Here is a 47,762-nt window from a genome sequence, read left to right on the forward strand (position 1 = left end):
CCCCCGCCGCGTACGCCGTTACTCGACCGGCTGCGCGACGCCGGGGCCGCCGGGCCGCCGCTGGGCAGCACCGACGGGCTGCTCGCCGCGCTGCGCCAGCGCGACCCCCGGGTGCTCGCCGCCACCCTCGGCAACGACCTCCAGGCCGCCGCACTCGTCATGCGCCCGTCGCTGGCCACCACCCTCAAGGCCGGCGAGGCCGCCGGGGCGCTCGCCGGCATCGTCTCCGGCTCCGGGCCCACCTGCGTCTTCCTCGCCGCCGACGCCGCCGACGCCGAGCGGATCGCCGGCGAACTGGAGCTGGCCGGGGTGTGCCGCGAGGCGCGCACCGCGCACGGCCCGGTGGCCGGCGCCCGGATCGGCTGAGCCACCCGCACCCGCCCCGCCCCCGGGGCGGGTCGGGTGCGCCCGCGTACCCTTGGGGTCAGGCGTCCCCAGGTGCCCGCCGGCACCGGGACGCCTTGATCATGGGAGGTGGGGTAGTGGCCAACATCGTCAACCTGGACCGGGTGTCCAAGGGCTACGGCGCCGCCGGGCCGCTGCTCACCGACGTCTCGCTCGGCCTCGACGACGCCGACCGGGTCGGCGTGGTCGGCCTCAACGGGGCGGGCAAGTCGACCCTGCTGCGGCTGCTGACCAAGCAGGAGGACCCCGACGACGGCCGGGTCACCCACCGCCGCGACCTGCGCGTCCTCTGGCTGCCGCAGACGCTCACCCTCGCCCCCGAGGCCACCGTCCGGAACGTGGTGCTCGGCACCGCCTGGCTCGGCGAGAGCATGGGCGCCGAGCACGAGTGGGCCGGCGACGCCGGCGTCCGGGCCATCCTCGACGGCCTCGGCATGCCCCACCTGGGCCTCGACCAGCCCGTCGGCCCGATGTCCGGCGGCGAGCGCCGCCGCGTGGCGCTGGCCGCGCTGCTGGTCCGCGAGTCCGACCTGCTCATTCTCGACGAGCCCACCAACCACCTCGACGTCGGCGGCGTCGACTGGCTCGCGAAGCACCTCGTCGGCCGCCGGGGCGCCCTCGTCGTGGTCACCCACGACCGGTGGTTCCTCGACGCCGTCTGCACCACCACCTGGGAGGTCGCCGACCAGGCCGTCCGCGCTTACGAGGGCGGCTTCGCCGCGTGGACCCTCGCCCGCGCCGAGCGGGAACGGGTCGCCGCCGCCACCGAGGCCCGCCGGCAGAACCTGCTCCGCAAGGAAATCGCCTGGCTGCGCCGCGGCCCGCCCGCCCGTACCTCCAAGCCGAAGTTCCGCATCGACGCGGCCAACGCGCTCATCGACGACGTACCGCCGCCGCGCGACACCATGTCGCTGCAACGGCTCGCGACCGCCCGGCTCGGCAAGCAGGTGTACGACCTGGAGCACGTCCGGCTGCACGCCGGCCCCAAGGAGATCCTGCACGACACCACCTGGCAGGTCGGCCCCGGCGACCGGATCGCCGTCCTCGGCCGCAACGGCGCCGGCAAGACCACCCTGCTGCGGATGCTCGCCGGCATCATCCGCCCCGACGGCGGCCGGTTCGCCACCGGCTCCACCGTCCGGCCCGCGTTCCTCTCCCAGGAGCTGGCCGAGCTCCCCGGCCATCTGCGCGTCCTCGAAGCCGTCGAGGAGGTCGCCCGCCGGGTCCAGCTCGGCGACCGGGAGGTCTCCGCCGCCCAGCTCGCCGAGGTCTTCGGCTTCGACGACCGCCGGCTCTGGACGCCCGTGGGCGACCTCTCCGGCGGGGAGCGCCGCCGCCTGCAGATGCTCCGGCTGCTTGCCGCCGAGCCCAACGTGCTGTTGTTCGACGAGCCCACCAACGACCTGGACACCGACACCCTCGCCGCCCTGGAGGACCTGCTCGACTCGTGGCCCGGCACGATCATCGTGGCCAGCCACGACCGGTACCTCATCGAACGGGTCACCGACACCGCGTACGGGATGTTCGGCGACGGCAGGCTCGTACACCTGCCCGGCGGCGTCGACGAGTACCTGGCCCGCGCCGCCGACCGGCAGCCCGCCGCCCCGGTCGCCCCCGCCGGGCCCCCCGCCGACGGTATGCCGGCCGCCGCGGCCGGAAGCGGCATGTCCGCAGCCGAGGCACGGCAGGCGAAGAAGGAACTCTCCCGGCTCGAACGCCAGATCGCCAAGCTGGAGCAGCGGGAGGCCACCCTCCTCGACCAACTCGCCGCGAACGCCACCGACTACGCCCGGGTCGCCGAGCTGGACGCCCAGCTCAAGGACGTCCGGGCCGAACGGGAACAGGTCGAGGAGAACTGGCTGGCCCTCGCCGAGCAGGTGCCCGGCGGCTGACCAGGGCAACCGGGTGGGGGGTGTGCGACGTCACAGCCCGCCGTGCGGGACAATCGCAGGCGACCCCTCACCCGCACGGTCTTGGAGACTCTGACATGGCCCACACCCCCGTCAACCACCCCGCGCGGCCGATCTACCGGGCGATCGGCGGGCTCGTTGGTCTGTATTTCCTGGCCTTCGGAGTGCTCGGCCTCGTCGCCAGCGCTGGCGACGACCTCTTCGCCCAGGATGACACCGCGGTGCTCGGCCAGGGGACGAACCTCGGATTCTCGCTGCTCAGCCTCGTGCTCGGCATCACGATCCTGGCCGGCACCGTGATCGGCCGCAACCTCGACGTCGCGATCAACCAGTGGCTGGCGTACGCCCTCATGGTCCTTGGCCTGGCCGAGCTGGCCTTCCTCCGGACCGACGCCAACATCTTCAACTTCACCATCACCACCGACGTCGTGGTGCTGACCCTCTCCCTGGTCCTGCTGATGGCCGGCATGTACGGCAAGGTCGGCACGGACGAGGAGAAGGAGGCCTGGCAGAAGGCCCGGCTCGTCCTCTGACCCGACCCGCAGCGGGGAGCGGCACCCGCCGACCCCCGCTGCGGCGGTTCGGCCCGCGTTCGGCGGCCGGCGGGGTGACAATCCTTCCGAATGGCAACAATCGGATGGAGGGGTCATGGCGCACTTTCCGGTCAACCACCCGGCCCGGCCGCTCTACCGGCTCCTCGCCGGCCTGATCGGGCTTTACATCCTGATCTTCGGCGTGTGGGGCGTGGCCGAGACCTGGGGCGAGGGCCTGTTCGACCGGGGCAGCCACTGGGTCCTCGGGCTCCGCACCAACCTCGCGTTCTCGCTCGCCTCGGTGGGCTTCGGGATCGTGCTGCTGATCGGGGCGTCCCGGCGCAGCAACCTCGGCCACTACATGAACCTCACCGCCGGCGCGGTCTTCCTCGTCACCGGCATCCTGATGATGGCCGTCCTGCAGACCTCGGCGAACTTCCTCAACTTCTCGATGTCAACCGTCATCGTGTCGCTGCTGTTCGGGCTGGTGCTGCTCGCCACCGGCCTCTACGACAAGGTCGGCCCGACCGAGCACGCGGAGGCCGAGAGCCGGCACCGCCGCGACCCCGTCCCCGGCAGCCGCTGACCCCCGGCCTGTGCAGGGGGAGGCGACGCCGGTCAGCGGCCCCGAACCGTGATCAGCGTCGGCTTCGCCTCCAGGTGCGACAACCCGTTCCAGGCCAGGTTGACCAGGTGCGCGGCCACCGTCTCCTTGCGCGGCTTGCGCACCTCCAGCCACCAGCGCCCCGTCAGCGCCACCATGCCCACGAGGGCCTGCGAGTACAGCTCGGCCAGCTTCGGGTCGTACCCCCGGGTCTTGAACTCGGCGCCCAGGATGTGCTCGACCTGGTGCGCGACGTCGTTCATCACGCTGCTGAAGTTGCCCGTCGCCGACATCACCGGCGACTCCCGGACCAGCACGCGGAACCCGCTGGTCTCCTCTTCGATGTAACCCAGCAGGGCCATCGCCGCCTGCTCCAGCAACTCCCGGGGGTGGCCGGCGGTAAGTGCCGTGGTGATCCGGTCCAGCAGGGCCCGGACCTCCCGGTCCACCACCACCGCGTAGAGCCCCTCCTTGCCGCCGAAGTGTTCGTAGATGACCGGCTTGGAGACCTTGGCCCGCGCCGCCACCTCCTCGATCGAGGTGGCGTCGAAGCCGCGCTCGGCGAACAGTTGCCGGCCGATCGAGATCAACTGCTCGCGCCGCTGGGCCGCCGACATCCGCACCCGCGACGGCGGCTTGGCCGCCGCCGACGCGGTGCGTCGCTGCCCACGAGCACCGCCCGCACTGACCGGACCATCTGCCATGTCGTCACCTTGCCGGCGCTCGGTGACGCCCTGTCGCGGGATACTGCCGCCGTCGTTGGTCGCGCCGCCGTCGTCGGTCATCCGGCCATCCTGCCAGGCGGCGGCCGACCCGACCGGCCCGTTACCGCCGCCGGCCCCGCTGCGCCGGCTCCGGGCGGGCCAGCTTGGCCGCGATTCGCTCCGGCTTCGGCCAGCGCACCGCCCACGCCGCCCCGGCCCGTTCGAACAGCCAGATCACCCGGGCCGAGATGTCGACCTGCCCGCGCAGCACCCCGTGCCGGGCGCTCGTTGGCTCGGCGTGATGCAGGTTGTGCCAGCTTTCGCCGAACGACAGGATGGCCAGCGGCCAGAAGTTGGCCGCCCGGTCACCCTGGCGCATCGCGAACGGGCGCTCGCCGTAGACGTGGCAGACCGAGTTGATCGACCAGGTCACGTGGTGCAGCAGCGAGATCCGCACCAGCCCGCCCCAGAACAGCGCGGTCAGCGCGCCCCGCCACGACCAGGTGAGCAGCCCGCCCATCAGCGCCGGGCCGAGCATCGTCACCACTACCAGTACCGGGAAGAGTTGGTCCACCCGGCGGGTCGTCCGGTCGGCGAGCAGATCCGGAGCGAATCGCTTTCGGTTGGACAGTTCCCGGCCGAACAGCCAGCCGACGTGCGCGTGGAACAGCCCCTTCGCCAGCCCCCGGACGCTCTCGCCGAACCGCCACGGCGAGTGCGGGTCGCCGTCGAGGTCGGAGAAGGCGTGGTGGCGCCGGTGGTCGGCGACCCACTGGATGATCTCGCCCTGCACCGCGAAGGAACCCGCGACCGCCAGCACCACCCGCAGCCACGGCCGTGCCTTGAAGGAGCCGTGGGTGAAGTAGCGGTGATACCCGACGGTGATGCCCAGCCCGGAGACGACGTACCAGAACCCGGCCACCGCCACATCGGTCCAGCCCAGCCAGCCGCCCCAGGCGACCGGGATCGCGGCGACCAGGGCCAGGAACGGGATGACCACGAACGCCCACAGGGCGACCAGGATGCCGCGCGACTGGGGACCCTGGGTGAGCGGTATCGGGCCGACGGGGTGGGGCCCGGTCAGTGCGGACGGCATGGCACCTCGCAGTGGACGCGGTGATCACGAAGTTACGCCTACGTCACCGTAACTTAGAGGGCCGTGGAAAGCACGAAACAGTTTCCGGCACGAATGCGTGCGGTGTCGTACGCCCGGCCCACCTCCCTCAAGCGACACCGGCCCGCGACGGTCCGCCACAACGCCGGCGGTGGCTACCGGGGCTGCCTGACCTTCGAGGTGTCCAGATCGCGACGGCTCTCCTGGAAGATCACAGGGATCATGGCCAGAATGGGCGCTGGCGCGGAAGCTGTGGGGCGCTAAGGTGTAGTGGTCCGGCCAACCGATTGGTTTGTCCGTTTTAGACCGTCCCGGGTCGTCTAATGGCAGGACGTCAGGTTTTGGTCCTGATTATAGGGGTTCGAATCCTCTCCCGGGAGCTTCCGCTGTTTCGCCGTGCTTGCGTGGTTAGCATGGCCGCGAGACTGTCGCCGTCCCGACTGGAGCCACGTCGTGTCCCAGCCCCACCTCCGCACCGTCATCGTGCTCGCCGCTGGTGAGGGCAAGCGGATGAAGTCGGCGCTGCCCAAGGTGCTGCATCCCCTGCTCGGCCGGACCCTGCTCGGCCACGTGCTCGCCGCCACCGGGCCGCTGCGCGCGGACCGGACGGTCGTCGTGGTCGGCCACGGCGCGGACCAGGTCCGGGCGCACCTGGCCGAGGTCGCCCCGGAGGCCACCCCGGTGCTCCAGGCCGAGCAGCGCGGCACCGGCCACGCGGTCCGGATCGCGCTCGACGCCGTCGCCGACGCCGTGGGGACCGTGGTGGTGATCAACGGGGACGTGCCGCTGCTGCGCCCCGAGACCGTCGCCGCGCTGGTCGACGCGCACGAGGGTGCCGGGGCGGCGGCGACCGTGCTCGCCGCCGAGGTGCCCGACCCGACCGGGCTCGGCCGGATCGTTCGGGACGAGGCGGGCCGGCTTCGGCAGATCGTCGAGGAGCGCGACGCCACCGCCGAACAGCGGGCGCTGCGGGAGATCAACGCCGGTAGCTACGCGTTCGACGCGGTGCGGCTGCGGGACGCGCTGGGCAAGCTCTCCACCGACAACGACCAGGGCGAGGAGTACCTGACCGACGTCTTCGCCCTGCTGGTCTCCGCCGGTGAGCCGGTCGGGGTGCACGTGGCCACCGACCATGTCGAGACGCTCGGCTGCAACGACCGGGTCGAGCTGGCGGCGCTGCGCCGGCTGCTGCGCGACCGGGTCAACGAGGGCTGGATGCGTGCCGGGGTCAGCATCCTGGACCCGGCGACGACCTGGATCGACGTGACGGTGACGGTGGACCGGGATGCGGTGATCGACCAGAACACGCAGCTGCGTGGCGGGACCGTGGTCGGCGCGGAGGCGGTGGTGGGCCCGGACGTGACGCTGATCGACACGGTGGTCGGCCCGGGGGCGACCGTGCTGCGCAGCCACGCCGTCGACGCCGAGGTGGGCGCGGGGGCCAGCGTCGGGCCGTACGCGTACCTGCGGCCGGCGGCGAGGCTGGCCGAGAAGGCCAAGGTCGGCACGTTCGTCGAGGTGAAGAACTCCGAGATCGGCGCGGGCGCGAAGGTGCCGCACCTGTCGTACGTGGGTGACGCGACGATCGGGGCGAAGGCCAACATCGGCGCGGCGACGATCTTCGTGAACTACGACGGGGTGCACAAGCACCGCACGACGGTCGGGGAAGCGGCCTTCATCGGCTGCGACACCAGCCTGATCGCCCCGGTGGAGGTGGGGCCGGGCGCGTACGTCGCGGCGGGCAGCGCGATCAGCCAGAACGTGCCGGCGGGGGCGCTCGGGGTGACCCGCGCGCCGCAGCGCAGCATCGAGGGGTGGGTCGCCCGGAGGCGGGCCGGCACGGTGTCCGCGGAGGCGGCGGAGCGGGCCCGGCGCGCGGCGGAGGATGCGCCAGGGGTGTAGTGGGCCGCAAGGGAAGGTGAGGCAATCCACGGGGGCACCGAGGCGGTTCGTGGACCGTCCGACGGGGGAGATACTGCAACCAAACAGTCCCCGGCCCACACCGCACAGCCGGGCACCACCGAGCAACGGGAGCAGACGGGCCCATGGGCAGCATCGTCGCCGAAAACCGCAAAAGCCTGATGCTCTTCTCCGGACGTGGCTTTCCGGAGTTGGCCAGGGAGATCGGTGAGGTCCTCGGCATCGCGCCGACGCCCGCCGACGCGTACGAGTTCGCCAACGGTGAGATCTTCGTGCGCTTCAAGGATTCGGTACGCGGTTCGGACGCCTTCGTGGTGCAGTCCGTGACGCACGGGGTCAACACGTGGATCATGGAAACCCTGATCATGATCGACGCCCTGAAGCGTGGGTCGGCCAAGCGGATCACCGTGGTTCTGCCGTTCTACCCGTACTCGCGGCAGGACAAGAAGCACCGCGGCCGGGAGCCGATCTCGGCGCGGCTGGTGGCGGACCTGCTGAAGACGGCGGGGGCGAACCGGATCCTCACGGTGGACCTGCACACCGCGCAGATCCAGGGCTTCTTCGACGGCCCGGTCGACCACCTGTTCGCGATGGACGTGCTGGCCGAGTACGTGGAGCGTAAGTTCGCCGGGCGGCCGATGACGGTGGTGGCGCCGGACTCGGGTCGGGTGCGGGTGGCGGAGCGGTGGACGGATCGGCTGGGTGGCTGCCCGCTGGCGTTCATCCACAAGACGCGGGACCCGTTGAAGCCGAACCAGGTGGTGGCGAACCGGGTGGTCGGCGAGGTGGAGGGCCGGGTCTGCCTGATCGTGGACGACATGATCGACACCGGCGGGACCATCACCAAGGCCGCGGACATCCTGCGGGAGTCGGGTGCGGCGGAGATCGTGGTGGCGTCGACCCACGCGCTGCTGTCGGACCCGGCGACCGAGCGGCTGAAGAACAGCCCGATCACCGAGGTGGTGGTGACGAACACGCTACCGCTGCCGCCGGAGAAGCAGCTCGACAAGATCAAGGTGCTGTCGATCGCGCCGCTGCTGGCCCGGGCGATCCGGGAGGTCTTCGACGACGGTTCGGTGACGACCCTCTTCGGCGGCCTGAGCTGACCTGAGCCCGCTGCGCCGGCCGTCGTCCCACGGCCGGCGCGCGGCTGTCAAACACGCGTCCCCCATGGGTCCGCGGCTGTCAAACACGCGTCCCCCATGGGTCCGCGGCTGTCAAACACGCGTCCCGCCAAGGGTTCGCGGCTGTTGGCGCTCGCCGCGGCGGGGGCGGGCGGGGGTCGCCCCCGCGTACGGCTGGGTGTTTTCGCTCCTGGTAGCGGGTGAGGCGGGGACTGCCGTCAGGCGCGTAATCAACTCGGGTAGACTGTTGCGGTTGCCATGGCGAGGGTGCCCGGCGGGCTGAGAAGCGCCGCACGGAGGCACCGTGATCGACGCGGTGCTCCGGGCAGTCGTTCATGACGCACGAGCCCCAGCGAGCCCCTCGCCCAGCACCGCAAGACGACAAGCCGCCGCAGCGAAAAGCATTCAGGAGTTTCCCCGTGTCCGAGGTAAAGATCAGCGCCGAGCCCCGTACCGAGTTCGGCAAGGGTGGTGCCCGTCGTACCCGCCGGGCCGGCATGGTGCCCGCCGTGCTGTACGGCCACGGCGAGAAGCCGAAGCACATCGCGCTGCCCGCGCGTGAGTTCGCCGCCGCGATCCGTAAGGGTGGCGCCAACCAGCTGTTCGCGATCGAGGTCAGTGACGGCACCCAGGTGCTGGCGCTGCCGAAGGCGATCCAGCGTGACCCGATCAAGGACAGCTTCGAGCACGTCGACCTGCTGCTGGTCCGTCGTGGCGAGAAGGTCACCGTCGAGGTTCCGGTCCAGCTGACCGGTGAGGCCGCGAAGGACACCCTGATCGTGCACGACCACGACACCCTCTCGGTGACCGCCGACGCCACCAAGGTGCCGGACCACCTGGAGGCGTCGATCGAGGGCCTGGAGGCCGGCACGCAGGTCACCGCCGCCGACGTGGAGCTGCCGTCGGGCGTCGAGCTGGCCGCCGACCCGGAGCTGCCGGTCGCCGCCGTGACCGCCGCCCCGACCGCCGAGCAGCTGGAGGCCACGCTGCCCGAGGTCGAGGTGGCCGCCGAGGAGGTTGAGGCCGAGGTCGGCGAGGAGACCGCCGAGGGTGCCGGGGCCCCGGCCGCCGAGGGCGAGGAGGCCCCGGCCGAGGCGAAGACCGAGGCCTGATCGGTCCGTGTTCTGTGCGACAGGCGCTCCCGGATCGGGGGCGCCTGTCGTCGTGTCGGGACGACGTCGCAGCCGGCCGCCGGGTGCGGCAGGGGGAGCGGGAGGGGCGTGGCGTGACGGACGAGGCGGGGCCGTGGCTGGTGGTCGGCCTGGGCAATCCCGGCCGGGAGTACGCGGGTAACCGGCACAACGTCGGCTTCATGGTGGCCGACCTGCTGGCCGCCCGGGTGGGCGGGAAGTTCGGCCGGCACCGGCGGGCGGTGGCCGAGGTCGCCGAGGGGCGGCTCGGGTTCGGCGGGCCGAAGCTGGTGCTGATGAAGCCGCTGACGTATATGAACCTCTCCGGGGGGCCGGTGGCCGGGCTGGCGCAGTTCCACAAGGTGCCGCCGGGGCGGGTGATCGCGATCCACGACGAGCTGGACATCGGCTACGGCCAGTTGCGGGTCAAGTGCGGCGGCGGCGAGGGCGGGCACAACGGACTGCGCTCGATGTCGAAGTCGTTGGGGACGAAGGAGTACGTGCGGGTGCGATTCGGCATCGGCCGGCCGCCGGGTCGGCAGGACCCGGCCGACTACGTGCTGTCGGACTTCTCCGCCGCCGAGCGCAAGGAGTTGGAGTTCCTGGTGGATCGGGCGGCGGACGTCGTCGAGTCGGTGGTTGCCCGAGGCGTGGAGCCGACCCAGAACCAGTACCACGGGGCCTGAGCCGGGCGGGGCGGCGCGGCTGGCGGTCGTACGGCCGGTAGTCTGCGCCTTTCTGCCGGACCACGGCCGGTGGGTCGGGTCGTGGCGAAGCGGGTTGCCGGCGCACTGCGGCCGGTGAGGCGAGTCGCGGCGGGACGGGTCGCGGCGAGGCGACGGGAGCGAGTTGTGGGCAGTCCTCCGATGATCGACGGCGAGTTCGCCCGGTGGTTGGCGGCCCAGGCCGGGCAGGCGCTGCTGGGCCTGCGCGCCGAGCTGGGGTTCGGCGACCCCGGGGCGCTGAAGTCGGCCGGGGACAAGGTTTCGCACGACCTGATCCGCACCGAGCTGGCGAAGTGGCGTCCGGGGGACGGGGTCCTCTCGGAGGAGGACGAGGGCTCGCGGCTGGCCTGGGCGGCGGAGGTGAACGCCGGGGCGGTGTCCCGGCTGACCGCCGACCGGGTGTGGATCATCGACCCGCTGGACGGGACCCGGGAGTTCGCCGAGGAGGGTCGCTCGGACTGGGCGGTGCACGTGGCGCTCTGGGCGCGCAGCGCCTCGGCCCCGCACGGCCTGGTGGCGGGGGCGGTGGGGTTGCCGGCGCAGCACCGGGTGTTGGGCACGGACCATCCGCCGGCGTACCCGCCGATGACCTTGGAGGCGGCGACCTCGGGCGGCGGGCGGACCATCCGTTTGGCGGCCAGTCGCAGCCGTCCGCCGGTTTTCCTGACTGATCTGGCGGAGGACGTCGGCGCTCATCTGGTTCCGATGGGCTCGGCGGGGGCGAAGATCGCCGCCGTGGTGACCGGCGAGGTCGACGCGTACATCCACGCGGGCGGCCAGTACGAGTGGGACTCGGCCGCTCCGGTGGCTGTGGCGACGGCCACCGGCCTGCATGCTTCCCGAATCGACGGTTCTGCGCTGAAATACAACGAGGCCGACCCACGCCTGCCCGACCTGCTGGTCTGCCGCAAGGATCTCGCCAGCCGGTTGCTTGCAGCGCTGCAGAGGCATTCCGGGTAGCCTGAGCAATCTTCTTCACGTGTCCGACCGGAAGGGCCTGGAATCCATGAGCGGAGCCGAGCGAATCGAGGCCGTGTTGTGACCGCCCCCGCCGCCTACCAGGTCTCCCACCTCGACGCTCTGGAGGCGGAGAGCATCTTCGTGATGCGTGAGGTGGTTGCGGAGATGGAGCGGCCGGTGCTGCTCTTCTCGGGTGGTAAGGACTCGATCGTGATGTTGCGGTTGGCGCAGAAGGCGTTCGCGCCGGCGAGTGTGCCGTTTCCGGTGATGCATGTTGATACGGGGCACAACTTTCCCGAGGTGTTGGAGTATCGGGATCGTCGGGTGTCGGAGTTGGGGTTGCAGTTGATCGTGGCGTCGGTGCCGGAGGCGTTGGCGCGGGGGTTGGTGCGGGAGTCCGGGGACGGGATGCGGAACCGGATCCAGACGCCGGTGTTGTTGGACGCGGTGGAGAAGCATCGGTTCGATGCGTTGTTCGGTGGGGCGCGGCGGGATGAGGAGAAGGCGCGGGCGAAGGAGCGGGTGTTCTCGTTCCGGGACGAGTTCGGGCAGTGGGATCCGAAGAACCAGCGTCCGGAGTTGTGGTCGTTGTACAACGGTCGGCATCATCCGGGGGAGTCGATCCGGGTGTTTCCGTTGTCGAACTGGACCGAGTTGGATGTGTGGCATTACATCGCGCGGGAGTCGATTCCGTTGCCGTCGATCTATTTCGCGCATGAGCGTGAGGTGGTGGAGCGGGACGGGATGTTGTATGCGGTGAACGAGTTTTTTGTGCCGCGGGCGGGTGAGGAGCCGTTCGTGGAGGTGGTGCGGTATCGGACGGTGGGGGACGCGTCGTGTACGGCGGCGGTGCGTTCGGATGCGGACACGGTGGTGGCGGTGATCGAGGAGGTGGCCGCGACGCGGGTGACGGAGCGGGGTGCGACTCGGGGTGATGATCGGGTCAGTGAGGCCGCGATGGAGGACCGCAAGCGGGAGGGGTACTTCTGATGGGTGTTGATGTGGCGCCGGTGGAGGTGGAGGCGCGGCCGATGGATTTGTTGCGGTTCGCGACGGCCGGGAGTGTGGACGACGGTAAGTCGACGTTGATCGGCCGCCTGTTGTATGACACGAAGTCGTTGTTCACCGATCAGTTGGCGGCGGTGGAGGCGGTGTCGGCGGCGCGGGGGGACGAGTACACGAACCTGGCGTTGTTGACCGATGGGTTGCGGGCGGAGCGGGAGCAGGGCATCACGATCGATGTGGCGTACCGGTACTTCGCGACGCCGCGGCGGAAGTTCATCATCGCGGACACTCCGGGGCATATTCAGTACACGCGGAACATGGTGACGGGTGCGTCGACGGCGGATCTGGCGTTGATCCTGGTGGACGCGCGTAAGGGTTTGGTGGAGCAGTCGCGGCGGCATGCGTTTCTGTGTTCGTTGTTGCGGGTGCCGCATCTGGTGTTGTGTGTGAACAAGATGGACTTGGTGGGGTATGACCGGGAGGTGTTCGAGGCGATCGCGGACGAGTTCACGGCGTTCGCGGCGAAGTTGGACGTGCCGGATCTGACGGTGGTGCCGGTGTCGGCGTTGCGGGGTGACAACATTGTGTCCCGTGCGGAGAGCATGCCGTGGTATGAGGGTCCGTCGTTGTTGCATCATCTGGAGCGGGTGCACATCGCGTCGGATCGGAATCTGCAGGATGTGCGGTTCCCGGTGCAGTATGTGATCCGGCCGCAGTCGACGGTGGTGACGGACTATCGGGGGTATGCCGGGCAGGTGGCCTCGGGGGTGCTCAAGGCCGGTGACGAGGTGATGGTGTTGCCGTCGGGGTTCACCTCGCGGATCGCGGCGGTGGAGACCGCTGACGGGCCGGTGGAGGAGGCGTTCCCGCCGATGTCGGTCACGGTTCGTCTGGAGGACGAGATCGACATCTCCCGGGGTGACATGATCTGCCGGCCGCACAACGCCCCGACGGTCGCGCAGGACATCGAGGCGATGGTCTGCTGGATGGACGAGACCCGCCCGTTGCAGGTCGGCGGCCGGTACGCGATCAAGCACACCACCCGTTCGGCGCGGGCGATCGTGCGGGGTCTGCACTACCGCCTCGACATCAACTCCCTGCACCGCGACGAAACCGCCACCGAACTCAACCTCAACGAGATCGGCCGGGTCCGCATCCGCACCACCATCCCGCTGCTGGCGGACGAGTACCGCCGCAACCGCACCACCGGCGGGTTCGTGATCATCGACGAGGCGACCAACCGCACCGTCGGCGCGGGCATGATCGTAGAGGCCGGCTGAGGGCCGACTCGCACCCTGCTGCGGCGGACGACCCGCCCCAGAGCTGTTGACAGGGGGCCCCTCTGCTGCGCGTTGTGCGCTGGCAAGGGGCCCCTGTCTACCAGCGGTGTGCGCTGGCAAGGGGCCCCTGTCTACAGGCGGTGTGCGCCGGGGGCCGGGGTGGCCAGGTGGAAGCCGGGGGCGCGGAAGCCACGCTCGGCGTACTCGGCCGCGACGGCGTCGGCCACCGTGTCGGCGCGGTCGGCGTCGACCAGGGCGAGGACGCAGCCGCCGAAGCCGCCGCCGGTCATCCGGGCCCCGTACGCCCCGGCTGCGAGGGCCGCCTCGACCGCCGTGTCGACCTCCGGCACGGTGATCTCGAAGTCGTCGCGCATCGAGGCGTGCGAGGCGGTCAGCAGCGGCCCGATGTCGCCGACCCGGCCGGCCCGTAGCAGCGCCACGGTGTCGAGCACCCGCTGGTCCTCGGTGACGACGTGCCGGACCCGGCGGCGGATCTCGTCGTCGTCGAGCCGGGCGAGGGCATCGTCGAGGTCGACGGCGGCCACGTCACGCAGGGCGGGCACCCCGAGCAGCCCGGCGGCCTTCTCGCAGGCGGTGCGGCGGGAGGCGTACTCGCCGTCGGCGTGCCGGTGCGGTGCCCGACTGTCGATCACCAGCATGGCCAACCCGGCGGCGGCCAGGTCGAACGGGATGTGCTCGACGGCCTCGGTGCGGCAGTCGAGGAAGAGGGCGTGGCCGGCGCGGCAGCGGATCACCGCGGACTGGTCCATGATCCCGGTGGGCGCGCCGACGTAGGCGTTCTCGGCACGCTGGGCGACCCGGGGCCGCGCCTCGGCCGGCAGGTCCAGCCCGCCGAGATCGACGAGGGCGGCGAGCACGGCGGCCTCCAGCGCGGCCGAGGAGGACAGCCCGGAGCCGAGTGGCACGTCGGAGGCGATGGCGAGCCGCGCGCCGGGCACGGCGTGGCCGGCCTCGCGTAGCGCCCACACCACCCCGGCGACGTACGCGGCCCAGCCGTCGACCCGGCCGGGGGCGGCCACCTCGTCGGCCCCGAACTCGACCACCGCGTCGGAGAGCTCCGACCAGACCGTCCAGCGGTCGCCGTCTTGGGGGGCGGCGGCGACGACGGTACGCAGCGGCAGCGCGAACGGCAGCACGAAGCCGTCGTTGTAGTCGGTGTGCTCGCCGATCAGGTTGACCCGGCCGGGTGCCGCCCAGCGGCCGGCGGCCGGTGCGCCGTACCGGTGGCGGAAGCCGGCGGCGGCGCGGTCGGCCACATCGCCGACCGGCGGCGGAGCGGCGGAGGCGGCCGGCGGGGGAGCGGCGGGGACGGGGAGTGCGGGGTCGGTCACGAACGCTCCAGGATGTGCGTGCGGTAGAAGGCCCAGGCGTCCCCGACCATGTCGTGCAGGGTCGGCTTCTCGGGCACCCAACCCAGCTCCTCGCGGGCCAGGGCGGAGGAGGCGACCAGTTCGGCCGGGTCGCCCTCGCGGCGGGGGGCCATCTCGACCGGCACCGGCCGGCCGGTGACCTCGCGGACCACGTCGACGACCTGTCGGTTGGTGAACCCGGTGCCGTTGCCCAGGTTGTAGATGCGGTGCCGGCTCGGCACGGCGGCGGTGAGGGCCAGCAGGTGGGCGCGGGCCAGGTCCTCGACGTGGATGTAGTCGCGCACGCAGGTGCCGTCGACGGTGGGGTAGTCGTCGCCGAAGAGCTGGAGCTTCTCCCGCCGGCCGGCGGCGACGTCGAGGGCGATCGGGATGAGGTGGCTCTCCGGGTCGTGCCGCTCGCCGATGGCGACGTCGCCGCTCAGGTACGCCCCGGCGACGTTGAAGTAGCGCAGCGACACGGCGGCCAGGTCGTGCCCGATGGCCTCCGAGGTGAGCGCCATGTCCACGGCCAGCTTGGTGGCCCCGTACGTGTTGGTGGGGGCCTTGACGGCGGTCTCCGGGATGGGCAACTCGGCCGGGTTGCCGTAGACGGCGGCGGTGGAGGAGAAGACCATCCGGGGCACCCGGGCGGCCCGGACGGCGTCGATCAGGGCGAGCGAGCCGACGGTGTTGTTGTGCCAGTACAGCTCCGGCTTGACCATGGACTCGCCGGCGGCGATGAGGGCGGCGAAGTGCAGCACCCCGTCGAAGCCCGCCCCGGGGGTGAGCACCTGGGCGGCGTCGTGGATCGGCGCGTCGACCCAGGTGGCGTCCGGGGCGAGTGCCGCACGGTGCCCGGTGCGCAGGTCGTCGAGGACGACCACCTCGTGGCCGGCGTCGAGCAGCATCCGGGTCACCACGCTGCCGATGTAGCCGGCGCCGCCGGTGACGAGCAGTTTCACGTAGGGTCCTCCTGCCTGGCCGCGCCTCGCCGCAGCCGTTCGCGCTCACCTTACGGCGGCCGGCCGTGGCGACGCTCCACGTCGCCTCCCCACTATTCCATCACAACCTTTCATGATTGAACAGATACGCACACGCGTGTTCGGGCGAACGGCTGTGCCGACCTCTGCTGACCCCTACGATGAATTGTCATGCGGGAAGCGGGTGGTCCCTGGCTCCGCCGGCGACCGGCGGGGCGGGCCCGCCGCGAACCCAGGCCCCTGGCCCGCGCCGTCGCCCGGCTGGTCGTCCGGGCCGCCGACGGCGCCACCCGGCTGGTCACCGACCTGCTCGGGGCCAGCCCGGCCGCCGGCCGGGAACGGATCAGCGAGGCCGAGCTGCGCGACCTGGTCGCCGCCAACACCGTCCTCGACGCCGACGAGCGGCGGATCATCGACGAGGTGCTGGTCGCCGGGGCGAGCCTGGTCCGCGAGGTGATGATGCCCCGCACCGAGGTGGTGTTCCTGTCGGTCGCGATGACCGTCGTCGAGGCGGAACGGCTGGTCCGGGCCGAGACGCACCGCCGGTACCCGGTCGTCGACGGCACCCACGACGACGTGGTCGGCTTCGTGCACCTGCGCGACGTGCTGCTGCGTCCCGACCTGGACCCGGGCACCACCGTGGGCGAGCTGACCCGGGAGGTCAAGCGGCTGCCCGGCAGCAAGCGGGTGCTGGCCGCGCTGACCGAGATGCGCCGCGAGGGGCACCACCTGGCGGTGGTGGTCGACGAGTACGGCGGCACCGCCGGCATCGTCACCTGCGAGGACCTGATCGAGGAGTTGGTCGGCGAGATCCACGACGAGCACGACGGCGACCCCGAGCCGGAGCCGGCCGGCCTGCCCGCCGTGGTCGACGGGCGGCTCAACCTCGCCGACTTCGCCGAGCGCACCGGGGTGCGGCTGGCCGCCGGCCCGTACGAGACGGCCAGCGGGTACGTGATGGCCGCGCTGGGCCGGCTGCCCGCGGTCGGGGACGAGGTGCCGGTGGCCCCGGCGGCGGCGGACGGCGGCGACCGGGACCCGGACGACCCGCCCGGCGGGTGGCTGCTGCGGGTGCTCGCGCTGGAGGGGCGCCGGGTGTCGCGGCTATCGGTCGCCGCGGTGCGCCTGCCCGAGCCGCGACGCGAGGTCACCGCCCCGCTATCGGCGGCGGAGAGCCGACCCGCCGGCCCGTCATGACGTACGCCGCAGGTTGCTGACAGAATTGCCCGCATGTCCGACGTACCCGCCCGCCCCCGCGTGTTCTCCGGAATCCAGCCGACGGCCGACTCGTTCCACCTCGGCAACTACCTGGGCGCGGTGCGGCACTGGGTGGCGTTGCAGGACACCCACGACGCGTTCTACTGCGTGGTCGACCTGCACGCCATCACGGCCGGGCATGACCCCAAGGTGCTGCGGCAGCGGACCCGGGTGGCCGCCGCGCAGCTCTTCGCCGTCGGGCTGGACCCGGAGCGCAGCACGCTGTTCGCCCAGTCGCAGGTGCCCGAGCACCCGCAGCTCGCCTGGGTGCTGGGCTGCATCACCGGCTTCGGCGAGGCCAGCCGGATGACCCAGTTCAAGGACAAGTCGCAGAAGCAGGGCAGTGACCGGTCCAGCGTCGGCCTGTTCACGTACCCGATCCTCCAGGCCGCCGACATCCTGCTCTACCAGGCGCACGCCGTCCCGGTCGGCGAGGACCAGCGCCAGCACCTGGAGCTCTCCCGCGACCTGGCCCATCGGTTCAACTCGCAGTTCGGCAAGACGTTCGTCGTTCCCGCGCCGCACATCGTCAAGGACACCGCGAAGATCACCGACCTACAGGAGCCGACGGCGAAGATGTCCAAGTCGTCGTCCTCACCGACCGGCATCATCGACCTGCTGGACGACCCGGCCCGCTCGGCCAAGAAGATCCGCTCGGCGGTCACCGACACCGGCCGGGAGATCGTCTTCGACACCGAGACCAAGCCGGGCGTGTCCAACCTGCTCACCATCTACTCCGCGCTGACCGGCCGGGGCATCGACGACCTGGTGGCCGCGTACGCGGGCCGGGGCTACGGCGACCTCAAGAAGGACCTGGGCGAGGTGGTCCGGGAGTTCGTCACGCCGATCCAGGAGCGCACCCGGCGTTACCTCGACGACCCGGCGCAGCTCGACAAGCTGCTCGCGGCCGGCGCGGAGAAGGCCCGCGCGGTCGCCTCGGTGACGCTGCACGAGGCGTACGAGCGGGTCGGGTTCCTTCCGCCGGTCCGCCTCGGATAGCAGCCCCGGCGCGACGGGTACGGGTGGGGACGGACGGGGCGGTGGCCGAAGGGGTGGCGCGGAGCGTGGATCGCAGGGACGGGGCGCCGCAGGCCGGCGACACCATCCAGATCGGGATCGCGGTGGACATCCCGGAGCCGTGGGGCGGGATGCTCACCCGGCGCCGGGTCGAGGCCGGCGACCCGTTGGTGGTGCCCGCGCACGTGACGCTGCTCGGGCCCACCGAGATCCCGGTTGCGGCGCTGCCGGCGGTCGAGCGGCACCTCGCCGTGGTGGCCGCCACGCACCTGCCGTTCACCCTGCACCTGCGGGGCACCGGCACGTTCCGCCCGGTGACCCAGGTGGTGTTCGTGGCGGTGGCCGCCGGGATCAGCGAGTGCGAGCTGCTCGCCGCGGCCATCAACGCGGCCCCCGAGCTGCACCGCGAGACCCGTTTCCCGTACCACCCGCACGTCACGGTGGCACAGGACGTCGCGCCGGAGGCGCTGGACCGGGCGTACGAGGACCTGGCGGACTTCTCGGCGATGTTCGAGGTGGACGCGTTCACCCTCTTCTCGCACAGCGGCCAGACCCGGTGGCAGCCGCGTCGCGACTTCCTTCTCGGTGTGTCCTGACCCGGCGGGGCGCTCCCGTGCCGGCGACGGATCGGCGAGGATGACGGCGTGGAGGTCTTCGGGCGGATCGAGGCCGGCGTCGACCGGCGGGTGAGCGCCGCGCGCCGCCGGTCGCGGACCTTCGACCACCTGTGGCGGGCCGGGAACCTGTACGCCGAGGTGCTCGGCGGGCGGCTGGCGGCGGCGATTGCGTACTACGGCTTCTTCGCGGTCTTCGCGCTCGCCCTGGTCGCGTACTCGATCTTCGGGGCGATCCTGGAGGACAACGACGAGGTCAGCAACGCGGCGGCGGGCTTCCTCAGGGAGAACCTGCCCTTCCTCGACCCGGAGCAGATCGCCCAGAGCAGCAACACGGTCGGGGTGGTGGGCCTGGTCATCCTGGTCTTCACCGGGATCGGCTGGGTGGAGGCGATCCGCTCGTCGCAGCGGCTGATGTACGGGCTCAACCAGCAGCCCGGCAACCTGGTGGTGCGGCGGCTGGTCGACCTGGGCGTGCTGGTGGGGGTGTTCGTCCTGCTCGGCCTGTCGGTGGCCGCCGTGGACGCGCTGGAGTCGCTGCTGCGTTTTCTGCTACGCAGCACCGGCTCGGTGGGGCTGACCGTGGTCAGCGCGGCGCTCAGCGTGCTGATCAACGCGGTGCTGGCCGCCGCCCTACTCGTCGCGGTGCCCCGGCTGCGGATGAGCCGCCGCCGGCTGCGCCCGGTGGTGTTCGCCGTCGCGGTGGGCATCACGCTGCTGAACACGGTCGGGCGGTTCTACGTGGTGCGCACCGAGCGGAATCCGGCGTACACGGTGGTGGCCGGCGCGGTCGGCCTGCTGCTCTACCTCTACCTGCTCAACCAGCTCGTCCTGTTCGGCGCGGCGCTCGCCGCGACCAGCCCGTACGGCCGGGTGGTGGACCTGGCCGAGGGGGCGGCCCCGGCCGCCGTCGACGCCACGACCGACGCCGACCCGGGCCCGGGCGCGCCCGGGGGAGCGGGTTGACCCCGGGGGCAGCCGGCCAATTCGGGCAAATGCCTCACGTGAACATGAGAACCGGCCATGATGGGCCCGTGGGCGCACTCGTGACGTTGGACCTGCCGGACGACTCGCCGATGCTCGGCCTGCCGTGGATCATCACGTTCGGCCCGCTCGACGACATCGACGAGTGGGAGCCGGTGGTCTGCGGACCGTACGAGCGACCGCACGCGCTGGCCCTCGCCGAGTCGGTGGTGGCCGAGGAGCAGTTCATGGCGGTGGTCGAGCCCCTGGTGCCCGCCCTGTCGCCCGACGAGATCCGTGGGGAGATCGCCGCCGCCCGGATCGCCGCCTCCGACGAGTCGGCCCGGATCGAGGCGTCCGACCTCTACGGCGACTTCGACGACGTCGTCGACGAGGAGTTGGAGGCCGCCGCCGAGGTGGACGAGCGGGCCGGCGCCCGCCCCGCGCCCGACGAGGCCGAGCTGCGGGCCGGTTTCGCCCGGATCGCCGAACTCCTCACCGAGAGGGGCCGGTGATCCGGGCTCGCCGGCTGGTCACCCCTGGTCGTCGGGGAGCCCGGGGTAGTCGGTGTAGCCCTTGTGGTCGCCGCCGTACGCCGTCGTGTAGTCGGGGGCGTTGAACGGGCCGCCCTCGGCCAGCCGCCGGGGCAGGTCCGGGTTGGCGAGGAAGAGCGCGCCGTACGAGATCAGGTCGGCGTCGCCGCCCTCGATCAGCTTCAGCGCCTCCGGCCCGGTCCAGCCGTCGGGGGTGTACGGGTTGAGGATCAGCACCCCGGACCACCGCCTGCGCAGCACGGGCGTGAACTCCGTGTCCGCCCCCTCGGCCACGTGCAGGTACGCCAGCCCGAGCGGGGCGAGTGCGTCGACCAGAGCCAGGTACGTCTCGCGGTGGCCATCCTCGACGATGTCGTTGAACGGGTTGGCCGGCGAGATCCGCAGCCCGACCCGGTCGGCGCCGATCGCCTCCGCCACGGCTGTGGCCACCTCGACGACGAGCCGGATGCGGCCTGCCACGTCGCCGCCGTACTCGTCGTCTCGGCGGTTGGCGTTGGTGGAGAGGAACTGGTGCAGCAGGTAGCCGTTGGCACCGTGCAGCTCCACCCCGTCGAAGCCGGCGTCGACGGCGTTGCGGGCCGCCGCCACGAAGTCCGCGATCGTTGCGCGGATGCCCTCGGCGTCCAACGGCTCGGGTGTGGGGTGCTCCTGCGGACCGGTGGGGGTGAAGATCGTCCCGGCCGCCGGCACGGCCGACGCGCCCACCGGGGCGAGCCCCGTGTTGTCCGGGTGGGCGATCCGCCCGACGTGCATGAGCTGCGCGAAGATCACGCCATTCCGCTCGTGCACCGCGTCGGTCACCCGCCGCCAGCCGGCGACCTGCTCGGCGCTGTGCAGGCCCGGGGTGGCGAGGTAGCCCTGGCCGATCGCCGAGGGTTGCACGCCCTCGGTGACGATCAGCCCGGCACCGGCGCGCTGGGCGTAGTAGGTGGCCATCAGCTCGGTCGGGCTGGCTCCCGGCCCGTGGGCCCGGCTGCGCGTCATGGGTGCCATGACGACCCGGTTGCGGAGGGTGTGACGACCTACGGTGACGTTGTCGAACGCGGTGCTCATTCTTCCGGCTCCTGTTCCTGCGATTGGTGCTACTGGATGCAGGAAGCCGTCGGGAACGCCGGAACTTCCCGGAGAAAGGGTGATCATCGACACTCCGTCGGCCATCCCACCCGGCTCAGCGCCGTTCGAACCACGCGGTGGCGTCGACCGACAGGACGTGCCCGACGCCCTGTCTGGTCAGCTCCGCGCTGGTCACGACCGGCTGGCCGTACCCGTCGATCAGGGCCGGGGCGTCGCTGAGGTTGACCACGCAGGTCAGCTCCGCGCCGCCGCCGGTGCGGCGGAACGCCAGCACGCCGGGGCCGGCCGTCTCCAGCCAGGTGACGCCGTCGGCGTCCCGGGCGAGCGCCGGGTGGGTGCGCCGGACCCGCAGGGCCGCGCGGTAGAGCTCCAGCGTCGAGCCGGGCGTGCCGGCCTGGGCGGCGACCGAGAGGGCGGCCCAGGTGGCGGGGGCCGGCAGCCAGCTCAGCTCGCTGCCGGCCGGCCCGAAGCCGTACGGGCCAGCTCGCCGCTCCACGGGATCGGCACCCGGCAGCCGTCCCGGCTCTCGCCGGTGCGCAGGAACGACGGGTCCTGGCGCAGCTCGTCCGGCAGGTCGAGCACCTCCGGCAGGCCCAGCTCCTCGCCCTGGTACAGGTATGCGCAGCCGGGCAGGGCGAGCATCAGCAGGCTGGCTGCCCGCGCCCGGCGCAGGCCGACCTCGCCGTCGCCGTACCGGGTGACGTGCCGCTGCTTGTCGTGGTTGGACAGCACCCAGGTGGTCGGCGCGCCGACGATGGTCGCCTCGGCCAGGGCGGTGTCGATCACCTTGCGGAACGAGTCGGCCGACCAGGTGGCGTCGAGGAAGTCGAAGCTGAACGCCTGGTGCAGCTCGTCCGGCCCGATGTAGCGGGCCAGCCGCTGCGGCGTCTCGGCCCACGCCTCGGCGACCGCCATCCGGCCGCCCGGGTAGCTGTCCAGGATCGGCCGCCAGGCCCGGTAGATCTCGTGCACCTCGTCCTGGTCGAAGTACGGCAGCCGGCCCTTGCCGAGCAGTTCCACCTGGCGCCGGCCGGTGGTCATGGTGCTGAAGCCGACGTCCGGCAGCCCCTCGGCCTTGATCATGCCGTGGGCCACGTCGATGCGGAACCCGTCGACGCCCCGGTCGAGCCAGAAGCGCAGGACGTCGGCGAACTCGGCGCGGACCTCGGGGTGGCGCCAGTTGAGGTCGGGCTGGGCCGGGTCGAACAGGTGCAGGTACCACTGGCCGTCGGGGACCCGGGTCCAGGCCGGCCCGCCGAAGATGCTCTCCCAGTCGTTCGGCGGGAGCTCGCCGTGCTCACCCCGGCCCTCGGCGAACAGGTAGCGGGCCCGCGCCGGGGAGTCGGGGGCGGCGGCGAGCGCGGCGACGAACCACGGGTGCGCGCTGGAGGTGTGGTTGGGCACGATGTCGACGATGATCCGCAGGCCGAGCGCGTGCGCGTCGGTGATCATGTGGTCGAAGTCGGCCAGGGTGCCGAACATCGGGTCGACATCGCGGTAGTCGGCCACGTCGTAGCCGCCGTCGACCATCGGCGAGGTGTAGAAGGGGGTCAGCCAGAGCGCGTCGACCCCGAGGTCGCGCAGGTACGGCAGCCGCTCGCGGATGCCCTGTAGGTCGCCGACGCCGTCACCGTCAGAGTCGGCGAAGCTGCGGACGTAGACCTGGTAGACGACCGCAGCGCGCCACCAGTCGTCGGAGGTCAGCGGCGTGGGGGTGCTGGCGCTCATCGTGGCGATCCCCGTTCTGTGGCGCGGGACGGCGTGGTGCGTGCGTGGCACGGCGGTGTGCCACGCGGGTGGTCAGAGCAGGATGCCGCCCGCCACTGCAAGAGTCAAGCAGGGTTTGCGCAAGAAATGACACCGGTCACCCGGCGCTTCCGGCCAGGGCGGAGGCCGGCTGTCGGGCGACGGCGGTGGAGCCGCGTACCACCAGCTCGGGTCGGAAGAGGTACTCCGAGTGCGGGGCGGCGTGCCCGTTGATCTCGTCGACCAGGGCCCGGACGGCGGCCACCGCCATGGCGACCACCGGCTGGCGCATGGTGGTCAGCGGCGGGTCGGTGAAGGCCATCAGCGGCGAGTCGTCGTACCCGACCACCGACAGGTCGCCGGGGACGGACAGGCCGCGCTGCCGGGCGGCCCGGATCGAGCCGAGGGCCATCAGGTCGGAGCCGCAGACGACGCCGGTCACCCCGCGCTCCAGCAGCCGCCCCGCGGCGGCCTCGCCGCCCTCCACGCCGAACAGGGTCAGCTCGGCCAGCCCGTCCAGCTCGGCCTCCGGCAGGCCCGCCAGGCGCTTCATGGCGGCCCGCCAGCCGGCCACCCGGCGCTGCACCGGGACGAACCGGTCCGGGCCGGTGATCAGCCCGATCCGTCGGTGCCCGAGGGCGACCAGGTGGGCGACGGCCAACTCGGTCGCCTCCCGGTCGTCGCAGGAGACGAAGGGTGCGGCGATCCCGGGGACGTACCCGTTGATCATGACGACGGGCAGCGGCCGGGCGATCAGGGCACGGTACCGGTCGTGGTTGGCGGCGGTGTCGGCGTGCAGGCCGGAGACGAAGACGATCCCGGAGACCTGGCGGTCGAGCAGCATCTCGACGTACTCGTCCTCGGTGACCCCGCCCGGGGTCTGGGTGCACAGCACCGGGGTGAACCCGCTCTGCGCCAGCGTCGACTCGATCACCTGGGCGAAGGCGGGGAAGATCGGGTTGTCCAGCTCCGGCACCACCAGGCCGACGAGGCCGGCGCTGCGTTTGCGCAGCCGGGCCGGGCGCTCGTAGCCGAGGACGTCGAGGGCGGTCAGGACGGCCTGCCGGGTCTCCGGGGCCACGCCGGGGCGGTCGTTGAGCACCCGCGACACCGTGGCCTCGCTGACTTCGGCCTGTTGGGCGATGTCGGACAGTCGAGCGCGCATGGCGGCACTTTAGCCCACCGGCAAGTTCTTGCGTACCTTTCTGCAATCCCTTCCATTATCTGCAACCTCTTGCTAACGTCCCCGCAAAATGCGAGAGCTGCGGCGCAGCACTCCGGCACCGGTTGGCAAGAACTTACAGAGGTTTCCACTGGCGGGCCGCCCTTCCCCGGCGGATCCACCATGACGACGGGAGTACCGATGCGCATCCGTACCGCGGGTGTGGTCGCCGTCCTCGGCCTGGCGCTGGCCGCCTCCGGCTGTGGTGGCAGCGACGACGACAGCAGCGCGCCGGCCACGAAGGAGTCCGCCGGAGCCGCCGGCGGGAAGCTGGTGATCTGGGCCGACGACAAGCGGACCGCCGCCCTGAAGCCGTTCGCCGAGACGTTCGGCCAGACCAACGGCGTGACCGTCGAGGTGCAGGCAGTCTCCAAGGACCTGCAGACCAACTTCGTCACCGCGTCGCAGCAGGGCAGCGGCCCGGACGTCGTGGTCGGCGCGCACGACTGGATCGGCAACCTGGTCCAGAACGGTGCCATCGACCCGGTGCAGCTCGCCGCCGACCAGAAGAGCGGCTTCAACGAGACCGCCGTCAAGGCCGTGACCTTCAACGGCCAGCTCTACGGCGTGCCGTACGCCATGGAGAACCTGGCGCTGATCCGCAACACCGAGCTGGCCCCCGAGGCCCCGAAGACGATCGAGGAGCTGGTCGCCACCGGCAAGAAGCTCAAGGCCGAGAAGAAGGCCAGCGAGATCCTCTGCCTCCAGTCCGGCCAGAACGGCGACGCGTACCACATCTACCCGCTGTACACCTCGGCCGGCGGCTACCTCTTCGGCACCGGCGCGAACGGCGACTACGACCCGAAGGACCTGGGCGTGGGCAAGCCGGAGTCGATCGCCGCGTTCCAGAGGATCGCGAAGCTCGGCGAGAAGGGCGAGGGCGCGCTCAAGCGCTCCATCACCCCCGAGAACGCGATCGCCACCTTCACCGGCAAGAAGTGCGCCTACCTGGTTTCCGGGCCGTGGGCCATCGCCGACGCCAAGAAGGCCAACATCTCGTACGACATCTCCCCGGTCCCCGGCTTCGCCGGCGGCAAGGAAGCCCAGCCGTTTGTGGGCGTCCAGGCGTTCTACGTGGCCGCCAAGGGCAAGAACAAGGCCCTGGCCCAGGAGTTCGTGGCGAACTACACCACCAAGCCGGACCTGGCCGTGGCCCTGTACAACGCCGAGCCGCGCCCGCCGGCGCTGACCGCCGCGCTCGACCAGGTCAAGGGCAGCGACCCGGACCTGGCCAAGTTCACCGAGGCCGGTAAGAACGGCCAGGTGCTTCCCGCGATCCCGGCCATGGCCGCGATCTGGGACCCGTTCGGCAAGGCCGAGGCCGCGATCATCGGCGGCGCCGACCCGGCCAAGACGATCACCGCAGCCGGCAAGACGATCTCCGGCCAGATCAAGTAATGAGCACGAAGCTGTCCGGCCCGAGGTCCACGCGGACCTCGGGCCGGGGGCCCGTCGGCTCCGGGCTCCCGCGCACCGTGCGGAGCCACGTGCCGATCACCGCGACCGGCCTCGTCGTCAAGGTGGTCCTGCTCGGCCTGGTGGCCGGGATCGCGATCTGGGCGGCCTTCCCGCTCGTCGAGGCCGGGAAGTGGGTCGGGCTGGCCCTGCTGGCGGCCACCACCGCCGGCCTGTTCTACCTGTACCTCACCCCCCGGCACATCCCCGCCAAGTACCTGTTGCCCGGCACGGTCTTCCTGATCGCCTTCCAGGTCTTCCCGGTCCTCTACACCGCCAGCACCGCCTTCACGAACTTCGGCGACGGCCACCGGGGCAGCAAGGACGACGCGATCGTCGCGATCCAGAGCTCCTCGGTGCAGCAGGTCCCCGGCTCCACCGAGTACACCCTGTCGGTCGCCAGCGAGGGGGACCCGGTCACCGGCCCGCTGGTCTTCCTGGTCACCGACCCGGCCACCGGCGCGGTCTCCGCAGGCGACGCCGGCGGGCTGCGCCGGCTCGACGCCGCCGACGTCACCGTCGCCCCGGGCGGCAAGGTCACCGCCGCCGACGGCTACACGGTGCTCACCTTCGGCCAGGCCAGCACCCGCAGCCAGGAGATCACCGACCTGGTGGTGCCGACCGCCGGCGGCGCGCTGCGCTCCTCCGGCCTGTCCCGCGCCTACGAGGGCAGGGCGATCCGGGCGTACGACGCGGGGTGCGACTGCATCACCGACCGCGAGAGCGGCAGGACCTGGACGGCCGACGAGAAGGCCGGATCGTTCGTCGCCGCCGACGGCGAGCGCCTCGCCCAGGGCTGGAAGGTCAACGTCGGGGGAGAGAACTTCTCCCGGGTGCTCACCGACCCGAACATCTCCGGGCCGTTCTTCGGCACCCTGCTGTGGAACTTCGCCTTCGCGACCGGCTCGACCGGACTCACCTTCCTGCTCGGCATGGCCATCGCGCTGGCCCTGCACTCGCCCCGGATGCGCGGCACCAATCTCTACCGGGTGCTGCTGATCCTGCCGTACGCCATGCCGTCGTTTGCGATGCTGCTGGTCTGGCGGGACATGTTCAACACCGACTTCGGGCTGATCAACAACCTGTTCGGGCTCGGCGTCGACTGGTTCGGCCAGGACTGGTCGGCGCGGGCGACGGTGCTGCTGGTGCAGCTCTGGCTGGGCTACCCGTACATGTTCCTGGTCGCCACCGGCGCACTCCAGGCCATCCCCCGGGAGCTGACCGAGGCCACCTCGGTCGACGGCGCCTCGCCCTGGCAGTCGTTCCGCGCGGTCACCCTGCCGCTGCTGCTGGTGGCGCTCGCCCCGCTGCTGATCGCGTCGTTCGCGTACAACTTCAACAACATCAACGCGATCTGGCTGACCACCGAGGGCGGCCCGTTCCCGGCGGACAACCCGCGCAACGGGGCGACCGACCTGCTGATCACCTACACGTACCGGCTGGCCTTCGGCGCGCAGGGCGCGGAGTTCGGCACGGCGGCGGCGGTTTCGATCTTCATCTTCGCGATCGTGGCGACGGTGTCGGCGATCAGCTTCCGCAGCACCCGCAAGCAGGAGGAGGTCTACTCGTGACCACCCACGCGGACGCCCCGGCGGTCAACCGCAACGCCACCGGCCGGCGACGCCACCGCTGGCTGGCCCAGGTCGGCTGGCGGCACGTGGTCGGGGCGCTGGCCGTGGCGTTCAGCCTCTTCCCGATCCTGTTCGTGCTCTCGGCGGCGCTCAACCCGCTGGGCACCCTGTCGTCGACCGCCCTCGTGCCGACCGGCGGGGTGTCGTTCGAGAACTTCGCCAACCTGTTCGAGGACACGGCGTTCGGGCGCTGGTTCGTCAACTCGCTGCTGATCGCCGGGCTGGCCAGCCTCGTGTCGATCTTCCTGTCCTCGCTGGCGGCGTACGCGTTCTCCCGGATGCGCTTCGCCGGCCGCCGGGTCGGCCTGCTCACCCTGCTGCTGATCCAGATGTTTCCGCAGTTCCTGGCGATCGTGGCGATCTTCCTGATCTTCACCACGGTCACCGACCTGTGGCCGGCGATCGGCTTCAACACCCCGTGGGGCCTGTTCCTGCTCTACATGGGCGGCGCGCTCGGCGTGAACACCTGGCTGATGAAGGGCTTCTTCGACACCCTTCCCCGGGAACTGGACGAGTCCGCCACGATGGACGGCGCGTCGCACGCCCAGGTCTTCCTCCGGATCATGCTGCCGCTGGTGGCGCCGATCCTCGCGGTGACCGCCCTGCTGTCGTTCATCGGCACGATCAACGAGTTCATGATCGCCAACGTCTTCCTCACCAACACCGAGTCGAAGACCCTCGCGGTCGGCATGTTCGGCCTGGTGGCCGGCGAGCGCAACAACAACTTCGGGATGTTCGCGGCGGGCACCCTGCTCACCGCGATCCCCACCGTGCTGGTCTTCCAACTCCTCCAGCGGTACATCGTCTCCGGCCTCACCGCCGGAGCCGTCAAGGGCTGAGCCTCCCCGGCTCCGAGGTGAACCAATGCATCTGCGACCGCACCACGACGGCTCCGCCACCTACGTCCCCGAGCAGGAGCCCACGCTCGGGCAGACCGTCCCGGTCTTCGTCCGGGTCCCCGCCGCGACCGACGTGCGCACCGTGCACGTGCGCAGCACGCCCGACGGCGAGCCGCGCTTCGTCGAGGCCGTCGTCGACCGCCGCACCGGCTCGGACGTCTGGTGGCGTGCCGACGTGGAGGTGCGCAACCCGGTGAGCAACTACCGGTTCATGCTCACCGGCTCGGACGGTGGCTATCGGTGGCTCACCGCCGCCGGGGTCGCCGACCACGACGTGCCCGACAACGGCGACTTCAAGCTGGTCAGCCACGCCCCGCCGCCGGCCTGGGCCCGGGACGCGGTGATCTACCAGATCTTCCCCGACCGGTTCGCCCGCTCCGCCGCCGCCGACGGCCGGGCCGCCCCGGACTGGGCCATCCCCTGCGACTGGGACACCCCCGTGATCGGGCGCGGACCGCAGGCCCCACGGCAGTTCTACGGCGGGGACCTCGACGGCATCGCCGAGCGGCTGGACCACCTGGAGCGGCTCGGCGTCAACACCGTCTACCTGACCCCGATCTTCCCGGCCCGCTCCAACCACCGCTACGACGCGGCGAGCTTCGACACGGTCGACCCGCTGCTCGGCGGGGGCGCCGCGCTCGCCCGGCTCGCCGAGGCGGTCCACGCCCGCCGCTGGCGGCTGCTCGGCGACATCACCAGCAACCACACCGGCGACGCCCACCACTGGTTCACCGCCGCCGCCTCCGACGTGACCGCCCCCGAGCGGGAGCTGTACTACTTCGACCTGGCCGGCGGGGACTTCGAGTCCTGGAACGGGGTCAAGTCGCTGCCGAAGCTCAACTGGGGCAGCGCCGAGCTGCGCCGCCGCTTCGCCACCGCCGCCGACTCGCTGCTGCGCCGCTGGCTGCGCCCGCCGTACTCGCTCGACGGGTGGCGGGTGGACGTGGCGAACATGACCGGCCGGCGGGGCGCGGACGCGTACACCCACGAGGTGGCGCGGCTGCTGCGCGAGGTGGTGGCGCAGACCCGAACCGACGGGCTGCTGCTCGCCGAACACGGTCACGACCACACCGGCGACCTGGACCGCGACGGCTGGCACGGCACGATGAACTACGTCGGCTTCACCGACCCGGTCTGGTCCTGGCTGCGCCACGACTCCCGGCCGCGTGACGACTCCCGGCCGCGCCACGGCGACGAGCCCGTGCCGAACTTCCTCGGCACCCCCGGCGGGGTGCGGCGGCGCGACGCCCAGACGGTGCTGGCCACCATGAACACCTACCGGTCGCTGATCTCCTGGCGGTCGTACGTGCACTCGTGGCAGCTCCTCGGCTCGCACGACTCGGCCCGGATCCGCACCGTGGTCGGCGACGCCGCCCGGCAGGAGGTGGCCGCCGGCCTGCTCGCCACCATGCCGGGCACTCCGGTGATCTTCGCCGGGGACGAGCTGGGGCTGACTGGGACGAGCGGGGAGGACTCGCGAACCCCGATGCCGTGGCACCGGCCGCAGGGCTGGGACACCGGCACGTTCGCCGCGTACCGAGCGTTGATCGCGCTGCGCCGCGCCGAGCCTGCGCTGCGCCACGGCGGCCTGCGCTGGGTGCACGTCGACGCGGACACGCTGGTCTTCCTCCGCGAGACGCCGACCGGCGGCGTGCTGGTGCTGGCCCGGCGGGCGGCCGGCCTCCCCGTCCGGCTCGCCGGCCTGCCGGCGGGGGAGAACGCCTACGGCGGGGCGCCCGCGCTGCGCCCGGACGCCGACGGCACGGTGACCCTGCCGGCCGACGGCCCCACCTTCCAACTCTGGCGCTTCTAGCGCAAGGAAGGGCCCTCTACTAACGCCTGCGGTAGAGAAGGGGACCCCTCTCACGGGCGGGAAGGGGCCCCTGCGGCGAGCCCCCTACTACAAAACGTCGTTGATAGGAGAGGATGGTCGGGTGGAAGCTCTTCGCCTCGTACTTCTCTATGTCCATCTGATCGGGTTCGCGCTGCTGCTCGGCGGCGCGATCACCCAGTACGTCGCGGGTCGGCTGCAGATCAGCCCCGCCATGCTCTGGGGGTCGGTCATCGGCCTGCTGACCGGAATCGGGCTGTCCGCCCCGCTGCGCGACGGCGACGAACCAGCCCCCGCCAAACTTGTTACCAAGTTGGTGCTCGCGCTGCTGATCTTTGTCATGGTCTTCTTCTCCCGTAAGCGGGCGTCGGTCAACCGTGGCCACTTCCTCGCGATCGTCGGTTTGACCCTGGTCAACGCCGCAGTGGCGGTCTTCTGGCGGTAACGTCCTGACCAGGGGAGAGGCGCGGGAACCGGATGTTCGTGACGCCAGGCCGGTCCACTACCGGCACGAGAGGTGATGTGCCCCACCCAAGGGTTACGTAGGGGTAACGGGCACTCAACAGTCGTGCACGATTGTCGGCCGGTGGGTGGGCGCGGGCGTACGCTCCCGTCCGTAACGTGGGACGCCGGCGGCCACAAAGCAGGCCGGCTCAAGGGCTGCCACCGCGCAGAGCGGTGTGCAATGGGAAGGAGACGTCTTGCGCTCTGTGCGTGGGATGCGGATCGCCTCCGCCTTCGTGGCGGGTGGGCTCGTGCTGGGCGCCGCCGCGTGTGGTGAGGCCCCCAAGGACGACAACGGCGCCGGCGACACCGGCGCCAAGAAATACAGCGCCTGCATGGTGACCGACGTCGGCGGCATCGACGACAAGTCGTTCAACACCTCCGCCTGGAAGGGCCTGGAGGAGGCCAAGAAGGCCAACGACAAGATCGACATCAAGTACGTCGCGTCGAAGGCCGAGGCGGACTACGAGGTCAACCTGACCCAGTACGTCAACCAGAAGTGCGACTTCATCCTGGCCGTCGGTGGCCTGATGGGCGACGCGACCTCGAAGATCGCGAAGGCGAACCCCAACCAGCAGTTCGGGATCGTCGACTCGAAGCTGCCGGAGACGAACGTCTTCCCGATGCAGTTCGACACCGCGCAGGCCGCGTTCCAGGCCGGCTACCTGGCCGCCGGGATGACCAAGAGCGGCAAGGTCGGCACCTACGGCGGCCTGCCGATTCCGCCCGTGACGATCTTCATGGACGGCTTCGCCGACGGCGTGGCGTACTACAACAAGACCAAGAGCAAGAACGTCCAGGTCCTCGGCTGGGACAAGGCCACCCAGAAGGGCTCCTTCACCAACGACTTCGTCAAGCAGGACGAGGGCAAGAAGGTCTCCGACACGCTGGTCGCCCAGGGCGCGGACATCATCATGCCGGTCGCCGGCGGCGCGGGCCTCGGCACCACCGCGGCGGCGCAGGCCTCCGGCGGCAAGTACTCGGTCATCTGGGTCGACGCCGACGGCTGCGAGAGCACCCCGAACTGCCCGGTGCTGCTGACCACCGTGGTCAAGAACATCACCGACGCCGTCAAGGAGGCCGTGGTCAAGGCCGCCGGCGGGGAGAAGCTCCAGGCCACCCCGGGCTTCGTGGGCACGCTGGCGAACAACGGCGTGTCGATCGCCCCGTACCACGAGTTCGAGAGCAAGGTCCCGGCGGACCTGAAGGCCGAGGTCGAGAAGATCAAGGCCGACATCGCCGCGGGCACCATCACGGTCACCTCGAAGGCCCAGCCGGCCAAGTGACCGTCCCGCCACCCCGTCGCGCTCCCGGCGGCGGGGCCGGCGGACCCCTGGCACGACGACCGGCCGCCTCGACGTACGCGGGGACACCACCCGCGTGGTCGGGGCGGCCGGTCCGCACCACCCGATGCCCGGTCAGGCCCGGTGACCGGCTCGGCAGCGGCTACGCTGCACCATCGCTCGCACTCGCAGGAGGTTGCGCTGAGACTCGAACTGCGCGGCATCACCAAGCGGTTCGGTGATCTGGTCGCCAACGACCACATCGACCTGACGGTGGAGCCTGGAGAGATCCATGCCCTGCTCGGCGAGAACGGTGCCGGCAAGTCGACCCTGATGAACGTGCTCTACGGGCTCTACCAGCCCGACGAGGGTGAGATCCTGGTCGACGGCGCACCGCTGCGGCTCAAGGGCCCGTCCGACGCCATCGCGGCCGGGATCGGCATGGTGCACCAGCACTTCATGCTCGTGCCGGTCTTCACCGTGGCCGAGAACGTCATGCTCGGCGCCGAGCAGGTCAAAGGCGGCATCGCCGGCCTCCTCGACCGGCGGCGGGCCCGGCGCGAGGTCGCCGAGGTCTCGCAGCGGTACAACCTGCGGGTCGACCCGGACGCGGTGGTCGAGGACCTGCCGGTCGGCATCCAGCAGCGGGTGGAGATCGTCAAGGCCCTCACCCGGGACGTCGACCTGTTGATCCTCGACGAGCCGACGGCCGTGCTCACCCCGCAGGAGACCGAGGAGCTGCTCACGGTCATGCGGTCGCTCAAGGCCGCCGGCAAGTCGATCGTCTTCATCACCCACAAGCTCGGCGAGGTCAAGGCCATCGCCGACCGGATCACCGTGATCCGGCGCGGTAGGACCGTCGGCACCGCCTCGCCGACCGCCAGCCGGGACGAGCTGGCGGCCCTGATGGTGGGCCGCAGCGTCCGGCTGACCGTGGACAAGCGGCCCGCCACCCCCGGCAAGCCGATCCTGGAGGTCGCCGGCCTGGTCGTCGACGACGACCGGCTGATCCGCGCGGTCGACGGGGTCGACCTGACCGTGCACGCGGGTGAGGTGCTCGGCGTGGCCGGCGTGCAGGGCAACGGCCAGACCGAGCTGATCGAGGCGATCATGGGGCTGCGGCCCGTTCTCGCCGGCACGGTCACCCTCGACGGCGAGCCGGTGCACGGCTGGTCGACGAAGAAGGTGCTGCGCGCCGGGGTGGGCTACGTCCCCGAGGACCGCAGCGTCGACGGCCTGGTCAAGGAGTTCAGCGTCGCCGAGAACCTGGTGCTGGACATCTACGACCGGCCGCCCTTCGGCCGGGGTCTGTCCCTGCAACCGGACGCCATCGCGTCCTCGGCGCGGGAGCGGATCGAGCAGTTCGACGTCCGTACCCCCTCGGCTGACGCGCCGGTCGGCACCCTCTCCGGCGGCAACCAGCAGAAGGTGATCGTGGCGCGGGAACTGTCCCGGCCGCTGAAGCTCTTCATCGCCGCCCAGCCGACCCGCGGCGTCGACGTCGGCTCCATCGAGTTCATCCACTCCCGGGTCATCCGGGAACGGGACGTGGGCACCGCCGTCCTGGTCGTCTCCAGCGAGCTGGACGAGGTGATCGGCCTGGCCGACCGGATCGCGGTCATGTACCGCGGCCGGGTCATCGGCATCGTCGGCCCGGACACCCCCCGCGAGACGATCGGCCTGCTGATGGCCGGCATCACCCCCGACGCGGCCCCCGCTGCCGAGCCGGCGACCGACGCGGTGTCCCCGGCTCCCGACGTGGCGACGCCGCCGGCACCCCACGCGGCGACCCCGGCCCCCGAGGGCCCCGGTAGCGAGGACGAGGCATGACCAACCCCAACCCGGCGTCGGGCTCGCCCGACAAGGAGCCGGCGACCGAGGCGCAGGCCGCCCAGGTGGCGGCCGGCGGCGTCGACCGCGCCGCGACGGCGACCACGCCGAAACCGGCACCGGAACCGGAGCGGCCCGCCCTGGGCCGGCTGTTCCTGGACAACCTGTGGGCGGCCAACACGGTGACCGTCACGGTGCTCGCCGTGCTGCTGGCGATGCTCGTCGGCGCCGTGCTGATCATCGTCTCGGACCCGGACGTGCTGGCCACCTACGGCTACATCACCGCCCGCCCGTCCGACGCGCTGAACGCGAGCTGGACGGTGGTCAGCGAGGCGTACGCGAACCTGTTCAAGGGCGCGATCTTCGACCCGGAGGCGTCCGGCTTCACCGCCGCGCTCAGCCCGATCTCGGAGACGCTGACGTACACCGCGCCGTTGGTGTTCACCGGCCTGTCGGTGGCGCTCGCCTTCCGCGGCGGGCTGTTCAACATCGGCGCGCAGGGCCAGGCCACGATCGGCGTCATCCTCGCCGCGCTGGCCGGCTTCCTGCTGCCGCTGCCCCCGGTGCTGCACCTGCTCGTCGCGGTGATCGCCGGCGCGGCCGGCGGCGCGCTCTGGGGGTTCATCCCGGGCATCCTCAAGGCGCGCACCGGCGCCCACGAGGTGATCAACACGATCATGCTCAACTACGTCGCGCTGTACTTCCTGTCCTGGATCATCATCCAGAGCGGCGTGCAGAACCCGAACCGGGCCGACGCCATCAGCCGGCCCGTCGACCCCTCGGCCCAGCTACCCCGGCTGCTCGGCGACAACCTGCGGGTGCACGCCGGCATCCTGCTGGCCGTCCTGGCCACCTGGTTCGTCGCCTGGCTGCTCAACCGCTCCACGTTCGGCTTCGAGCTGCGCGCGGTGGGGGCCAACCCGAACGCGGCCCGCACCGCCGGCATCAGCGTCCCCCGCACGTACGTGCTGATGATGGCCATCGCCGGCCTGCTCGCCGGCCTCGGCGGCAGCCAGATGGTGCTCGGTTCGACGGCGGACGCGCTCACCCCGCAGGTGATCGCGCAGATCGGGTTCGACGGCATCCTGGTGGCCCTGCTGGGCCGGGTGAAGCCGTGGGGCGTGCTGCTGGCCGCGCTGCTGTTCGGCGCGCTCCAGGCCGGCGGCAACCGGATGCAGGGGTACGCGGGCATCTCGCTGGAGCTGGTCACCGTGCTCCAGGCGCTGATCGTCATCTTCATCGCCGCGCCGGCCCTGGTGAAGGCGATCTTCCAGCTCCGGGCCGCCCGCGCCGCCCGGTTGCAGACGAGCCTGGCGAAGGGCTGGTAAGGCATGTCAACCATGGCTGTCCCGGACGTGGCGGTGGCCCAGGTCGACGAGGGCTTCTGGACCCGTACCCGCAAGATCGGCGCCGTGCTGCTGGCGCTCGGGGTCGTCGCCACGGTGGCCTTCGGGGCCCTCGCCACCGACCGGCAGGCCCGCTTCACCCTCAGCGAGACGGAGGGCGGCGCGGCACTGGAGATCAACGGCACGATCGGCGCGATCCTGTTCGGCGTCGTCGCCGCCGCGGCCGGCGTGGCGCTGTTGGCCGGGGTGCGCAAGCGCTGGCTCACCACGCTGCTCGGGGTCGGGATCGTCGCCTTCGTGCTGTCGTTCCTGTGCTGGCAGGTCTCGGCCGCCCCCGAGGGGCGCAACTTCATGCCGATGGTCAACATGGTGCGCGGCACGTTCATCCTGGCCCTGCCGCTGATCTTCGGGGCCCTCGCCGGGGTCCTCTGCGAGCGGTCCGGCGTGGTCAACGTCGCCATCGAGGGCCAGTTGCTGATGGGCGCGTTCAGCGGCGCGCTGTTCGGCAGCCTCTCCGGCAGCGTGTGGGTGGGCCTGGTCGCCGCCGCGCTCGGCGGCGCGATCATCTCGCTCCTGCTCGCCGTGTTCGCCATCCGCTACCTGGTCGACCAGGTCGTCATGGGCATCGTGCTGAACCTGCTGGCCGTCGGCGTCACCGGCTTCCTCTACGAGCGGCTGATGCAGACCGACGCGCAGACGTACAACTCCGCGCCCCGGTTCAGCACCTGGGAGATACCGCTGCTCTCCGACATCCCGGTGCTCGGGCCGGCGCTGTTCCGCAGCAATCTCTTCCTCTACGTCGGCCTGCTGCTGGTGCTGGTCATCCACATCGGGCTGTTCCGTACCCGGTGGGGCCTGCGCACGCGGGCCGTCGGCGAGCACCCGACCGCCGCCGACACCCTCGGCGTGAAGGTGCTGCGGCTGCGCTACCGCAACGTCCTGCTCGCCGGGGTGGTGGCCGGGATCGGCGGTGCGTCGTACACGCTCGCGCTCTACTCGTTCACCAAGAACATGATCGGCGGCAAGGGCTTCATCGCCCTGGCCGCGCTGATCTTCGGCCGGTGGAGCCCGACGGGCGCGCTGCTCGCGGCGCTCTTCTTCGGCTTCGCCGACCAGCTCGGCACCTACCTCGGCGCGATCGGCAGCGGCATCCCGAGCCAGTTCCTGGCGATGCTGCCGTACCTGGCGACCATCCTGGCCGTGGCCGGGCTCGTCGGCCGGGTCCGCGCTCCGGCCGCCGACGGCAAGCCGTACATCAAGGGTTGACCCCGAAACCCCGTCCGGCGGCACCCCTTGGTGGGGCCCGACCGGCGTGAATTGGGCAGAATGGTGGGATGACCGAGATCGACTGGGAGCGCCTGCGGGCCGCCGCCACCGAGGTGATGCGGCACGCGTACGTGCCGTACTCGAAGTTCCCCGTCGGGGCCGCCGCCCTCGTCGACGACGGCCGGATCGTGGTCGGCTGCAACGTGGAGAACGCCGCGTACGGGGTGGTGCTCTGCGCCGAGTGCGGGGTGGTCTCCTCGCTGCACGCCACCGGCGGTGGCCGGATCGTCGCCCTGTCCTGCGTCGACGCCACCGGCGAGCCGCTGATGCCGTGTGGCCGGTGTCGGCAACTGCTCTGGGAGCAGGGCGGCCCGACCTGCCTGATCGAGGCCAAGGGCGGCCCGCTGACCATGGCCGAGCTGCTGCCGCACGCGTTCGACGTGGCCGACCTGGAGGCGGTGACCGGCGAGCGGCCGGTGCCCGTGGTGCCGGACCGGCTGGCCGCCTGGCGGGGGCGGGGCACCGTCTTCGTGCACGCGGACCTGTCGGCCGGGCGGCAGGTGTGGACGGCGTACTGGGAACGGTCGGCCGGGGACACGGAGGGCGCCGAGACCGGCGTGCTGGAGGAGGGCCCGAGCTGGGACGAGGCGGCCGAGGCGGTCGCCTGGGGGCTCGCCCGGACCCCGCGCGTGGTGGTGGTGGACGCGACCGGCACCATCTTCTGGGCCGGCGAGGGGGAGCCGCCGCAGGAGGTCCCGGTCCGCTGGTCCGCCCCTTGAGCTGCGGCGGTTCGCGCACCGGCGATCGCGACGACTGATGGGAACTCAACGGTGAGTGCTTTCACGGCGGTGGACGTCATCCGCGCCAAGCGGGACGGCGGGGTGCTGGGCGACGCCCAGATCGACTGGGTCGTCGACGCGTACACGAAGGGTCTGGTGGCCGACGAGCAGATGTCGGCGCTGGCCATGGCGATCCTGCTGCGCGGGATGACCGCGCCGGAGATCGCCCGGTGGACCGCCGCGATGATCGCCAGCGGCGAGCGGCTGGACCTCTCCGCCGTCGACCGGCCGACCGTCGACAAGCACTCCACCGGTGGCGTCGGTGACAAGATCACCCTCCCGCTCACCCCGCTGGTCGCGGCCTGCGGCGGCGCGGTGCCCCAGCTGTCCGGGCGCGGGCTCGGCCACACCGGCGGCACGCTGGACAAGCTGGAGTCGATCCCGGGCTGGCGGGCCACGCTGACCAACGACGAGTTCATCCGCCAGCTCCGCGAGGTGGGCGCGGTGATCTGCGCGGCGGGCGAGGGCCTCGCGCCGGCAGACCGCAAGCTGTACGCGCTGCGCGACGTCACCGGCACCGTCGAGGCGATCCCCCTGATCGCCAGCTCGATCATGAGCAAGAAGATCGCCGAGGGCACCGGCGCGCTGGTGCTCGACGTGAAGGTCGGCTCCGGGGCGTTCATGAAGTCCATCGACGACGCCCGCGAGCTGGCCCGCACGATGGTCGAGCTGGGCGGCGCGCACGGCGTGAGGACGGTCGCCCTGCTCACCGACATGTCCACCCCGCTCGGGCTGGCCGTCGGCAACGCCGTCGAGGTCACCGAGTCGGTCGAGGTGCTGGCCGGCGGCGGGCCCGCCGACGTGGTGGAGCTGACCCTGGCCCTGGCCCGGGAGATGCTCGACGCGGCGGGGCTGCCCGACGCCGACCCGGAGGCGGCACTGCGTGACGGCCGCGCGATGGACGTCTGGCGGGCGATGATCCGCGCCCAGGGCGGCGACCCGGACGCGCCCATGCCACCGGCACCCGAGGTGGAGGTGGTCCGCGCCGACTCCGACGGCTTCGTGGCGTCGGTCGACGCGTACGCGATCGGGGTGGCCGCCTGGCGGCTCGGCGCGGGCCGCGCCCGCAAGGAGGACGCGGTGAGCGTCCCGTCCGGGGTGCTGCTTCGCAAGCGCCCCGGCGACTCCGTACGCGCCGGCGAGCCGCTGTACGAGCTGCGCGCCGAGCACGCCGCCCGGATCCCGGCGGCGCTGGCCGAGGCGGTCCGGGCGGTACGGATCTCGCCGACCGCCCCGACCCCGCAGCCGCTGGTCATCGAGCGGATCGGCTGAACCGCCCCCGCCCCCGCCCGCCGTGGTGCCGCTCGTCGTGAACCGCTATCCTCCCAGGCCAAGGGGGACGACCGGCACTGAGCCGATGCGACTGACAGGGATCTGAGCCGTGCGCGTTTCCGCTCCCGACCCGCGAGAGGTCCGTGACGCCAGCCTGGACGAGCTGTCCCGGCTGGGGCTGCCGCTGCCACCGAGCCAGTTTCCCCTGGTGTGGGAGCCGGGCGACGAGATCGAGCTGCGGCCGACCGTCGAGATCGAGGCGCGCATCGCCGTGCTGCACGTGATCCTGGCCCGGTGTTTCGGCATGCCGGCGCAGGCGGCGATGAGCTGGCTGCTCAACTCCCACCTGGTCGACCTGGTCACCCCGCCGGAGTGGCAGTTCGTGATGGGCGGCCGGGGCGACCACCGGTCGTTCGTGCTGCACCACGACGCGCTGTTCTCGCTGGCCTGGGTGCTCGGCCTGGCCAAGCAGCTCGACCCGACGCTGCCGGTCGACGAGCGGCTGGTGGAGCGGCTGCCGCACATCGCGGGCGGGGAGAGCTTCCAGCAGTGGCGCTCCCGCATCCTGGCCGCGCCCCAGCACCCGGCCGACGCGGCGGCCCTGCTCGACCTGCACTACTGCCTCGACTGGGCGTACCTGGAGCTGGAGCGCGACGGGCGGTCGCCGCCCGGCCTGGTCGACGCCAACGCGATCGGGCAGCGCCGGTGGGCGCTGGAGTGGGCGGTGGTCCTGCGAGGGCCCTACCACGAGGAGCCGCCGGGCTGGGAAGAGGTCGACCTTTCCACCTGAGCGGCGGGCCGCGCCCCGGTCAGCGGGGGCGGTACACGCCGAGCCGTACCGCGAGGGTCACCCGGACCGGCTCGGGTAGCGCGGCGATCCGGGCGGCGAGGGTGGCCGGGTCGGTGTGCCAGGCGCTGGGTCCCATCCCGACCAGGGTGGCCACCTGCCGGCCGGTGAGTTCCAGCCGGGCCCGCAGCACGCTCTCGGCGGTCTGCTCGAAGTGGCCGGCCAGGCTCCCGGCGACCCGGTCCGCCTTGTCGGGGTCGACCTTCAGCAGGTCGAGCGAGTCGACCAGTTCGGCGAGGTGGTCCTCGGCGGGGGTGACCACGAGCAGCGCGCCGGCCGGGTGGAGCACCCGGCGGAACTCCGCGCCGTTGCGCGGGGCGAAGACGTCGAGCAGCACGGCGACGCTGGCGTCGGCCAGCGGAAGCCGCCGCCAGGTGTCGGCGAGCGCCGCCGCCGCGCGCGGGTGGGCCCGCGCTGCCCGGCGCAGCGCCGGCTTGGAGACGTCCAGGGCCAGGCCCACGGCGTCGGGCAGCGCCGCCAGCACCGCGGCGAGGTGCCGGCCCGTGCCCGCCCCGGCGTCCACCACCAGCGGGTACGTCCCGACGGCCGGCTGTCCGGCGGACGCGTCATGTCCAGCGGACGCATCCCGCCCGGCTTGGGCATCCTGCCCGTCTTTGCCGGCCGACGCGTCCGCTCCGGGGGCCTCCGGCGGGTGGCTCAGCGCGGCGAGCGCGGCGGCGGCGAGCGCGGCCGAGAGCGTGTCGTAGTGCCCGGCGGCGAGGAAGTCGGCGCGGGCGGCCACCATCTCGGCGGTGTCGCCCACGTGCGGGGCCCGGCCGGCGAGCAGGTCGACGTACCCCTGGCGGGCCACGTCGAAGCTGTGCCGGCGCGGGCAGCGCAGCGCCCGGGTGGTCCCGGCGGCGGCCTCGGTGAGCGGTTCCGCGCAGACCGGGCAACGCAGCCGGTCGACGATGCGGGGGTCCATCACCTGGACATCCTCCCAGCCGGTCGCGTCGGCGACCCGGCCGGTCGCTACTAGGGTCTGGGCATGGTCGCAATCTCATACGAGGACATCGTCAAGGTCCCCAAGGCGCTGCTGCACGACCACCTCGACGGCGGCCTGCGGCCGGCGACGATCGTCGAGCTGGCCGCCGAGGTCGGCCACGAGCTGCCCACCACCGACCCGGAAGCGCTCGGCCGCTGGTTCGTCGCGGCGGCGAACTCCGGCTCGCTGGAGCGCTACCTGGAGACGTTCGCCCACACCGTGGCGGTCATGCAGACCGCGCCCGCACTGCGGCGGGTGGCCCAGGAGTGCGCGCTGGACCTGGCCGCCGACGGGGTCGTCTACGCCGAGGTGCGGTTCGCCCCCGAGCAGCACCTGGAGCGGGACCTGACCCTGGACGAGGTGGTCGAGGCGGTCGTCGCCGGGTTCGCCGAGGGCGCGGCGCTCGCCGCCGACGCCGGCCATCCGATCCGGGTCGGCACCCTGCTCACCGCCATGCGGCACGCCGCCCGGTCGCAGGAGATCGCCGAACTGGCGGTGCGGCACCGCGACGCCGGCGTGGTGGGCTTCGACATCGCCGGGGCGGAGGCGGGATTCCCGCCCACCCGGCACCTGGACGCCTTCGAGTACCTGCAGCGGGAGAACTTCCACTTCACCATTCACGCCGGCGAGGCGTTCGGGCTGCCGTCGATCTGGCAGGCCATCCAGTGGTGCGGCGCGGACCGCCTCGGCCACGGGGTGCGCATCGTGGACGACATCACCCCCGGCGACCCGCCCGTGCTGGGCCGGCTGGCCGCGTACGTGCGGGACAAGCGGATCCCGCTGGAGCTGTGCCCGTCGTCGAACGTGCAGACCGGCGCGGCGGCGTCGATCGCCGAGCACAAAAAAAAGGCTTCTGCGCGATCTGCGGTTCCGGGTGACGGTGAACACCGACAACCGGCTGATGAGCGGCACCTCGATGTCCCGGGAGATGGCGCTGCTGGCGGAGGCCTTCGGCTACGGCTGGAAGGAGCTCCAATGGTTCACCATCAACGCGATGAAGAGCGCGTTCATCCCGTTCGACGAGCGGCTGGCCATCATCGACGAGGTGATCAAGCCGGCGTACGGGAAGCTGCTGGGCTGATCAGGGGTGGTGCGGGTGGCCGGCGAGCAGGTCGGCCACCCGGCGCAGCACCTCGCGGGCCGGGGCCGGGTGAGCGCCGAGCCCCGCCTGGCGGCGCAGCACCGCCGGCTCCGCGCGCAGCAGGGCCAGGCCGCGCCGCAGCAGCATCCCGGGAGCCTTGCGCTGCTCGGCCAGGTCGCGGGCGAGCCGCCGGAAAAAGGTGGTGCCGCGCGGCCGGCGCAGCGCGTACGCCCCGGCGAGCAGCCCTCGCCGTCGGCATTCCTCGACGATCTCGGCGGCGAAAATCCCTTCGGCGACGAAAAGTGGCGATCCGGCGACCTCGAATGTCCGGGTGGCCACCCGCCGGTCCGCGCCGATCGCATAAACCGGCACTTCGGCCTTGCCGTCCCGCGCCAGCCGGGCAATCGTTTCCACGGCCGCCCCGGCGTCCCACGACTGGGGTGAGTCCCAGTCCACAAGACCGTTTTGGCGCGGTAACGTAGGGTCATCACCATCCTTGTAGAAGTCGTCCAGACAAAGAACAGGAAGCCCGGTTTGTTGGGCTATGTACGACTTTCCGGAGCCCGAAGGGCCGGCGAGCAGGACGAGGCGGTGGGGGTGATCCATTACTGTCAGTCACTCCGGCTGGACGGATTGCGAGCAAATTGCATCAACATCTCATCACACCTCCGGCGACGGCCAGCCTGGGCTTTCTCTTTGGAACACGGCGTGATGGAATCTCGGAGGTCCGACCCGCCGGGTCGGTCGCTGAGCGTTGCCCGGGGCAACGCGCGAACGCTGTGATCGCGAGGGCGGTGACGTGAGCAAACGACCGAAGACGGCGGGTTCCTTCCTGTCGCGACTGCGTCGGCCGGTCGGCCGGCTCCGCGACATGCCGATCTGGTCCAAGCTCGGTCTCATCATGATCGTGCCGACCATCGCCACGGTCGTCGTCGGCACCAGTGGCCTCGTCGACAACCTGGAAACGCTGAACAACGCCAACCGCTCCGGCGACCTGGCCAATCTGGTGGGCTACTCGGGCGACCTGGTCAACAGCCTCCAGGACGAACGCACCTCCGCGGTGTTGCTGCTCGGGGCGAGCGGCGACCAGGCCAAGGCGCAGTACCAGGAGGCGTACAACCGGGTCAACATCCGGGTCGACCAGGACAAGGTGCCGTACCTGCAACAGCGGGGGGAGGTCGACGGCCTGCCGAGCAGCCTGGAGGGCCTCCTCGACGGGATCGACCAGAACCTGAAGGACCTCCCCGGCACCCGCAGCCAGGTCTTCAACGGCAAGTTGAAGATCATCGACGCCATGCAGGCGTACGAGGGCCTGATCAACGACCTGCTGTCCATCCGCGACTCCGCCACCCACCTCGCCGGTGACAACGACCTGAGCGACCGGATGCGGGCCGCGGCAGCCGTCGCCCGGGAGAAGGAATACCTCTCGGTCCGCCGGGTCGTGGTGCACCGGGCGCTGATCCAGCGCGAGTTGACCCCCATCCTGCGCACCGACTACATCGCCAGCGGCACCGGCCAGCAGCAGGCACTGCAAAGCTTCAAGGCGGTGGCCAGCCTGGACGAGTCGGACCTGCACGACCAGACCGTCGCCGGCGGCGACCGGCGCGAGGCGCAGAACTACACCGGCTGGCTCGACGGCAACACCAACGGCAGCATGGCCAACGCGCCGTTCGGGCCGGATCAGTGGGACGCGGCCATGGTCGCCAGCGCCAAACTGATCCGTACGGTCGAGGCGAAGCTCGACGGCAACGTGGTCAAGCAGGCCGACGCGCTCCGCTCCGACGTACAGCGCACGGTGTTCCTCCAGACCGGCCTGCTGCTCGGCATGCTGCTGCTGGCCATCCTGTTCGCGTACCTGGTCGCCCGGTCGATGGCCCGCTCGCTGCGCGACCTGCGCCAGGGTGCGCTCAGCATCGCCCAGTACGGTTTGCCCCAGGCCGTTGCCCGGCTGCGCGATCCGCAGTTTTCCAGCCAGCTCTCCCCGGTGCAGGCGGCCAACCAGATCGCCGAGCCGCTGCCGGTGCGCAGCAAGGACGAGTTCGGCCAGGTGACCGAGGCGTTCAACGCGGTCCACCTGGAGGCCGTACGGACGGCGGCGGAGCAGGCCGCGCTGCGCGCCTCCGTCGCGACCATGTTCGTCAACCTGGCCCGCCGTTCGCAGATCCTGGTCGACCGGCTGATCGGCCACCTCGACCGGCTGGAGCGCGGCGAGGAGGACCCGGACCGGCTGGCCGAGCTGTTCCAGCTCGACCACCTGGCCACCCGGATGCGCCGCAACGACGAGAACCTGCTGGTGCTCGCCGGGGCCGACTCCACCCGCGTGCAGCGCGAGCCGGCGGCACTGATCGACGTGCTGCGGGCCGCCCAGTCCGAGGTCGAGCACTACACCCGGATCGAGTTCGGGGTGATCGACCGTGACATCGAGGTCGCCGCGCACGCGGTCAACGACCTGGTCCACCTGGTCGCCGAGCTGTTCGACAACGCGACCGCCTTCTCGCCGCCCGACTCGCAGGTGATGGTGGAGGCCCGCCGGGTCGGCGACCGGGCCAACCTCTACGTCGAGGACCGGGGCATCGGCATCAGCGCCGAGCAGCTACACGACCTCAACGACCGCCTCGCCTCGCCGCCGCAGGTGGACGTGGCCGTCTCCCGGATGATGGGCCTGGTTGTGGTCGCCCGGTTGGCGTCCCGGCACGGGGTCAAGGTCGAGCTGCGGCCCGGCACCGACCGGGGGACCGTCGCCGACGTCACCCTGCCCACCACCGTGCTGGTGCCCCGGGCGCTCTCCGGCCGGTTCCAGCAGCCCGGCGCGCTGCCGGCCCCTCCCGCCTCGCTCACCAGCTCGCAGCCCGGCGGGGCCCCCCGGCCCTGGGTGCCTTCGCGGCCTTCGGCAACAACCCGGCGACACCGGCGCCCACCCAGCGGCCGGGGCACTCGGGCAACCAGGTAACCCTGGGCGGCCGGTCGTTCGACCCGGCCTCGCGCAACGGCCACGGCACGCCCGCGTCGACCGGTTCCATGCGGTCGATGCCGGCCTGGTCGGACCTGACCGGGGCCAGTGGCACCGCTGGCGGTGCCGCCGCCGGCCGCACCTCGAATGGCCAGTCGAGCGACCCGCTGCCGCAGCGGCGGGCGTCCGGCGACGGCGATCCGGCCAGCAGCGGCCAGCAGCCGGCCATCCCCCGACAGCTGCCGAGCAGCCCGGAGGCCCGGGGCTGGACCCCGCCACCGGTCTCGGTGCCGCCGGTGTCCGCACCGCCGGTTTCCGTCTTTCCCGGTCTCGGGTCAGCCCGTCTCGGCCGCCCCGGTGTCCGGTCAGCCGTTCGGCACGCCCGTCTCCGGTCAGCCGTTCGGCACGCCCGTGTCCGGTCAGCCGTACTCGGCGCAGCCGCTGCCCAGTCGGCCGGTCCCGTCGGCCCAGGCGCCCGTGGCGCCGCCGGCCTGGCCGCCGGTGGCCGCGCCGGAGCCGGTCACCCCGCCGGTGCCGGAGCGCCTCGCCGCAGCCCTGGACATGACCACGGAGCTGCCCCGGGTGCCGAGCACCGAGGTGCCGAGCACGCCGGCCACCCAGCCGACGACCCCGCCCACGCCGGCGCGGTCGACGCCCGTGCAGGCCCAGAACCGGCAGCAGCGGTACGCGGACGAGACGATGGAGCTGCCGATCTTCCGGGAGCTCGAGTCGGCCTGGTTCCGTACCCGCCGCTCGGGTTCGGAGGAGACGGCCGGCGTCGCCCAGCGCGCGACCAATGGCGCCGGGAGCCCGGCGAACGCCGCCGTGACCCAACAGTTCTCCGCGGTCGACGTCACCGGCCGGCCCGTCCAGACACCAGCACCCGGGACGACAGGTAACGCACCGATGGCAGACACCCCGATGGCCGGAGGAATGCCGCGCGACAACGGGTCGCCGACCAACGGTGGCACCCGCCCCGGTCCCGCCGAGGGCTTCGCCGGCCGGCGGCCCACGCCGCAGGCCCACGCCTGGCAGACTGCCGCGGACGACGGCTGGCGGGCCGCCTCGGCGGCCACCGAGGTCCCGGTGGCGGAGACCACCCGCAAGGGCCTGCCGAAGCGGGTGCCGATGGCCCAACTCGTGCCTGGCGGGGTGGAGAAGCCCACCACGTCGGTCCAGCGCCGTACGCCGGAGGGCGTCCGCGGTCTGCTCTCGGCATACCATCGAGGCGTGCAGCGTGGGCGTACCGAGCCCGACGGCAACCCGACCAACCCGGAGGCAGCTCCGGGTGGGCAGCAATCCTCGCAGTCTGGCTCAGGCCCGGTGGCCGGGAGCGGGCAGAAGGAGCAACAAGGATGACAACTACGCAGGATCTCGGTTGGCTGCTGGCCAACTTCGCCGACCGGGTGCCCGGTGTCGCGCACGCGGTCGCCGTCTCCGCGGACGGTCTGCTCCTGGCGTCGTCACGAGACCTTCCGCGTGACCGGGCCGACCAGCTCGCCGCGATCGCGTCCGGGCTGGTCAGCCTCACGCAGGGAGCGGCACGCTGCTTCGAGGGCGGTGCGGTGCTGCAGACCGTGGTCGAGATGGACAACGGCTTCCTGTTCCTGATGTCCATCTCGGACGGCTCGTCCTTCGCCGTGCTCGCCGCCCGTAGCTGCGACGTCGGGCAGGTCGGATACGAGATGGCCCTCCTGGTCGACCGGGTGGGCGACGCGTTGACCCCGCAGCCGCGTACGACTGTGGGGATGATGGGCTGACCCACGCGCTGGCCGATGGGTCGGGCGGGGTGGCAAGGACAAGAACGACGGGTTCCACCGGGTTCAGCCGGTGTCGGGGACGAAGGAGGTGAGCGGCGACATGGATCGTGACGAGCCGACTGGCGCGTTGGTCCGTCCGTACGCCGTCACCCGCGGTCGTACCCGCCCTCGGCTGGACATCGCGTTGGAGGCGCTCGTCGAGACGACGGTGCGCGGTCGGGCCGCTGCCAGTAGCAACGGTGGCCAGGGCCGAGAGCACCAGTACATCGCCGCGCTGTGCGACGGACGCGTGCAGTCGCTTGCCGAGATCGCGGCGCGGATGCAGCTCCCGCTCGGCGTGGCTAGGGTGCTCATCGCCGACATGGCGACGGACGGCCTGGTCGCAGTCCACGAGCCGACCATCCTGGACGACTCCGACGACGCGGTGGGCACTGAACTGCTGGAGAGGGTGCTGAGTGGACTTCGCAGGCTCTGACATGTCGCACCGCCCGCCTGTCCCGAGCGGGCGCGTGACGTCGGCGAAGATCGTTATCGCCGGTGGGTTCGGCGTCGGCAAGACGACGCTGGTCGGCTCGGTCTCGGAGATCACGCCGCTGACCACCGAGGCGATCATGACCTCCGCCGGCGTGGGCGTCGACGACACCCGGCAGGTGCCGGGCAAGACGACGACCACGGTGGCGATGGACTTCGGCCGTATCTCGATCGACCGGGACCTGATCCTGTACCTGTTCGGCACCCCCGGCCAGACCCGGTTCTGGTTCATGTGGGACGAGCTGGTCCGGGGCGCCATCGGCGCGGTGGTCCTGGTCGACACCCGGCGGCTGGCCGACTGCTTCGCGGCCATCGACTTCTTCGAGCATCGGCGGCTGCCGTACCTGGTGGCCATCAACTGCTTCGACGGGATGCAGTACCACGACCCGCAGGACGTCCGGGACGCGCTCGCGATCTCGCACGACGTGCCGGTGGTGGCCTGCGACGCCCGGAACCGGGAGTCGACGAAGCACGTGCTGATCTCGCTGGTCGAGTACGTGCTCACGATGCGCCGCTCGCGCGCGGTCGCGCCGGCCTGATCGACGACGGGACGCGCCCGACGACCGGCACCCGCCGGGCCGTCGGGCGCGTCCGGCTGTTTGGGGACCGGCTGGAGGCGAACTCGACGCCACCGGCGGGCGGCCGGCGCTCGATTCCGTAGGGCTAGCCCATTCCGTAGGGCGGCTCAGGAGCGGCCCTGACAGCGCCTGTGCGCCCCGACCGCCTCGCAACCTTCCCGGGGGGACGGCCAGTAGCCGTCACCGTCCCTGCGGGACGTCAGGCGGCCGGCCAGGGTTGCTCTTCGGTGTGGTCCCACCGGTCGGTCGGGTGGGCGTCGGGTTGCTACGGCCGTACGCCAGCACGGCGGGCGCGGCCGGGGCGGCGGTGCCCGCCACCCCGGCGCGATGGTCAGGAGCGGTAGCCGGCGGACCGGTACTCGTACTCCCGGTCGTCGTCTCGGTCGCCGGTGTCCCGGGTGAAGTCCCAGCCGCCGGCCGCCTCGCGGCCCGGCCGGCCGCCGACGGCGAACCCGCCGATCTCCTGCCCGCGACGCCAGCCCCGGAAGTAGCCGGTCGTGTTCTCGGCGAGGCTGGCCGCGTCGCGGACTATCCGTAGGGGACGCTCCTCGCGCAGGGGGGAGCCCGGAACCAGGTTGGCCTGCGGCACCCGCTTGGGCAACCCGGCCTTGGTATCGGCGCCCACCGCCGGGCGGGCGGCCTGCTCGGCGGCCTGCCACCCGG

Annotated in this window: 37 protein-coding genes, 1 tRNA gene and 6 pseudogenes; 34 read left to right on the top strand and 10 right to left on the bottom strand. The window is 71.9% G+C overall.

What is annotated here, in order from left to right; translation table 11 throughout:
- The 4 genes and pseudogenes from MCAG_RS18390 to MCAG_RS18405 all read left to right on the top strand — a co-directional run.
- Nucleotides 1-366 (top strand): annotated as a pseudogene (locus tag MCAG_RS18390) (4-(cytidine 5'-diphospho)-2-C-methyl-D-erythritol kinase); the annotation flags it as partial.
- A gap of 116 nt (nucleotides 367-482) precedes the next feature.
- Nucleotides 483-2,297 (top strand): ABC-F family ATP-binding cassette domain-containing protein, encoded by a 1,815-nt coding sequence (locus MCAG_RS18395; RefSeq protein WP_036374095.1) that lies wholly within the window; start codon nucleotides 483-485, stop codon nucleotides 2,295-2,297.
- A gap of 95 nt (nucleotides 2,298-2,392) precedes the next feature.
- On the top strand, nucleotides 2,393-2,848 hold the full coding sequence (locus tag MCAG_RS18400) for a DUF4383 domain-containing protein (protein ID WP_007074485.1): 456 nt from the start codon (nucleotides 2,393-2,395) through the stop codon (nucleotides 2,846-2,848).
- Between the two features lie 115 nt (nucleotides 2,849-2,963).
- Nucleotides 2,964-3,434 (top strand): DUF4383 domain-containing protein, encoded by a 471-nt coding sequence (locus tag MCAG_RS18405; protein ID WP_007074486.1) that lies wholly within the window; start codon nucleotides 2,964-2,966, stop codon nucleotides 3,432-3,434.
- Nucleotides 3,435-3,466: 32 nt separating this feature from the next.
- Here MCAG_RS18405 and MCAG_RS18410 read toward each other — a convergent pair whose 3' ends face one another.
- Nucleotides 3,467-4,156 (bottom strand): TetR/AcrR family transcriptional regulator, encoded by a 690-nt coding sequence (locus MCAG_RS18410; protein WP_007074487.1) that lies wholly within the window; start codon nucleotides 4,154-4,156, stop codon nucleotides 3,467-3,469.
- Nucleotides 4,157-4,277: 121 nt separating this feature from the next.
- Nucleotides 4,278-5,252 carry an acyl-CoA desaturase gene (locus tag MCAG_RS18415; RefSeq protein WP_036374098.1) on the bottom strand — a complete coding sequence of 325 codons (975 nt, stop codon included), beginning with the start codon at nucleotides 5,250-5,252 and terminating at the stop codon, nucleotides 4,278-4,280.
- A gap of 327 nt (nucleotides 5,253-5,579) precedes the next feature.
- Here MCAG_RS18415 and MCAG_RS18420 point away from each other — a divergent pair.
- The 8 genes and pseudogenes from MCAG_RS18420 (at nucleotide 5,580) to MCAG_RS18455 (ending at nucleotide 13,414) form a co-directional block, all read left to right on the top strand.
- Nucleotides 5,580-5,650 (top strand) — tRNA-Gln (locus tag MCAG_RS18420).
- A 73-nt stretch (nucleotides 5,651-5,723) separates the two neighbouring features.
- Nucleotides 5,724-7,253: pseudogene (gene glmU, locus MCAG_RS18425) on the top strand (bifunctional UDP-N-acetylglucosamine diphosphorylase/glucosamine-1-phosphate N-acetyltransferase GlmU); the annotation flags it as partial.
- Between the two features lie 62 nt (nucleotides 7,254-7,315).
- A complete protein-coding gene (locus MCAG_RS18430) occupies nucleotides 7,316-8,296 on the top strand; it encodes a ribose-phosphate diphosphokinase (protein WP_007074491.1) in 981 nt (326 codons plus the stop codon).
- A gap of 437 nt (nucleotides 8,297-8,733) precedes the next feature.
- Nucleotides 8,734-9,426, top strand: a complete 693-nt coding sequence (locus tag MCAG_RS18435) for a 50S ribosomal protein L25/general stress protein Ctc (RefSeq protein ID WP_007074492.1) — start codon at nucleotides 8,734-8,736, stop codon at nucleotides 9,424-9,426.
- Nucleotides 9,427-9,539: 113 nt separating this feature from the next.
- Nucleotides 9,540-10,130: an aminoacyl-tRNA hydrolase gene (gene pth, locus MCAG_RS18440; protein ID WP_007074493.1), complete on the top strand. Its 591-nt coding sequence runs from the start codon at nucleotides 9,540-9,542 to the stop codon at nucleotides 10,128-10,130.
- 180 nt (nucleotides 10,131-10,310) lie between these two features.
- Nucleotides 10,311-11,129 carry an inositol monophosphatase family protein gene (locus MCAG_RS18445; protein ID WP_007074494.1) on the top strand — a complete coding sequence of 273 codons (819 nt, stop codon included), beginning with the start codon at nucleotides 10,311-10,313 and terminating at the stop codon, nucleotides 11,127-11,129.
- 78 nt (nucleotides 11,130-11,207) lie between these two features.
- Complete coding sequence (cysD, locus tag MCAG_RS18450) at nucleotides 11,208-12,119, top strand: sulfate adenylyltransferase subunit CysD (RefSeq protein ID WP_036374104.1); 912 nt, start codon at nucleotides 11,208-11,210, stop codon at nucleotides 12,117-12,119.
- Nucleotides 12,119-13,414 carry a sulfate adenylyltransferase subunit 1 gene (locus tag MCAG_RS18455; protein ID WP_007074496.1) on the top strand — a complete coding sequence of 432 codons (1,296 nt, stop codon included), beginning with the start codon at nucleotides 12,119-12,121 and terminating at the stop codon, nucleotides 13,412-13,414. Before cysD ends, MCAG_RS18455 begins: the two co-directional genes overlap by 1 nt.
- Nucleotides 13,415-13,545: 131 nt before the next feature.
- On the opposite strand, the gene galK is transcribed toward MCAG_RS18455, so the two are convergent.
- A complete protein-coding gene (gene galK, locus MCAG_RS18460; RefSeq protein WP_036374107.1) occupies nucleotides 13,546-14,691 on the bottom strand; it encodes a galactokinase in 1,146 nt (381 codons plus the stop codon).
- Between the two features lie 71 nt (nucleotides 14,692-14,762).
- Nucleotides 14,763-15,746, bottom strand: coding sequence for a UDP-glucose 4-epimerase GalE (gene galE, locus MCAG_RS18465; RefSeq protein ID WP_007074498.1), 984 nt, complete (start codon nucleotides 15,744-15,746; stop codon nucleotides 14,763-14,765).
- A gap of 189 nt (nucleotides 15,747-15,935) precedes the next feature.
- Here galE and MCAG_RS18470 point away from each other — a divergent pair, with 189 nt between their 5' ends.
- From MCAG_RS18470 to MCAG_RS18490, 5 genes are all read left to right on the top strand, one after another.
- Entirely contained in the window at nucleotides 15,936-16,961 is a 1,026-nt protein-coding gene (locus MCAG_RS18470) for a hemolysin family protein (protein ID WP_007074499.1), read from the top strand.
- 33 nt (nucleotides 16,962-16,994) lie between these two features.
- The gene (gene trpS / locus MCAG_RS18475) at nucleotides 16,995-18,020 is read left to right on the top strand and encodes a tryptophan--tRNA ligase (RefSeq protein ID WP_007074500.1); all 1,026 of its coding nucleotides are present in this window, start codon (nucleotides 16,995-16,997) and stop codon (nucleotides 18,018-18,020) included.
- Nucleotides 18,021-18,043: 23 nt separating this feature from the next.
- Nucleotides 18,044-18,634 carry a 2'-5' RNA ligase family protein gene (locus MCAG_RS18480; protein WP_007074501.1) on the top strand — a complete coding sequence of 197 codons (591 nt, stop codon included), beginning with the start codon at nucleotides 18,044-18,046 and terminating at the stop codon, nucleotides 18,632-18,634.
- A 48-nt stretch (nucleotides 18,635-18,682) separates the two neighbouring features.
- Nucleotides 18,683-19,618, top strand: a complete 936-nt coding sequence (locus MCAG_RS18485) for a YhjD/YihY/BrkB family envelope integrity protein (RefSeq protein ID WP_036374110.1) — start codon at nucleotides 18,683-18,685, stop codon at nucleotides 19,616-19,618.
- Between the two features lie 68 nt (nucleotides 19,619-19,686).
- Entirely contained in the window at nucleotides 19,687-20,130 is a 444-nt protein-coding gene (locus MCAG_RS18490) for a hypothetical protein (protein WP_036374113.1), read from the top strand.
- Between the two features lie 18 nt (nucleotides 20,131-20,148).
- Here MCAG_RS18490 and MCAG_RS18495 read toward each other — a convergent pair whose 3' ends face one another.
- The 3 genes and pseudogenes from MCAG_RS18495 to MCAG_RS18505 form a co-directional block, all read right to left on the bottom strand.
- Nucleotides 20,149-21,222, bottom strand: coding sequence for an alkene reductase (locus MCAG_RS18495; RefSeq protein WP_036374115.1), 1,074 nt, complete (start codon nucleotides 21,220-21,222; stop codon nucleotides 20,149-20,151).
- A gap of 115 nt (nucleotides 21,223-21,337) precedes the next feature.
- Nucleotides 21,338-22,971 (bottom strand): annotated as a pseudogene (locus tag MCAG_RS18500) (glycoside hydrolase family 13 protein).
- Between the two features lie 136 nt (nucleotides 22,972-23,107).
- Entirely contained in the window at nucleotides 23,108-24,154 is a 1,047-nt protein-coding gene (locus tag MCAG_RS18505; RefSeq protein ID WP_007074506.1) for a LacI family DNA-binding transcriptional regulator, read from the bottom strand.
- Between the two features lie 198 nt (nucleotides 24,155-24,352).
- Between MCAG_RS18505 and MCAG_RS18510 the strand changes: the two genes are divergently transcribed.
- From MCAG_RS18510 to MCAG_RS18565, 12 genes are all read left to right on the top strand, one after another.
- Nucleotides 24,353-25,609, top strand: a complete 1,257-nt coding sequence (locus MCAG_RS18510) for a maltose ABC transporter substrate-binding protein (RefSeq protein WP_007074507.1) — start codon at nucleotides 24,353-24,355, stop codon at nucleotides 25,607-25,609.
- Nucleotides 25,609-27,237, top strand: a complete 1,629-nt coding sequence (locus tag MCAG_RS18515; protein WP_036374118.1) for an ABC transporter permease subunit — start codon at nucleotides 25,609-25,611, stop codon at nucleotides 27,235-27,237. Before MCAG_RS18510 ends, MCAG_RS18515 begins: the two co-directional genes overlap by 1 nt.
- Nucleotides 27,234-28,136: a sugar ABC transporter permease gene (locus MCAG_RS18520; protein ID WP_007074509.1), complete on the top strand. Its 903-nt coding sequence runs from the start codon at nucleotides 27,234-27,236 to the stop codon at nucleotides 28,134-28,136. Before MCAG_RS18515 ends, MCAG_RS18520 begins: the two co-directional genes overlap by 4 nt.
- A 25-nt stretch (nucleotides 28,137-28,161) precedes the next feature.
- Nucleotides 28,162-30,009 (top strand): glycoside hydrolase family 13 protein, encoded by a 1,848-nt coding sequence (locus MCAG_RS18525; RefSeq protein ID WP_007074510.1) that lies wholly within the window; start codon nucleotides 28,162-28,164, stop codon nucleotides 30,007-30,009.
- 121 nt (nucleotides 30,010-30,130) lie between these two features.
- Entirely contained in the window at nucleotides 30,131-30,472 is a 342-nt protein-coding gene (locus MCAG_RS18530) for a hypothetical protein (RefSeq protein WP_007074511.1), read from the top strand.
- Nucleotides 30,473-30,746: 274 nt separating this feature from the next.
- Nucleotides 30,747-31,817 (top strand): BMP family protein, encoded by a 1,071-nt coding sequence (locus MCAG_RS18535; protein WP_036374123.1) that lies wholly within the window; start codon nucleotides 30,747-30,749, stop codon nucleotides 31,815-31,817.
- A gap of 141 nt (nucleotides 31,818-31,958) precedes the next feature.
- Nucleotides 31,959-33,644 (top strand): ABC transporter ATP-binding protein, encoded by a 1,686-nt coding sequence (locus MCAG_RS18540; RefSeq protein WP_007074513.1) that lies wholly within the window; start codon nucleotides 31,959-31,961, stop codon nucleotides 33,642-33,644.
- A complete protein-coding gene (locus tag MCAG_RS18545; RefSeq protein WP_007074514.1) occupies nucleotides 33,641-34,972 on the top strand; it encodes an ABC transporter permease in 1,332 nt (443 codons plus the stop codon). Before MCAG_RS18540 ends, MCAG_RS18545 begins: the two co-directional genes overlap by 4 nt.
- 3 nt (nucleotides 34,973-34,975) lie before the next feature.
- Nucleotides 34,976-36,256, top strand: a complete 1,281-nt coding sequence (locus MCAG_RS18550; RefSeq protein WP_007074515.1) for an ABC transporter permease — start codon at nucleotides 34,976-34,978, stop codon at nucleotides 36,254-36,256.
- Between the two features lie 68 nt (nucleotides 36,257-36,324).
- Nucleotides 36,325-37,035 (top strand): cytidine deaminase, encoded by a 711-nt coding sequence (locus MCAG_RS18555; protein ID WP_007074516.1) that lies wholly within the window; start codon nucleotides 36,325-36,327, stop codon nucleotides 37,033-37,035.
- Between the two features lie 51 nt (nucleotides 37,036-37,086).
- Entirely contained in the window at nucleotides 37,087-38,367 is a 1,281-nt protein-coding gene (locus MCAG_RS18560; RefSeq protein ID WP_007074517.1) for a thymidine phosphorylase, read from the top strand.
- A gap of 109 nt (nucleotides 38,368-38,476) precedes the next feature.
- Nucleotides 38,477-39,157, top strand: coding sequence for a DUF4272 domain-containing protein (locus MCAG_RS18565; RefSeq protein ID WP_007074518.1), 681 nt, complete (start codon nucleotides 38,477-38,479; stop codon nucleotides 39,155-39,157).
- Nucleotides 39,158-39,176: 19 nt separating this feature from the next.
- Here the strand turns inward: MCAG_RS18565 and MCAG_RS18570 are convergent, their stop codons facing one another.
- On the bottom strand, nucleotides 39,177-40,139 hold the full coding sequence (locus tag MCAG_RS18570) for a putative RNA methyltransferase (protein ID WP_007074519.1): 963 nt from the start codon (nucleotides 40,137-40,139) through the stop codon (nucleotides 39,177-39,179).
- Nucleotides 40,140-40,202: 63 nt separating this feature from the next.
- On the opposite strand from MCAG_RS18570, the pseudogene MCAG_RS18575 reads away from it, so the two are divergent.
- Nucleotides 40,203-41,280 (top strand): annotated as a pseudogene (locus MCAG_RS18575) (adenosine deaminase).
- Here the strand turns inward: MCAG_RS18575 and MCAG_RS18580 are convergent.
- Nucleotides 41,281-41,736, bottom strand: a complete 456-nt coding sequence (locus MCAG_RS18580) for an ATP-binding protein (RefSeq protein ID WP_232290216.1) — start codon at nucleotides 41,734-41,736, stop codon at nucleotides 41,281-41,283.
- A 343-nt stretch (nucleotides 41,737-42,079) separates the two neighbouring features.
- Here MCAG_RS18580 and MCAG_RS18585 point away from each other — a divergent pair.
- From MCAG_RS18585 to MCAG_RS18600, 4 genes and pseudogenes are all read left to right on the top strand, one after another.
- Nucleotides 42,080-45,589, top strand: a pseudogene (locus MCAG_RS18585) (nitrate- and nitrite sensing domain-containing protein).
- Nucleotides 45,586-45,990 (top strand): roadblock/LC7 domain-containing protein, encoded by a 405-nt coding sequence (locus tag MCAG_RS18590; RefSeq protein WP_007074524.1) that lies wholly within the window; start codon nucleotides 45,586-45,588, stop codon nucleotides 45,988-45,990. The pseudogene MCAG_RS18585 and the gene MCAG_RS18590 overlap by 4 nt, the downstream one beginning before the upstream one ends.
- A 100-nt stretch (nucleotides 45,991-46,090) precedes the next feature.
- Nucleotides 46,091-46,465: a DUF742 domain-containing protein gene (locus MCAG_RS18595; protein ID WP_007074525.1), complete on the top strand. Its 375-nt coding sequence runs from the start codon at nucleotides 46,091-46,093 to the stop codon at nucleotides 46,463-46,465.
- A gap of 1 nt (nucleotide 46,466) precedes the next feature.
- On the top strand, nucleotides 46,467-47,060 hold the full coding sequence (locus tag MCAG_RS18600) for an ATP/GTP-binding protein (protein WP_007074526.1): 594 nt from the start codon (nucleotides 46,467-46,469) through the stop codon (nucleotides 47,058-47,060).
- 370 nt (nucleotides 47,061-47,430) lie between these two features.
- Here the strand turns inward: MCAG_RS18600 and MCAG_RS18605 are convergent.
- Nucleotides 47,431-47,762: pseudogene (locus tag MCAG_RS18605) on the bottom strand (transposase); the annotation flags it as partial.

It is taken from the genome of Micromonospora sp. ATCC 39149 (assembly GCF_000158815.1).
Taxonomy (GTDB): domain Bacteria; phylum Actinomycetota; class Actinomycetes; order Mycobacteriales; family Micromonosporaceae; genus Micromonospora.

Excerpts from the sequence above, each read along its gene's own strand:
- MCAG_RS18400 (WP_007074485.1), top strand. The coding sequence starts at position 2,393 with ATGGCCCACACCCCCGTCAACCACCCCGCGCGGCCGATCTACCGGGCG.
- MCAG_RS18405 (WP_007074486.1), top strand. The coding sequence starts at position 2,964 with ATGGCGCACTTTCCGGTCAACCACCCGGCCCGGCCGCTCTACCGGCTC.
- MCAG_RS18410 (WP_007074487.1), bottom strand. The coding sequence starts at position 4,156 with ATGGCAGATGGTCCGGTCAGTGCGGGCGGTGCTCGTGGGCAGCGACGC.
- MCAG_RS18415 (WP_036374098.1), bottom strand. The coding sequence starts at position 5,252 with ATGCCGTCCGCACTGACCGGGCCCCACCCCGTCGGCCCGATACCGCTC.
- MCAG_RS18430 (WP_007074491.1), top strand. The coding sequence starts at position 7,316 with ATGGGCAGCATCGTCGCCGAAAACCGCAAAAGCCTGATGCTCTTCTCC.
- MCAG_RS18445 (WP_007074494.1), top strand. The coding sequence starts at position 10,311 with ATGATCGACGGCGAGTTCGCCCGGTGGTTGGCGGCCCAGGCCGGGCAG.
- MCAG_RS18455 (WP_007074496.1), top strand. The coding sequence starts at position 12,119 with ATGGGTGTTGATGTGGCGCCGGTGGAGGTGGAGGCGCGGCCGATGGAT.
- MCAG_RS18470 (WP_007074499.1), top strand. The coding sequence starts at position 15,936 with ATGCGGGAAGCGGGTGGTCCCTGGCTCCGCCGGCGACCGGCGGGGCGG.
- trpS (WP_007074500.1), top strand. The coding sequence starts at position 16,995 with ATGTCCGACGTACCCGCCCGCCCCCGCGTGTTCTCCGGAATCCAGCCG.
- MCAG_RS18495 (WP_036374115.1), bottom strand. The coding sequence starts at position 21,222 with ATGAGCACCGCGTTCGACAACGTCACCGTAGGTCGTCACACCCTCCGC.
- MCAG_RS18505 (WP_007074506.1), bottom strand. The coding sequence starts at position 24,154 with ATGCGCGCTCGACTGTCCGACATCGCCCAACAGGCCGAAGTCAGCGAG.
- MCAG_RS18510 (WP_007074507.1), top strand. The coding sequence starts at position 24,353 with ATGCGCATCCGTACCGCGGGTGTGGTCGCCGTCCTCGGCCTGGCGCTG.
- MCAG_RS18515 (WP_036374118.1), top strand. The coding sequence starts at position 25,609 with ATGAGCACGAAGCTGTCCGGCCCGAGGTCCACGCGGACCTCGGGCCGG.
- MCAG_RS18525 (WP_007074510.1), top strand. The coding sequence starts at position 28,162 with ATGCATCTGCGACCGCACCACGACGGCTCCGCCACCTACGTCCCCGAG.
- MCAG_RS18535 (WP_036374123.1), top strand. The coding sequence starts at position 30,747 with ATGCGGATCGCCTCCGCCTTCGTGGCGGGTGGGCTCGTGCTGGGCGCC.
- MCAG_RS18545 (WP_007074514.1), top strand. The coding sequence starts at position 33,641 with ATGACCAACCCCAACCCGGCGTCGGGCTCGCCCGACAAGGAGCCGGCG.
- MCAG_RS18550 (WP_007074515.1), top strand. The coding sequence starts at position 34,976 with ATGTCAACCATGGCTGTCCCGGACGTGGCGGTGGCCCAGGTCGACGAG.
- MCAG_RS18555 (WP_007074516.1), top strand. The coding sequence starts at position 36,325 with ATGACCGAGATCGACTGGGAGCGCCTGCGGGCCGCCGCCACCGAGGTG.
- MCAG_RS18570 (WP_007074519.1), bottom strand. The coding sequence starts at position 40,139 with ATGGACCCCCGCATCGTCGACCGGCTGCGTTGCCCGGTCTGCGCGGAA.
- MCAG_RS18590 (WP_007074524.1), top strand. The coding sequence starts at position 45,586 with ATGACAACTACGCAGGATCTCGGTTGGCTGCTGGCCAACTTCGCCGAC.
- MCAG_RS18595 (WP_007074525.1), top strand. The coding sequence starts at position 46,091 with ATGGATCGTGACGAGCCGACTGGCGCGTTGGTCCGTCCGTACGCCGTC.
- MCAG_RS18600 (WP_007074526.1), top strand. The coding sequence starts at position 46,467 with ATGTCGCACCGCCCGCCTGTCCCGAGCGGGCGCGTGACGTCGGCGAAG.